The following is a 46,674-nucleotide window of genomic DNA, read 5'->3' as shown; positions in this document are numbered from 1 at the left end:
CCCGTTCCGTGAAAAACCGATTACTGGTTTTCGACGTAGGTGTACTTGCCGTCGTCACCCTTCTTCCAGGTGTACATGACGTAGTCCGGGCGGGTGATGTCGCCCTTTTCGTCGAAGCCGAGTTCGCCGATGGCGGTCTTGAACGGGCCCTTCGCCTTGATGGCTTCGGCAACGGCCTGCGGGTCTACGCCGCCGGCAGCCTTGGCGCCTTCAGCAATGACCTGAACGGCAGCGTAGGAGTACAACGTGTAGGCTTCCGGCTCGAAGCCCGATGCGCGGAACTTCTCGACGAGTTCCTTTGCAGCTTCGTTCTTGCGCGGATCCGGAGCAAACGTCATCAGCGTGCCGTCGACGGCGTCGCCGGCGATCGACGCCAGTTCGTTCGAAACGATGCCGTCACCCGACATGAAGGTTGCCTTCAGGCCCTGGTCGGCAGCCTGGCGTTCCATCAGACCGAACTCGGTGTGCAGACCACCCCAATAGACGACGGAAACGCCGGCTTCCTTCATCTTGGCGATGAGAGCGGAGAAGTCCTTGTCGCCGATGTTGACGCCTTCGTAGATCGCTTCGGTGATGCCCGCTTCGTTCATTGCCTTCTTGGTTTCGTCGGCAAGGCCCTGGCCATACGGGGTCTTGTCGTGAACGACGGCAACCTTGGCGTCCTTGAAGTTGGCAGCGATGAAGGAGCCGGCTACGGCGCCCTGCTGGTCGTCGCGGCCGCAGGTACGGAAGGTGTTCCACAGACCGCGTTCCGTGTAGGTCGGGTTCGTGGACGCCGGCGTGATCTGCAGGATGCCGTTTTCAGCGTAGATTTCCGATGCCGGGATGGAAACGCCCGAGTTGAAGTGACCGACAACAAACTTGACGCCGTCAGCGACGAACTTGTTGGCGACCGAAACGCCCTGCTTCGGGTCGGAGACGTCGTCGCCGAGCACGATCTTGATCTGCTCGCCGTTGATGCCGCCGGCTGCGTTGATGTCGGCAGCAGCCTGCTCGGCACCCTTCTGCAGCTGTGCGCCGAAGGCAGCGTTCGGGCCGGTGATCGGGCCACCGACGCCGATCAGAATGTCGGCCCAGGCGCTGCCGCTGAAAGCGACCATTGCAGCCAAAGCAACAGCCGACATGAGAGACTTCTTCATATTATTACTCCCAAATTTGATTGCGGGTTCGTTTTAACCGGTCGCAACACCCGCATTCATTGCGCCGGTATCTTTAGACCGCGGCCGAGAACCGGTCGCGGCGTTCCCTCTGGTTATTTGGACTTCCAGGAAAAGGGCGAAGCCTTTTCATAGAGCCAGTAGTAATTATTGGTCATTTGCCGCGTACGGTAATAGCGGAAGCCGAGCGTAGCAAACAACAAAAGCACGACCGTGTCCACGACATAGTACTGCGGTGAGAGCATGGTGCCGTGGAACAGTGCGTGGTGTATGAAGCGGATCCCGACACCCAGGAGAAGGATGTAAACGACCAGTGTTCCGTAGTTCTGCCAACCGTCGGCAACGCTCTTGCCCGTGCGCCAGGCGGTCCAGCCGCCCATGATGACGCTGACGAACAGAAACTGCCAGAAAGACGGTTCTTCGTAGAGAATTCCTTGCATTTTTTTCTCTCCCTACAGCGCCTTAGTGGCGTCCGCCTTCCAGATAGGCAGCGCGCACTTCCGGGTTGGCCAGAAGTTCCTTGCCCGAACCGCTCATCGTCACCTGGCCATTGACCATCACATAAGCCCGATGGGAGAGCTTGAGCGCGGCAAAGGCGTTCTGCTCGACGAGGAACACCGTCAGACCCTGTTCCTCGTTCAAAACCTTGATGGCGTCGAAGATCTGCTTGATGATCAGCGGCGCGAGGCCCAACGACGGCTCATCGAGAAGCAGGAGCTTGGGACGCGCCATCAGCGCGCGGCCGATCGACAGCATCTGCTGCTCGCCGCCCGAGAGCGTGCCACCGCGCTGCGACTGGCGTTCCTTGAGGCGCGGGAAGAGCGTGAAGATCTTTTCCACGTCCTCGTTGAAGTATTTCAGATTGTCGAGGCTCGCCCCCATCTGAAGGTTTTCATAGACCGTCATGCGCGGGAAGATACGGCGCCCTTCCGGCGACTGGGCGATGCGGCGGCGCGCGATGAGATGCGTCGGCAGGCGGGTGATGTCCTCGCCATCGAAAATGATCGAGCCGGTGCGGGCCTGCGGGCTGCCGCAGACCGTCATCATCAAGGTCGACTTGCCGGCCCCGTTGGCACCGATCAGCGAGACGATCTCGCCCTTCTTGACCTCGACATTGACGCCGGCGAGGGCGCGGATGTTTCCGTAATAGGTTTCCACGCCCTGCACGCTGAGAAGTGTATCGCTCATCAGTGCGAGCCCCCCTGCGTACCGTCATTTTCCGCGATCACCTCGATTTCCTCGATCACCTCTTCGACCTCATCATCTTCAACACCGAGATAGGCCGCGATAACCTTCGGATCGTTCTTCACATGGTCCGGCGTACCGTCGGAGATCTTCTGGCCGTATTCGAGCACGACCACGTGGTCGGAGATTTCCATGACGACCGACATGTCGTGTTCGATGAGCAGGATCGACGTGCTGCTATCGTTGCGGATCGAGCGGAGCAGGTCGTTGAGTGCCGCCGATTCACGCGGATTGAGGCCCGCCGCCGGTTCGTCGAGGCACAGGAACTCCGGTCCGGTGCACATGGCGCGGGCGATTTCGAGACGCCGCTGCGCACCATAGGGCAGATCGCCCGCCGGGTCGTCGGCACGCTCGATGAGGTTCGCCTTTTCCAGCCAGTACTTGGCGATATCGATCGAGTCGGCCGCCGCCTTCTTGTAGGCGGGCATGCCGAGCAGGCCGAGGATCGTGTAGCCGGAGGCCTTCATCAGCGCATTGTGCTGGGCGACGAGCAGGTTTTCCAGAACCGTCAGGCCCGAGAAAAGCCGGATGTTCTGGAAGGTGCGCGCCACCTTCGCATCGCGGTTGACCTCGAAGTCGGTCATGCGTTCCAGCAGGAACTCCTTGCCCGCCTTCTGGCGCATGGTGATCATGCCCATGGTCGGCTTGTAGAAGCCGGTCACGCAGTTGAACACCGTGGTCTTACCCGCACCGTTCGGGCCGATCAGCGCGGTGATATCGCCGCGATAGGCTTCGAAGGAGAGGTCGTTGATGGCCATGAGACCACCGAAGCGCATCGAGAGATGCTCGACTTTCAGGATGGGATCTTTCGTCATCGTATTCGTCGCTATCTTCGTCTCGGGCGCCATCAGCCGTGCCCTTCCTTGGTGAAGCTGCCGGAGACGGACTTGCGCTCCCGGAGGAAGGCGGTCGGTTCACGGCTTCCGACGAAGCCGCGCGGCTTCCAGACCATGACGACGACCATCGCCAGACCGAAGATCAGCATGCGGTAGAGTTCAGGCGTGAAGTCCGGTCCGAAGATCGCCTTCAGGAAGGTCATCTCGCGCAGCAGTTCCGTGCCGCCGACCATGACCGCCGCGGCGACAGCGATGCCGACGAGCGAGCCCATGCCGCCGAGAACCACGATGGCGAGAATGATCGCCGATTCCAGGAAGACGAAGCTTTCCGGCGAGACGAAGCCTTGGCGCACGGCGAAGAAGGAACCCGCAAAACCGCCGAACATCGCGCCGATGGAGAAAGCCGTCAGCTTGGTGGTCACCGTGTTGATGCCGAGCGAGCGGCAGGCGATCTCGTCTTCACGCAACGCTTCCCAGGCGCGGCCGATCGGCATGCGGCGCAGGCGGATCGTCACATAGGCGGTGAGCAGAGCCAGCGCCAGGATGAGATAGAAGAGGAAGATCTTGTAATAGGCCGACGACATCGGCAGGCCGAAAGCCTTGGCGAAGTTGTTCGGCGCACTGACGTCGAAGGACCAGATACCGAAGATCGAAGCCTTCGGAATGCCCGAGACGCCGAAGGTGCCGCGGGTGACTTCCGTCCAGTTGATCAGCACGAGGCGGATGATTTCCCCGAAGGCGAGCGTCACGATGGCGAGGTAGTCGCCCTTCAGGCGCAGCACCGGGAAGCCGAGGATCATGCCCCAGAAGGCCGCCAGGATGCCGGCGAGCGGCAGAAGCACCCAGAAGGAGAAGCCGAACTGCTGCGACAGCAGCGCGTAGGAATAGGCGCCGACCGCGTAGAAGGCGACGTAACCGAGGTCGAGCAGGCCGGCGAGGCCGACGACGATGTTCAGACCCCAGGCCAGCATCACGTAGATGAGGATCTGGATGCCGAAATTATCGACCCACTTCAGCGAGCCCTGTACGCCGAAGAGCATGACCATCAGCGGCGGATAGATCAGCAGCGCGGCGATCGCGATCTTGCTGAAATTGCGCTTGAAGAAGCTTTCTTCCGTATCCGCTGCCACCTTCGACGCCGCGGCCTTGCGGGCCGCCATCGAGGGCTGGAAATAGGCGACGGTCAGGAAGCGGCCGACGGCGGCGATGATCACGAAGATCGCCAGCAGGCCCCAGCGCTGGTTCAGCACGAGCTCGTTGCGAATGTTCTGCGTGGTCTCGAGACCGACGAAGAGGACGAAAAGGCCGAGCGCGATGATGCCGGCAAAAATGCCCTCGCGCAGAGCCCGCGCCGTCAGATTACCGCCGGCGCTCTCATTGGTGTTCGTAGTGATGGACATGGATCAAACCTTCTCGACTTCCGGTCGTCCGAGAATACCGGACGGCTTGAAGATCAGGACGATGGCGAGGATGGAGAACGTCGCGACGTCCTTGTAGTCGATGGTGAAGTAGGCAGACCACAGGCTCTCGATGAGGCCGATGAGCAGGCCACCGAGAACAGCACCTGGAAGCGAGCCGATGCCGCCCAGAACCGCGGCCGTGAAGGCCTTGACGCCCGGAATGAAGCCGTCGGTGAAGACGGTCACGCCGTAATACATCAGGTACATGGTGCCGGCGACCGCCGCGAGCGATGCGCCCATGATGAAGGTCACGGAGATCGTGCGGTCGACGTCGATACCGAGCAGCGCCGCCATCTTGCGGTCCTGTTCGGTGGCGCGCTGGGCGCGGCCGAGCGAGGTCTTGTTGACGATGTACCAGAACACGGTGAGCAGCACGACCGTCAGCACCATGATGATCAGCTGCTTGAGCGAGATCGCAATGCCGAAGACGTTATAGACCGAGGAGACCAGCGGCGGGATCGGCTTGTTGCGCGGGCCCTGGGTCACCTGAATGAAGTTCGACAGCGCAATCGACATGCCGATTGCGGTGATCAGCGGCGCAAGCCGGAAGGATCCGCGCAGCGGCCGGTAGGCCACCTTCTCGATCGTCCAATTCCACAGCGATGCCGTGAGCATCGCCGCGGCGATCATGACCAGAAGCAGAAGCACGACCGGAAGGCCGGCGAACACGCTGGTCAGAAGAAGGAAGGTGATCAAAGCGGCAAATCCGCCCAGCATGAAAATATCGCCGTGGGCGAAATTGATCATGCCGATGATGCCGTAAACCATGGTGTAGCCGATGGCTATCAAACCATAAATAGATCCAAGCGTCAGCCCGTTGACGAGCTGCTGGATGAAATACTCCATATATAATCCCCCGGATGCGGTTCCTGAGGGCCGCATCTCTTGTTCTTGACGCTCATTTTTGAGCTTGTTTAGACAAGGGGATTCCATACCGCTTTCGATACAAAAGGGAAGCCCAAAAAGCCCCGATCGACAATTTCTTTAGTAAGAAGCGTTAAATGACGTAATTAACGCCACGGAAACCAAAAAATCGGCAGGAAAATCGGCGTCTTTGCGCAAAATGATGCACAAGGCGCGCAAACGGAGATGTCCCGATCCGGGACATCTCCGCCTCACGTTACGGGACGATCAGGCGCGCATTTTCGCACCCGAGGGATCGAACAGCGGTTCGGCCTGAAGACGCGCCGGCAGGACCTCGCCGAGAAGTTCGATCGACCAGCCGGACACAACGTGCGCGATCTCCTTCGGCACATAGCCCACCGCGACCGAAAGACCTGACGCGTGGGCATAACCGCCCGACGTCACCCAGCCGCGCACCTCCCCGTCGAGATAGATCGGCTCGTCGCCGATCACGTCGGCATCCTTCGCCTCAAGGATGAAGGTGCGCAGCCGCAACGCGCCGCCCGTCTCGCGCTCTGCCGTGGCTGCGGACTTGCCGATGAACTCGGCCTCCTTGCGCAGCGCGACGAAGCGCTCCAGTCCCGCCTCGACGGGACCATAGAGCGGGCGATACTCGCGCGACCAGCTGCCATAGGACTTTTCGAGACGCAGCGCATTCAGGGCGCGCAGCCCGAAGAGGCGAATGCCGAATTCGGCACCGGCTTCGAGGATGAGGTCGTAGAGATAGCGCTGATATTGCGGCTTCATCCAGATTTCATAGCCGAGATCGCCAGTATAGCTGACGCGCCCGACAATGGCCGGCGCCATGCCGAGATCCATGCGGCGCACATCCATGAAGCCGAAGTCCGACGTCGAGAGATCCTGGTGCGTCAGCTTCCGCATCACGTCGCGCGCCTTCGGGCCGGCGATGGCAAGGCCGACGAGCGAGAGGTTCAGCGCTTCAAGCATTACCGAGCCGTCATCCGGCAGATGGCTCTCGAACCAGCGCATGTGATAATCTTCCGCGATGCCGGAGCCGATGAGCAGGAAATCGCCCTCGCCGAGCTTGGCCAGCGTGAAATCGCCGATCAGCTTGCCGTCGTCCTTCAGCATGGGCGCCAGCGTCATGCGGCCAATCGCCGGAATGCGGCAGGTCAGCAGCCGGTCGAGCCAGGCTTCCGCCCCCCTGCCCTTCACCGCATATTTGGCAAAGCCCGACGTCTCCATCAGGCCGACGCTTTCACGCACGGCCTTGGCCTCCGCGCCGACCGTGTCGAAATCGGTCGAGCGGCGCCAGGAGAACTGATCCTCGACACCCTCCGGCGCAAACCACAGTGGCGCTTCCAACCCGTAGGACGCGCCGAAGACGGCACCGGCGGCCTTGAGCTTGTCATAGATCGGCGTGGTCAGCAGAGGCCGGCCGGCCGGCAGCTCCTCGTTCGGATAGCGGATGGAGAAGCGGCGCGAATAATTTTCGCGCACCTTGGCATTGGTGTAGCCGAGCGTGGCGAAATCGCCGTAGCGCGCGACATCCATGGCGAAGACGTCGAAGCCGGGATCGCCGTGGATCATCCAGTTGGCGAGCGCCAGACCCACGCCGCCGCCCTGGCTGAAACCGGCCATGACCGCGCAGGCCGACCAGAAATTCGTCATGCCGCGCACCGGACCCACCAGCGGGTTGCCGTCCGGCGAGAAGGTGAAGGGGCCGTTGATGACCTTTTTGATGCCCGCCTTGTTGAAGGCCGGGAAGTGGCGGAAGCCGACTTCCAGCTCCGGCGTGATGCGCTCGATGTCTTCAGCGAGCAGTTCATGGCCGAAATCCCAGGGCGTGTTGAGCGGCGACCACGGGCGGCAAGCCTTTTCATAGGTGCCCATCAGCATGCCGTTGCGCTCCTGGCGGAGATAGATTTCCCCGTCGAAGTCGACGCAGTGCATCAGCTCCTTGCCGCGCGTCTGGTTGAAATCGATCACCTCCGGCATGTCCTCGGTGATGAGATACATGTGCTCCATGGCGAGAACCGGCAGTTCGAGACCGACCATACGGCCGACCTCGCGCGCCCAGAGGCCGCCGCAATTGACGACATGCTCGGCGATGATCTCGCCCTTGTTGGTGATGACGCGCCAGCTGCCGTCCTCGCGCTGCACAAGGTCTTCCACCTTGGTGTGCAGATAGATGTCGGCGCCGTTCTTCTTGGCCGATTTCGCATAGGCATGGGTCGTGCCGTAGGGATCGAGATGGCCTTCGACGGGATCGAACACCGCGCCGACGAACTGATCGGGATCGAGCAGCGGCATCAGGTCGTGCGCTTCCTTCGGCGTGAGAAGATGCGCATCGAGCCCCATATAGCGGCCCTTGGCGAGGATCGACTTCATCCAGTCGAAACGGTCCTTGGTCGAGGCCAGCATCATGCCGGAGGTCATGTGCAGGCCAATGTCCTGGCCGGAATAGTCCTGGATCTCCTTATAGAGCTCCACCGTGTATTTCTGGAGCTTGGCGACGTTGGGATCGCCGTTGATCGTGTGCATGCCGCCGGCGGCATGCCAGGTCGAGCCGGAGGTCAGCTCCGAGCGTTCGACGAGCACGACATCGGTCCAGCCGAACTTAGTGAGGTGATACAGGACGGAACAGCCGACGACGCCGCCCCCGATGACGACGACCCTTGCATGGCTCTTCATGAAAAACTCCGGCTTGGCGGGTTAAAGGGAACTTCGTGCTGCAGACGAAGCGCAGCCTATTTTGTCCCCCGGAGGCCTCACAAGCCCGTGGTGCGAAACCTCATGTCGCTTTGTCGATTTTGGATGTCGGGCAGCGGCACGCAGGCGCGTTTCAGCGCGTCGCGAAATCCACCGACAGGTCGTGGCTGCGCGCCATCACCTTAAGGTCATCGACCAGCGCCTCGGCGAAGCTGCGCATCACCACCAGATCGAAACGCTCTACGCCGGTACGGGCAAGGTTGACCGAGAGATGGCTGCACAGCACATTCGCCGCGCGCCCGACCGGGAAGGCATCGGCATGCAGATCGACCGCAATGCCGTTTGCCAGGATGCGGGCGGCATCCGGCCCCGATAGCGTCAGCACGACACGCCCATGGCTCTGATCGACGACGAAGGCAAAATCGCCGAGCCGGACGGAAAGCTCGGCGGCAAGCGTTTCCGGTGCATGCACCTCCGACAGAACGAGCCACTCGCCGGGCCCCGAAAACCGCGCTTCGAACTCGCCGTTCGATACGAGAATGCCGGCGGCCTCGGCCATTTGGCCGGGAGCAGCAAGCACGACGGCGACGGCGGTCGTGCGATGCACGGAAAGATGATTCGCCCGCCGCGCGGCAATCGCGCCGATCGTGCCGTCCAGCGCATGAACCGCCTGATATTCGTAAGCCATCGCCTCTACCTCACGCCATCAGCTTGGTGTTTTCGGGATCGACGAAGACGGGATCGCAGACCTCGGCAAAGGTCTCCACGCCGCGCAGCTGGTCCCAGACGACGATCTTCTCGCCGTAGCGCTCGCGGCCGGATTTCAGGAAGGCGAGCGCGATGTGACCGCCGAGCGTCGGCGAGAAACAGGTAGAGCTGACCCAGCCCTGGTCATTGATCGTCGAGGGCTTTGCGCCGTCCTTCAGCAGGTGCGCGCCGGCCCGCATGTCCTTCTCCGGTTCCACCGATTTCAGGCCGACCAGCTGCATCCGGTCCGCCGCCGTCAGGCCGAAGCGGGTCGAGAGGCGCTTGCCGATGAAATCGGGCTTGCTCGTGCCCATCATACGGCCGAGGCCGGCATCGTCGGGCGTCACGCGACCGTCGAGTTCGGCATGGGTGACATGGCCCTTTTCAAGGCGCAGCACATTCAGCGTCTCCACGCCATAGGCGCAGATGCCGTGCGGCGCGCCGGCCCGCATCAGCGCGTCCGCCACCGCCTCGCCATGCCCCGCCGGCACCGCCAGCTCATAGGCAAGCTCACCCGAAAACGAGATGCGGAACAGCCGTGCCTTGAGATTGCCCTTCGGCCGAACCTCGCGCGCCGCCAGGAACGGGAAGGCTGCGGCGGAAATATCGTCCTCGACGACGGCCTGCAGGATCGTGCGCGCCTTCGGCCCGGCAATCGACATCTGCGCCCACTGGTCGGAGACGGAGAGGAAGCGCACGCGCAAATCCGGCCAGAGCACCTGCGCGGCGAATTCCATGTGCGAGAGCACGCCGGAGGCCATCGCCGTCGTGGTGGTGACGAAGAAATGCTCGTCGCCGAGCCGGCTCACCGTGCCGTCGTCATAGACCATGCCGTCCTCGCGCAGCATCAGGCCGTAGCGGGCCTTGCCGACGGGCAGTTTCAGCACGGGATTGCAATAGAGACGGTTGAGGAATTCGGCCGCATCGGGCCCGAACACCTCAATCTTACCGAGCGTCGAGACATCGCAGAGCCCGGCGTTTTCGCGCACGTTGCGCACTTCGCGATCGACGCTCTCGCGCCAGGTCTTCTCACCGCCCTTCGGGAACCAGGAGGAGCGATACCACAGCCCCGCATCGATGAAGACCGCGCCGTTGCGCGCCGCCCAGCCATGCAGCGGTGAGCGGCGGGTGGGCATGGCGTGTTCGCCGATCGACGCGCCGGCCATCGCCCCGAAGGAAACCGGGGTGTAGAACGGCCGGAAGGTCGTGGTGCCCACCTCTGCGGGGCTGACCCCGCGCATGCCGGCAAGAATGCCGATAGCATTGATATTGCCGAGCTTGCCCTGGTCCGTCGCCATGCCGCCCGTCGTGTAGCGTTTTGCATGCTCGACATGGCCGAAGCCCTCACGCACGGCAAGGCCCAAATCCTTGGTGTGCACGTCGTTCTGGAAATCGACGAACGCCTTGGATTTCGCGCCCGGCACATGCCAGAGGGCCGTGAAGGATGGAACAGCCTCCTCACCGACTGCGGGCCGCTCGATACCGGCCACCGGCCGGCCGAGTGCCTCCACAATGGCCGCGCCCTTGCGCGCGCCATCGTCAAAACATTCCGAGAGGCGATAGTGCCCCGCCGCAGCCCCCGCCATGACGAGCCCCGCGCCGACATCCGGCGCCATGAAGGCTTGAAGCGCCTCCGACCAGACCGGCTTGCCGCCGCGCTGGCAGGCGAGATGGATGACCGGGCTCCAGCCGCCCGACATGGCGACCGCGTCACAGGCGATCAGCTCCTCGAAGCCGCCGCGATCGGCGACGACGGCGCGCACGCGGTGGCGGCCCTTCGTATCGACGATCGCGCCGCCGCGCAGCAGGCGAACGCCGGCAGGTGCAACGTCCTCGGATACCGCGCGGCTATCGATCAGCGCCGCGATCTCGACGCCTTGCGCTGCCAGATCGCGTGCCGTGCGGTAGCCGGACGCGCCATTGGTGAAGACGGTGACGGACTTCCCGGCCGCGACGCCGAACCGGTTGGCATAGATGCTGGCTGCGCTTGCCGTGAGAATGCCCGGCCGGTCATTGCCACCGAACACCAGCGGCCGCTCCTCGGCACCGGTCGCAAGGATCGCGTGTTTCGCCACGATGCGCCACATGCGCTCGACGGGCTTTGCCGCATCGACGACGGCGACATCCTTCTGCACGCGCTCGACCGCGCCGAAAACATTGTCGTCGTACCAGCCGAACACCGTGGTGCGCGGCAGCAGCGTGACATTGGGATTGTTTTGCAATTCCTCGACCACGCGGCGGGAGAAGACATAAGACGGCTCGCCGCCGATGGGCGTCGTCTCCGAAAGCAGCGCACCGCCGAGAACGAAATCCTGCTCGGCAAGAACGACGCGCAGGCCGGAACGGGCGGCGACGAGTGCTGCGGAAAGGCCCGCCGGACCAGAGCCGACGACGAGCAGGTCACAATGCGCCCAGCTCTTCTCGTAGCTGTCGGGATCGCGCGGCAGATCGGTGCGGCCAAGCCCGGCAGCGCGGCGGATCAGTGGCTCATAGACCTTTTCCCAGAAGGCGGCCGGCCACATGAAGGTCTTGTAGTAGAACCCCGCCGAAAGAAACCGCGACATCAGGTTGTTCACGGCGCCGATATCATAGGCAAGGCTCGGCCAGCGGTTCTGGCTGCGGGCCTCCAGTCCGTCATAGAGCTCGGCAACCGTCGCCCTGGTGTTCGGATCGCGCCGCGCGCCGCTGCCCACCGTCACCAGCGCGTTCGGCTCGGAAGGGCCGGCGGTCACGATGCCGCGAGGGCGATGATATTTGAAGCTGCGGCCGACAAGCAGCGTGTCATTGGCAAGCAGCGCGGATGCCAATGTATCACCGGCATGGCCCGTGAGGCTCGTGCCGTCAAAGGTAAAACGGACGGCGTGGCTGCGATCGACAAGACCGCCGGAGGCGAGGCGATAGGCAGTCATTGCGCGCCCTCCCCGGCCCTGGCCGCATCGGTGACGCCGAACACATCATGCGTAAAATTGTCCCGCTCGACCACCAGCCAGCGCCGGCAGCCGGCGACATGCTGCCAATGTTCGCGGATGCGACCGCGCGGATTGGTGCGCAGGTGCGCATAGTCGTGCCACACCTCCTCGGCCGCCATCGGCGCCGGGCGAACGGGTGTGGCATCGCCGCGGATCAAAAACTCTTCCTTGGGGCGCGTGCCGCAATGCGGGCAGGAAATCAGGCTTGCCATGGTTCAGCTCAATGCAGGTTGGGCTGGGTGCCGGCACCCGCCTCGTCAATGGGGAAGCCACGCTCGAAACGATCGAGCCGCAGCGCGCGCGCCACTTGGTGGCTCTCGCCCTTGGCCAGGAGATGCGCGAAGCAGAAGCCGGAGGCCGGCGTTGCCTTGAAGCCGCCGTAGCACCAGCCGCAATTGAGATAGAGGTTTTCGATGGACGTCCTGTCGATGATCGGCGAGCCATCCATCGACATGTCCATGACCCCGCCCCAGCTGCGCAGCACGCGCACACGCGAAAGACCGGGGATCATCGTCACTCCCTCCTCCATCACATGCTCGGCCGTCGCGAGGTTGCCACGCTGCGCATAGGAGGAATAACCGTCGATCTCCGCGCCGAAGACCAGCCCCCCCTTGTCCGACTGCGAGATATAGAAATGCCCCGCGCCATAGGTAATGACGTGATCGATGCAGGGCTTCAAACCCTCCGTCACGAAGGCCTGCAGCACATGGCTTTCCAGCGGCAGCTTCAGCCCCGCCATTTCGCCGACGCGTGAGGAGTTGCCCGCCGCCGCCAGTGCCAGCTTGTTGCAGCAGATAAAGCCCTTCGTCGTCTCGACGCCTGTGACGATACCGTTCTCGCGACGAATGCCGGTGACTTCGCAATTCTGGATGAGATCCACGCCGAGCCGGTCGGCCCCGCGCGCAAAACCCCAGGCGACGGCATCGTGCCGCGCCGTTCCCGCCCGGCGCTGCAGCAGGCCTCCGATGATAGGGAAACGCCCGTGGTCGAAATTGAGGAAGGGCAGCATGGTCTTCAGCGTCTCGCGGTCGAGAAGCTCTGCCGCAACCCCCTCCATCATCATGGCATTGCCGCGGCGGATATAATGATCGCGCTGGCCGTCATTATGAAAGAGGCTGATGATGCCGCGCTGCGACAGCATCACATTATAGTTGAGGTCCTGCTCCAGGCCCTCCCACAGTTTCAGCGAGAACTCGTAGAACGGCTCGTTGCCCGGCAGCATGTAATTCGACCGCACGATGGTCGTGTTGCGGCCGACATTGCCGGAGCCGAGATAACCCTTCTCGATGACCGCGACATTGCGGATACCGAATTCCTTGGCGAGATAATAGGCCGTCGCAAGGCCATGTCCGCCGCCTCCTACAATAATGACATCGTAATGCGCCTTCGGCTCGGGCTCCCGCCAGGCGGGCTTCCAGCCGAGGTTTCCGGCAAAGGCTTGTTTCAGGATCGAAAGGGCAGAGTAACGCATGAGAAATCCCGCATCAGTCGCGCCACATTCGCATATGCAGCACAAACAGCAAGACCGCGGCGAAAGTCCCGCGCGGTTTCCCCATGGAGTGTTTGCTTTCCGGCAACACCACGGCTAAGCCAGAAGCAGAAAGGCCGGGAACGATGCAGGCAAAGGCAACAGAGCTGAAACGCGTGATGGAAAGTGCCGCGCTCGCCGCCGGCCGCGCCATCATGGCGGTTCACCGTGCCGGCCCTAATGTGCATTTCAAGCCCGACAGCTCTCCCGTGACCCAGGCGGATGAGGAGGCCGAGAGCGTGATTCTCGATGCACTCACCCGGCATTTCCCTGCTATTCCGGTCATTGCCGAAGAGGCAGTCGCCGCCGGCAAGGTGCCGGACATTTCCGGCGGGCTGTTCTTCCTCGTCGACCCACTCGACGGCACCAAGGAGTTCGTCGCCGGCCGCAACGAGTTCACCGTCAACATCGCCCTGATCGAATCGGGCGCGCCGATCGCCGGCATCGTTTATGCCCCGGCCCTTGCCGCCGGCTTCGTCGCGGTCGATGGCCGCGCGGAACGCTTCACCGCGGCAGATGGTCACACCCTTGCCAACCGCCAGAGCATCGGCTGTCGCGGCCGCGGCAAGGCGCTGACCGCCGTCGCGAGCCGCTCGCACGACACGCCCGAAACCGCCCGCTTCCTCGACGACCACGGCATCAATGCCTGCACGGCGATCGGCTCCTCGCTGAAATTCTGCCTCGTCGCCGAAGGCCTCGCCGACGTCTATCCTCGCTTCAGCCGCACCATGGAATGGGATACCGCCGCAGGTGACGCCGTGCTGCGCGCCGCGGGAGGCGAAACCCGCGCCCTCGACGGCGCCCCGCTCGCCTACGGCAAACGCAACCAGCCCCACGACGCCGATTTCGCCAACCCGAATTTCATCGCGTCCGGTGCCGGTTGGCGCAGGGATGCCGGCGGGTCATAAAATAACCCGATTGCGTAACGAGAAAGCACCGTCTTCACGGGATAGAAGTGCGGAAAATCGTCGTTGAACGGCCGATCTGTGGGATAGCCCACGGCATTTTTGTTGTCTGTAAAGGTTATTTCGAATAATCTGCCGAAGACAAGCATTTAGGCGACTAACAAGTTTTCCTAGGAAAGAGTGGTCCGACGTGAAAGAAGAAAAGACGCCCGAGCAGGCGGAAGCCCAGCCCAACGTCGCCACCGGAGTCAGCAGCCTGCTTGATATCGCCAAGCAGCGCGCCCAACAGCGCGCCGACGACAAGAAAGTCGTGGCTCTGAAAAAGGCGCCTCCAGCGAAGCGCCCCGCGGTTGCTCTCGCGGATGACGAAGAAGAGCTTGGCACGCGCGCACGCAAACCGACCGATATCGTCAAGACAATTCTGACGCTGCCTGAAATGCCGAAACGAAAGCGTCAGCTCCCATGGACGCTAATATCCTTCGGCCTTGCCGTGGCTCTTCCTACTATCCTGACCGCGCTCTACTTCGCCTTCATCGCCAGCCCGCAATACGTCGTCGAAACGCAATTTGCCGTTCGAGGCTCCAATCAGCCGTCTCTGAGTGCTTTTGGACTACCTGCCCTCGTCGGCGGCGGTGGTCAATCCGGTGATTCCTACATTGTCGCGGATTACATCCATTCTGCTCAGATATTGCCCGATATAAAAGAGCAGACCGGTGTAGATATTCGGACAGTGTATTCCCGCCCGACGATCGATTTCCTCTATCGGGAGAATAGCACGCGTTCGCTGGACGAGTTCCGCGATTATTGGCGTGATATGATTAACGTCAGCTTCAACACCACTACAGGTAACGTGACGATACGTGTCTTCGCGTTTTCACCAAGCGACGCCAAAAAAATTGCTGAGTCCATCCTGTCGGTTTCCGAACATTTGGTTAACACGCTGTCAGACAAGTCGCGGCGGCAGGTTATCGAGACTGCCAATCAGCAAGTAGCGCGCTCCGAAGAGCGTCTGCGTAACCTTCGCAAGCAGATGACCGAACTGCAGATCACGGAACAGGCTGTCGATCCGGCTGCGGTTGCTACGATGGAAGCATCGATCATAAGCTCGCTCGAACAGGAGCTGGTAAATCTTCGCACACGCTACAAGGCCCTCGTCGATTCCGTCAGCAGCGATGCGCCGTCGGCACGGGTAATTGAACGCAATATCAGCGCGCTCGAGGCGCAGTTGATCGAGCAGAAGAAGCGCATCACCGGAGACGTAGAACAGCAGACCGACAGCAAGACGACACGCGCCGGCGTCGATACATCGAACGCTCTTCCGCAGATGATCAGCCGTTTCTCCGAACTCGGAGTCGAGCAAGAATTTGCGGTGAAAGCCTACACGGCATCGCTGGCCGCATTGGAAACGTCCATGCAGGAGGCGCAGAAGCAGGAACGGTATTTCGCGGTATATGTCCCACCGCGCGAACCGGAAGTTGCTCTTTATCCGTTCAGTGTCCTGAATACGGGTATCGTTCTCTTGGCTTCGTTCGGCTTTTGGCTCATCGGCTACTTCGTCTTCCGCTCCGTCAAGGATCATGCGATCTAACGGCGCCCCGAACACGAGCAGTATAATGAAGGTAGCGACCGAAAAGAGTTTTGCTTATGCCCTCAACGAAAATGCGCGGGTTGTAGCGGCGCTTGTCGTGAGAAGTGCAGTAACACGCTTCGGTGAAAGTCGCATGGGCGTCGTATGGATGCTACTCGAACCCATTGCCTATATCGCTATCTTCATTCTGTTACATACATCGACAGATGCAAGAATTCCGTTTGGGGACAGTGCGCTTCTCTTCGTTCTAACCGGCGTTTTCGGTTTTCGAATGACTCGCGGCATCGCGCGCAAAGCGGAACGGGCAATCATTAGCAACCAGCCGATGCTGACGTATCCCCTGGTGCGTCCATTAGACACTATCTTTGCTGCTTTTCTTACGGAAGCGACGCTGTGGCTGATTATCTGCTGGCTGTTCATGGGAGGACTTTCGTTTACCATGGATCGTGCGGTCATCGTCTATCCTGCGGACTTTTTGGAATGCCTGCTCGCCATTCTGTATTTTGCGCTTGCCTTTGCGGTTCTCAACGCAATGATCAGCGGCCTTTTCCCACGCTATAGTACCTTCCTGAACATGCTCAACATGCCTCTCATGTTGATGTCGGGGATTTTTTTTCTTCCGACCCAAATGCCTCCGGGATTTCAGGCAATTCTCTGGTGGAATCCGTTCGTACACTGCGTTGAATGGTTTCGTACTTCGACCTACCTTGACTACAATCCTTTGCTCAGCAAAGCGTACTTGCTTGGCCTTTCCACTGGCATGCTAGCAATTGCCTTAACTATGGAGCGTATATTCCGCCGAAAGATTATCAACTCATGATCATCTTCGATAAAGTCTGCAAAGCCTATCCCCGCCCTGACGGTGGCAAAAAAATCATCCTCAACGATTTTACTGCCACGTTTCCTCCCGGGATCAACATCGGAATCCTCGGTAGGAATGGCGCGGGAAAATCAACGCTGATGAACATGATTTCCGGTAGCGAAATGCCAGACTCCGGAAGAATTCTCCGCGAGGGTAGGATTTCTTGGCCGCTGGGTTTCAATGGCGGCGTTCACGGCAAACTCACGGGTACCCAGAATACTCGTTTCATCGCTGACATCTACGGCAAGCCGCGTACCAAGGTACTCGACTTCGTCACGGAGTTCTCGGAACTGGGGCCTTATCTGGATATGCCGGTCAAGACCTATTCCGCCGGTATGAAGGCGCGCCTTGCGTTCGGCATCTGCATGGCCATCGAGTTCGAGTATTACCTGATCGACGAGGTAATCGCCGTAGGCGATTCCACTTTCAAAAAGAAATGTAAAGACGTCTTCGAGCAGCGACGAGAAAATGCCTCCCTCTTGCTCGTTTCACACTCTGCCGGCTTGCTCCGCTCATTCTGCGACATAGGCGGCGTGATGCACAACGGCCAACTGACGTTCTTCAATGATATTGAAGAAGCTATTCAGGTCCATGAGGAAATTCTGCGCTCTACTGCGGCGCGATCAAAATCGGCCTAATGGCCTATTCTTTTATTTATCACAAAGGAATCAGTTTTTGCTCTTTGAGCAGCCCGAAAGCGCTCGGGTGTGTAGTCAACGACATCGGCCTGCAAACGCAGCTGACTCACAGACCCTGACACTTCATCAAGTTCGCGAAGCTTTGCCAAAAGCGAATTCGCAGCGACTTCCATTCCCTCATAAGCGTAAAAATCACCAGGCTGTAAACACTTCCGTGTGATCCAATTCAGATACTCGCGACGAAGGTTCGCTGGAGCCACATGACCAGATGACCAGAACTGATCGAGCTCAATGCCTTTCTTTACACAAAAGGCGAGAGTTGGATGCCGGTAAAAAGCTTGGCCCAGGATAGCAAGTGGAACACCGTGCAGCAAAGCGGACAGGCCGGATGTGCTGTTGATCGTAACCATACCGGCAGAATGTCGGGTCAAAAGACCCAGTGAGCCGCCATCGAGGATATGAACGCGGTCCGCAACATTGTTAAGAACGCTCACTTGGCGAATGAACTGACTGTCCTGACTGTGCCCCCGCTCCATAGGATGAATCTTGAACACGAGCTGCGATGCTGCCGGAGCATTGCGCGCGAAGGAGACGATTGATTTCAGAATAAGCTTCTGATTGCTCCAACCGCTCGCAGCAGCCCCAAGCTGGCCATCGTCATGAACCTGCAACGGCACCAGATAGTAACGCTTATCATGATGCTCAAGCAAGCGCTCCATGCTGCGATAATTGCGGCCAAGGTTGCTAAACTTGCGATAATAGTTCTTGATCCAGTAAAACATCTCCCTGACGAATGAGCGCTTAGGCTTATGGAAAAGCTTGCGCTCACTCAACTTGGAAAACACACCGCGAACGGCAAAATAGGTATATGCATAGGTTGCCATTGCACCGAATGAAGAAGGGTAGCTTATCCCCTTCGGCCGCTCCACGAGAGAGTCGGGATCACCCTCTTCCGGCAGCTTGCCCATGACTGGAGAGCGCCAGTTGTTACCGCCCAGTTCCATCGTCACGAAACCGGGGCGAATATAGCCCTCTTCAAGACAGAGAACCGGAACGCCCAGCACAGCACATTGCTCGCGCGCAATCTTGTGGATTTCGCGCTCGCAGCCGAAAAGAACGACATAATCGAAACCGTGTTCGCCAACGATCTCCGTGAACCATTCGCGCCAAGCGTCCGCGGTGCCCGAAAAATGTAGATTCTGGCTCCCACGCGCAAAAAGCCGGTCACCGGCGTTGAAGCAAACGCGCCAGGCTTCAAAGCCGTTTTGATTGAGAAGGTTTTGCACTTTCCGGAAGAACGGGCCGACCGGCCCCTGCAACAAAAGCACACGCGGCGCGCTTTTCGAAGGGAAACGCTTCGAAAGTTTGCGACGCAACGAAAGATTAATCAGGCGCGAACCAATTGAGGAGGCACTATCGGACTCAAATCGACCGGCGTTTAAATCTTTATCATGCTGCTCAGTCATGACAGGCTGGCTCAACTCGGAATGGTGCTGGAGGCACCCGTCATGGCATAAACCTGCCTGTTTAGCAATTGCATCAGCCGCCCTTCCCCGAAAATCCCCTATGCGATGTGGACGAGCAACTATGTCCATTACCCGATCGTCACCGCATTCCCATTTATGGCTGCTATACTACCGCAACCGTGAGTCGCGCAACAATACCCCTATTCGGTTTATTTGCTGCGCTGCACCTAAAAAAAGCATGGCCAAGGGACCCGACTTTTTCATGGCGCCACCGGAAACTTCCGCAATCAGATCCTCCGGTCGGCACGGTAGGCCACTCACCGGATGCACATAGAGCGGATAGAGGATGAGACTCGCAGCGACGAGCCTGTCGAGATCGACTCTGCGCTGTCGGCGCGGGAGGTCAAGGCGGTCTTCGGTAAGGCCCCATCCGGCATAGAACGGCATCCCATGCACGCCGACAGCCTTGCCGCGCAAAAGCGCCTCGAACCCGGTCAATGACGTCATGGTCTCGACACGATCAGCCCAGGCGATCCACTGAAGGATGTCGCCATGCGTGGCGATTCGGTCCGCATCGCGCGGCGCCTCTCCGCCGCCTCGCATGCCGGAGACCACATCCGGGTGCGCCTTGTAAACGATGAAGGCATTAGGGTAGAGCCGCCGCACTGCCGTGACGAGCCCGGCATTGGACCGCACTTCCGGCGAACCGTAGCGGATGGAGGCATCCTTCTCCACCTGACCGGGAACGAGAACCTTCATCCGCCCTTCAGCCACGACTGGCTCGTCGGCGACCGTGCCGAGATTATACTTCGAGACACCACGCTCGATGAGGAGACGGACGAGGCTGCGGGCGCGGGCCAGCAGGCGCTCGTCGAATACGCCCTCCGCGATCAGGGTTTCGAGGCGACTCGCACCGCGTGCGTCATAGTAGACGTGATCGTCATCAATGGCGATGGAAGAGGGAAGCGTCAGCGCCACGCCGAGCCCCTTCGAGCGGATAAAGCCATCCTCAAGACGGATCGCCGGAACCGAATCGGGCAGGGGCCTGTCACTGCCCCACACGGCCACGATGCCGCCCGCGGCCTGCGCAGCCGGTACGGCGGCCTCCATCGAACGCAGATGAACGGGCCCCCCTGCCATGCCCTTCAGGAACGGCGTCATGGCGCGGCGCTTCCACGGCGAGAACCCTACCGTAAACACCTTGCGGGTCAAACGGGAGCGTTGGTTGCGTATGGTCATTGCCTGCTCGATGGCGCATTCCGCAGTACAAAGCTGCCTTGCATGCAGGTCCAGATAGCGCGTGTAATCGAGAAAGGCCGCGTGAAAAACCTGTTCTAGGGAGGCTGGCCCCTTAGCCGCATTGAGCTCCCCATGATCCTCCGTCAGGCCTCGGCCGGAATAATAGGTGGAGCCAAAGCAATGAACCGGCCGGCCGGCCATCAGCGCTTCGAAGCCGAGTTGGCTCGACACCGTATAGACGGTGTCGGCCTCTTCCAGCAAAGGCCAGGGGTTCATGCGCCCGGGCACAACGATTGCCAGACCAAGCGCGGCCGCGGCTTGGCGCAGCAGGCTTTTTTCGCCGGCAGCTGGATGGGTGCGCACGACAAGCGTCTTGCCGGGATTGGACGCGGCGGCATGCTCCAGCATGAGCTGAAAACGTGCTGCATCGGCACCAGCGCCGGCAATGGAGGCGTCGCCTGCGACCTGATCGACAAGAAGCACGAAAGGGCGGCCCTGCGGCACACCGGCGGCGGCCGGGCTTATCAACGGGCTGTTGTTGTACTTGGAGAGTCGTTCTTGCCGCAACTGCGCCATCAGCCGGGTGGCCCGATCGAGCGCCGCCTGATCGGTCTGGGGCCGCATCAACAGGCTTTCGAGATCGTTTGGTTGCCGGGCGTCGAAATAGATGCCCTGCCGGTCAACGACATAGGAATGGCTTGGCTCCGCCTGCCCCGGCGCAAAGCCGCGCAGAAAGCCATCCTCGAGCGTAAGGATTTCCTTGCCGAACCGCTTGGCAAGCTGCACGGCGCGCATGCCCGACGGCCGCCGCCCCCAACCGACGAAACCATCGATCCTGCTGGGAAGAATGAAAGGCCAGGCGACGATATCGGCGTCGAGCAACCGCGCAATATCGTTCCGCTGCCGCCAGAGGCCGCGCGAAAGAAGCGCATAGGTTTTGCGTGCCCAACCGACCATCCAGCTCCCTATCGATCAGACGCCTACAGTCAGCCATCCGCAGCGTTTCCGACACTGCGGATCGGCAGGCGCAACGCCTTCAGAGCGCCCTGGCAGTGCGTTGAATATTGTAGGCCGCGCTGGACCCGCTGGAAAGAATACTCAGGAACTTCGCCAGATCCGTTGCGACATGCCGCGACAGATAGATCACGTCCTTGTTCCGGACGGGGAAATTCTGCGCAATGATGTAGCTCTGCGTCGCGCCGAGATCGAGGCGATAGACGATCGGATAACGTCCCTCGCCATCCGGCGCCATGCCGCGCGCGATCAGATCGCGGAAGCGATCGTCGCCGACAACGCTGCGATAGACATTTTCGTTTTCATAGCGGAAGACGAAATAGCCCTTGGGATCGGCCGTCGCGATATTGCCGCCGCCGGCAAGCGCTGCGGCCTCAACGAGGCTGAGTTTGGCAGCATTGAACGGAATCTTGCCGCTCTTCTCCGTCTGTCCCAGCGCCGAGAAGGTCTGCGGATCGTAGCTGACATAGATCTGGTCGTCCGGCTTGACGTAGATGTCTTCCTTCGGATTGTCGATGACCGTCTGCAGCAGAACCGAGCGCGAGCGACCGCCGCGCTTCAGGCTGACATAGGTGTCGTAAGGCTGCTTGGAGGCACCGCCCGCCATGGCGATCACCTCGCTGAGGTGAACGCCGTTCAGGCCGAGCGGCACGATCGTCGACTTGTTCACATCGCCCTGCACAGAAACGGTGCGCGAGGCATTGTCCGCCATCGCCACGATGACGTCGGGCTCGACAGCCTTCGCCTTCAGCGCATCGACGATCGTCGCGCGAGCCGAATCGATGGTCATACCGGCGAAGCGCACGGAGCCGACATAGGGAATCTGGCCATGGCCATCCGGCTGCACGACGACCGGGATCGTCGTCGACTTGCGCTCGACAGTCGAGAAGAGACCATCGGGGCCTGCTTCGAAAATCGTGACTTCCAGACGGTCGCCAACACCGATGACCGGCGTGCTGCCGCCACCGCCGAAGCCGAAGGTGCTGGACAGGCCCTGGCGAACGCCGGCATTCACACCATTGGCGACGCGCTGGTCGATATCGACGACGTCGAAGATGAGTTTGGTCTGGGGAATTTCGTAGGTCTTGCCGCCCGCGCCGGCGGAAAGCACTTCCTGGGTCAGCGGTCCGTCATTCGGGACCACGCAACCGGCCAGCGTCAACACCGTACCGGCCGCAAGAATGCGCGTAAATACGCTCAACGCCCTGCGCGGCCCATTCACGTCTTCAATTCCGATCATCACACTGCATTTCCTGTTGACCGCGCCTTCATAGACACGAGGCAAGAGCCGGCCGCTCGCCACGACGGATCGGCATAGACATGCAGTTCAGACGTTTCGTCAAGTCCCATGACCAAACCTTGTCCCAATCACGCACACCCACACGGCCCCCGCCGACACCATGGAGCAAATCCCTTGCACATTCGTTACGGCCTGAAAAGCGGCCTTGCCTGTTTGTGTTCAAAATCAACTTTTTCCACCGGCTTTTTAACGGGGGGTGCGACAAAAAGAACGCAACCGCTCCTCACCGACAGCAAAGACCAGCAAGCTGGCGGCAGGCTTATCAAGAGGAATCGGCAGTGCTCAAGGCACGGCCCCTTTTCGGAACCGTGCCTTGCCCGACCCTGTCGAGGGATGTGGGCGAAATTGAGAGAGCGTTATGAGGCTTCGGCCGGCACCGACTCAGCTACGGGCTCCTGCCGTTCTTCCGGCTTGATGCGGAACCAGGCAATATAGAGCGCCGGCAGGAAGAGCAGCGTCAACACCGTGCCGACGATGATGCCGCCCATCATGGCATAGGCCATCGGCCCCCAGAACACTTCGCGCGAAATGGGGATGAGCGCCAGGCTCGCCGCCGCCGCCGTCAGCATGATCGGCCGCATGCGGTGCTCCGTCGCCTCGCGCACGGCATTCCAGGCATGCATGCCCTCCCGACGCAGGTCCTCGATCTGAACCACAAGGATGACCGAGTTGCGGATGAGAATACCGATCAGCGCCAACACCCCAAGGATCGCCACGAAGCCGAGCGGCGCGCCGCTGCCGAGCAGTGCTATGACCACTCCGATCAATGCCAGCGGCGCCACTGCGAAGACGAGGAACAGCCGCGAGAAGCTCTGCAATTGCAGCATCAGGATGGTGGCCATGGCAAACAGCATCAGCGGCACGACCGCAACGATCGGCGCCTGGCTGTTGGCGCTTTCTTCCACCGAACCGCCGACCGTGATCTGGTAGCCGGAGGGCAGCGTGTCGCGGAAGCTCGCGACATCCTTGTCCATCTGCGAGACGATCGTCGCCGGCTGTACGCCGCCCGTGATGCTCGCCTTGACGGTAATGGTGGGCTGGCGCGAGCGGCGCCAGACGACGGGCTGCTCCATTTCGTAGCGGAAATTCGCCACGGCGGCGAGCGGTACCGAGGTGCCGTTTGCCGTCGGCAGCTGGAGCTGGCGTAGGGTCTCGATGGATTCGCGCTCCACCGCCCGCGCCCGGCCGATGACGTCGATCAGATAGACGTCATCGCGGATCTGGGTGACGGTGGTGCCGCCTGTGACGCCGTTCAGCGCCGAGGCGATATCCTGCGAGGTCACACCGAGCTGGCGGGCCTTGTCCTGGAGAACATCGACCTTCACGACGCGCGCCGGCTCGTTCCAGTCATAGACGATGTCGCCAAGGCGGTTGTTCCTGCCGAGGAGTTCGCCGAAGGCCAGCGCCTGGCTGCGCACCTCCTGGATATCCGGGCCGCTGATGCGATACTGGATCGGCCGTCCCACCGGCGGGCCGATATCGAGCAGCTTGACCAGGGCGTCGGTGCCGACGAAGGTCTTGCGCAGATAGTCCTGAAGGTCGGCCCGCAGGCGATCACGCGCCTCCAGGTCCTTGCTGACGATGACCGTCTGGCCGAAGGCCGGCGATGGCGGCTGCACGTCGAAGGAGAGCAGGAAGCGCACGGCCCCTTCCCCGACATAGGACGACCAGCGCTCGATATCCGGATTGCCCTTCAGCTTCTCCTCTTCGAACTTGGCGATCTGCGCATTGGTCTCGGCAATCGAGGCATTCTGCGGCAGCGCCCAGTCGATGACGAGCTCAGGACGGTCCGAGGACGGGAAGAACTGCTCCGGCACGAAGCGCATACCGAAGACCGAGACGACGAAGATGAGCACCGTCGCGACGATCGTCGTCCACTTCCAGCGCATGCAGGCATCGAGGATGCGCGCGAAGGTGCGGCCGAACCAGCCCTTCTGCTCATGATGGCTCTTCATGCTCTTCGGCAGGATCGTGACGCCGAGCAGCGGCGTGAAGATGACCGCCACCACCCAGGAGACGACGAGCGAGATCGCGATGACGACGAAAAGGCTGAAGGTGAACTCACCGGCCGCGCTGCTGTTGAGGCCGATCGGAATGAAGCCCGCCACCGTCACCAGCGTGCCGGTCAGCATCGGGAAGGCGGTGGAGGTATAGACATAGGTCGCCGCCTTGCGCAGCGTGTCGCCCGCCTCCAGCCGCGCCACCATCATCTCGACGGCGATCATGGCGTCGTCGACGAGCAGGCCGAGCGCGATGATCAGGGCCCCAAGCGAGACGCGCTGCAGCGATATGCCGTCGTAATACATGAAGACGAAGGTGATCGCGAGCGTCAGCGGGATCGACAGCGCCACGACGAGGCCGGCGCGGATGCCGAGGCTGACGAAGCTGACGATGAGAACGATGGCGACCGCCTCGAACAGCGCCTGCGTGAAGCCCGACACCGCCTCCTCGACGACCTTCGGCTGATCGGAAACGAGGTGCACATCGACGCCGACGGGCAGGTCATGCGAGAGGATTTCGATCTCCTTCTCCACCTTCGCGCCGAATTCGAGCAGGTTGGCGCCCTGCTTCATGCCGATGGCAAGACCGATCGCCGGCTCGCCGTTGAAGCGGAAGAGACTGGACGGCGGGTCCTCATAACCGCGGGTGATGGTGGCGATGTCGCTCAGGCGGAAGAAGCGGTTGTTGACCCGCAGATTGACGTCGCGCAGGCTCGCTTCGGAGGAGAACTGTCCGCCGACGCGCACGCTGACGCGCTCGCCGCCGGCCTGCACCACGCCGGAAGGCGCGATGGCATTCTGCGCCTGCAAGGTCGAGACGACCTGCTGGGTGGAGATGCCCAGCGCCGCAAGCTGACGGGTCGAGAATTCGAGATAGATCACCTCGTCCTGCGCACCGACCAGATCGACCTTGCCGACATTCGGCACTGTGAGGATGCGGGTGCGGGCATCCTCGACATAGTCGCGCAGCTGGCGCGGCGTCAGGCCGTCGGCGGTGAAGGCATAGATATTGCCGAAGACATCGCCGAAGCGGTCGTTGAAAGCCGGACCGACGACGCCTGAAGGGAACTGACCCCGGATGTCGTTGATCATGTTGCGCACCGTCAGCCAGGTGCCGGGCACGTCGCGGGCGCGCGTCGTCGGCTTCAGGTTGACGAAGACCAGTGTCTGACCCGCCGTCGTGACGCTGCGGCTGAAATCGAGCGATTCCAGCTCCTCCAGCTTGCGTTCGATGCGCTCGGTCACCTGCCGCGTCGTCTCTTCCACCGAGGCGCCGGGCCAGGCGGCGCTGATCGTCATCGTCTTGATGACGAAGGACGGATCCTCTTCGCGGCCGAGATTCTGGTAGGTGAAAAAGCCGAGCAGCGCGAAGACGATCATGAAGTACCAGACAAGCGATGCGTGTTCGAGCGCCCAGTCGGAAAGGTTGAACGTCTTCATAGGCTTGCCTCGTCTTCGATCTTCACTTTCTGGCCTTCTTCGAGGCTGTGCACCCCGGCGGTGACGACGCGGTCGCCATCCTTCAGCCCCTTGGCCACCGCCACATAGCGGCCGGCGACGGCGCCCGTCTCGATGGCGGCGAGATGCACCTCGCCCTTGGCCGCATCGACCAGCCAGACATGCGCCTTGCCGTCCTTTTCCAACACGGATGTCTCCGGCACCATGATCGCGGTCAGGTTCGGTCCTTCCAGTTCCGCCGTGATCGTCGTGCCGAGCCGCACCGTATCTGGCGGATTTTCCAGGGCGATCTTCACCCGGCGCGTGCGCGTGACGGCATCCGCCGACGGCGCGACCTCGCGCACCTTGCCCTTGACGGTGATATCGGGGTTGATCTGCAGCGACACCGTGAAGCGGCTTCCCATCGCGATCGTTTCCGCCGTTTCGGGAATATCGACGACGGCATCGCGCTCTTCCGGACGGGCGACCGTGACGATGGCCTCGCCCGGCGAAACGGTCTGGCCGACCTCGGCGCCCGTTGCGACGACCACGCCGTCGAATTCGGCCTCGATGCGCGTATAGGAGAGCTGCTCCTCCGCCTTCACCAGGGCGGTACGCGCCCGGATGAGCCCGGCATCGGCCGCCTCCCGCGATTGCTCAGCGCTTTCAACGGCTGCTTTGGCGGCGGCGTTGGATTGCAGCAGCGTCTTTTGCCGCTCCTCGCTGGCGACGGCGCTCGCAAGTGTGGCCTCCGCGCTGGAAAGCTCCGCGCGTGCCGAGCGGACGGCGAGTTCATAGGCGGTCGCATCGAGCACGGCGAGCACATCGCCCTTCGTCACGAGATCGCCGACATGCACGGAACGCGACACGAGCCGGCCGGCGACGCGCGAGCCGAGCGCCGCCTGAACCTTCGCCTGCACCGTGCCGGCAAAGCGCGTGCCGGGCAGTGCGGTCGGCGTCACGACAACGGAGAGCACGGGCCGCGGCGGCGCGGCGGCCTCTTCTTCCTTCTTGCAAGCGGAGAGCGCCAGAGCGGCGGCGAGCGCAAAGGCGAGCGGAACGGGCGTCCTCATTGGGCGGCTCCTTCGAGGGTAGTCACGGTCTGGCCGGGGCGCAAAAGCTTGGTGCCGTCGGCGACATAGGTCTCGCCCTCCTCGACACCGTCGAGAACCAGCGCCGAGCCGGTTTCGAAGGACAGCACCTGGACGGGGCGAAGGCTGACCGTGTTCTTCGCCTTGTCGACCACCCACAGCGCCGGTTTCCCATCGATGCCCGACAGCGCCTGCCACGGCACGACGGCCACGCGGCGCGGCGCAAGCGCCCCGACACCGACGACCGACGCGCCAAGCGTCATTTCCGGCGGCGTATGGTCCATGGCGATCTTCACACGCACCGTGCCGGTCTGCGTGTCGATGGTCGGCGAGACCTCGCGCACGTGGCCCGTCGTGCGCACCTTGTCATCGCTGAGCAGGGTGACGATCACGCCGTCCTTGGCCGGCTGGGCGAAGAACAGCGATTCATAGACGTCGAAGACGGCGTCGCGCGGGCCGGTATCGGCGATGGTGAACATGGTCTGCGCCGCCTGCGCCACTTGCCCGGTCTCGGCAAGACGTGCAGTGACGATGCCGTCCGTCGGCGCCCGCAGCTCCGTATAAGAGAGCACATCTTTGGCGGTGTCGCGCTGTGCGATCGCCGATTCTCGGGCGCTCTCGGCGGTGCGCAGGGCCGTTTCGGCGTCGTCGAAATCCCGCCGTGTGCTAATGCCGTCATTCAGGAGGGATTTCTGGCGGTCGAAATTGGCGCGGGCGAGCTTGAGCTGGGCGTCTGCCGCGCGCACTCCGGCTTCCGCCGCCTCGACATCCGCCTTCTGCTCCTCGGGGTCGAGCCGGGCAAGGACCTGGCCTTCCTTCACCGTGCTGCCGACATCGACGAACCAGCCGATGATGCGGCCGCCGACGCGGAAGGAGAGATCGGTTTCCACCCGTGCGACGACCTCACCCGTGATGGTGACCGATTGCTCGCGTTCCTCGAAATGCACCGGCGCGATGCGCACCGGCCGCGCCATGCCATCGGCCCAGGCCGGCAAGGCGGTGGCAGACAGCAAAAGGGCCGCCAGCATCATTCTGCCTGATCGGGTCATCGTCGTCTCCAGCTTTGCAGAAACCCCATTTAATATGGGTCCTCATTATATCGCGAAGATCAGACTGGCAAGCCCAGCACCATCAAGCGTTGCGCCAGCCGTGTCCGAGTGTGGCGAAGTTCATGAGAAAAGCCAACCGGCAAGGCGCGGCGACAGGAAAATATAATAAATCATATTTTTCAGCAGCCTAGCATACGGTAGTGGTTGGAAGACGACACCGTGGCGAAACAACAAAGCCGCCGGCTGCCTCGAAACCTTGCTGGTTTCTGCGGGCAGCCCGGCGGCTTTATCGGAGCATCATTCGTTGGACGCTTCTCTTCGGTCCCCTCTGGACCTGTCGAGAAGTAAGCAGGAAGCGTGCCAATCGAATAAAATTCCGATTCAAAAAATGATTTCATATTACTAAAGAAATTTCTAAATCAGTTAGCCCGAAAAGCAATCGTCACAACCTGTGCAATTCCTGGGCAAAGCACAAAATTTGCGCGGCTCTCCCGCAAAACAAAAAGGCGGCCCGTCACCGGACCGCCCTTCCCCTCAGCCCCAGGGGAAATCTCAGAATTCTTCCCAGTCCTGTGCCGCCGCCGCGCTGGCGGTCGCGGCCTGACCGCCGCCGAAGGCGCGGGTCAGCTTGTTGCCGAGCGCCCGCGCACCGGAGGCGGCCGGACGATGCTCGGCCGCCGAAGCCGCAACGGGACGCGACGCGGTGGCGCCGGTTCCGAGACGGAACTGCGCCAGCAGCGTGTTGAGCGCCGAGGCCTCGGTCGCGAGCGCATGGCTTGCCGCCGTCTGCTCCTCGACCATGGCGGCGTTCTTCTGCGTGCCCTGGTCGATCGCGTTCACCGCAGCGCTGATCTCGTGCAGGCCCGTCGACTGTTCGCGGGCCGAGCGCACGATGGCGGCGACGTTCTGGTCGATTTCCTGCACCTGATCGACGATTTCCGTCAGCGCCGAGCCGGTTTCGCCCACCAGCGTCACGCCGAGATTGACCTGCTCGCCCGACTTGGTGATGAGCGCCTTGATCTCCTTGGCGGCATTGGCCGAACGCTGGGCGAGTTCACGCACTTCCTGCGCCACGACTGCAAAGCCCTTGCCGGCTTCGCCCGCGCGCGCTGCTTCGACGCCGGCATTCAGCGCCAGCAGGTTTGTCTGGAAGGCGATCTCGTCGATCACGCCGATGATGTTGGAGATTTCACGCGAGGACGTCTCAATACCGCTCATCGCCGTGACGGCGCGGCGCACGACCTCGCCCGACTTTTCGGCGCCCATACGGGTGCGCTCGACCAGCCGGCCGGCGTCTTCCGCCCGCTTGGTGGCATCCTTGAGCGAGGTGGTGATTTCTTCCAGAGCCGCCGCCGTCTCTTCGACGGACGCCGCCTGCTGCTCGGTGCGTTTGGCGAGATCGTCCGAGGCCGAGCGGATTTCCGCCGAGCCCGCCTGAATGGCGTTGGCATTGCCGCCGACCGAACGGAGTGCGGCCTGCAGCTTCTCGACGGACGCATTGAAATCCTGACGCACCTCGTCGAGCGAACCGGCAAAGGCGCTGTCGATGCGGTGGGTCATGTCGCCATCGGCCAGCCGCTGCAGACCATCGGCCAGCGCCTCGACGGCGTGGCGCGTCTGGCGTTCGCGCTCAGCCGTCTCTTCGGCCCGCTGGCGGCGTTCGTCTTCCGAGAGCGCGCGGTTTTGCTCCGCCTCACCCTCAAGACGGATCTTGGCCAGCGTCGCATCGCGCAGCACGGCCAAAGACCGGGCCATTTCGCCGATTTCGTCCTGACGCTCGGATTCGGAGAGATCGACATCCGTGCGGCCACGAGCGATTTCACTGGTGGCGGAGATGACGGTGGCGAGGCGCTTGCGGAACCGCGTGGCGAGCAGCCAGCCGACGACGATCATCAGGCCGGTCGCGACTGCGATGACGATGATCGACGTGACGGCAAGCGTCGAAAGGCTGGCAAACAGAACGGATTTCGGCACAGAGACGACGGCGAACCAGACAGAGCCGGGATTGATATTGACCGGTACGGCAACCGCCATGGAGGCGACCCCGCCAGCGTCCGTCAGCTCGAACGCCTTGCCCGGATTGTCGATCAGCTGCTGCCAGGCCGCCGCATCGAGACCGGAATCCTTCAGCGGCTTGCCGAGTGCCGCCTTGTCCGGATGGCTGATGACGCTGCCGCCAGCGCTCAAGAGCGCGACATAGCCTTCGCCGAGCGGCTTCAGCTTGGCGATATCGGCTGCGAGCGCATCGAGCGCAATGTCGGTCCCGGTCATGCCCTTGAAGGTGCCGTCGAACAGCAGCGGCACCACGAAGGACGTCATCATCGTGTCCTTTCCGCCGACATTATACTGATAGGGCTCGGCGAGGTAATCCTTGCCGGTGCTCTTCGGCACCTGATAATAATCGCCCGGACCCGGCTTGTCGTAATCGACCAGCGCCTCGATCGTCGTGCCGCCATTCGCCCGGATCGTGTAGGGAATGTAGCGGCCGCTCGCATCATGGCCGGGCTTGCCGCTATAGTCGGCGTCCTTGCCGTCGAAGGCGTTCGGCTCCCAAGCGGTATAGACGCCGACAGCGATCGGGTTTTCCGTCAGCAGCCGATCCATCATCGCGTTGAACGTCTCGCGGCTCGGCACCTCATCCTTTTTCATTGCAAAGAGCACGGAGCGCATGTTCCAGCTCAGCGCCTTCACCCCGGCGAAGGTCGTCTCCACCTTGCCGGCGCTCGCCTGTGCCGCATTGACCATCTCGGAAACCGAGCGCTCCTGCACCGCATGGTAAGAGAGCCAGAGCAGAACGCCCGCCGTCGCCACGGTCGTGGCGACACCGGCCGCCACAATGGCGAACATGTTTCGGGCAGTCGCAGTCTTGGGCAGCATGAAACGTCTCCTGAAGGGCGCGGAACGCACCGGCAATGACTCAGAAATTGCGGGACATGCCGGCGGCGCGGCGAAACAGGGACGAAATCATTTCGCAGGCGGGCAGCGTAAGTGCATGCTGGTTTATGAATCGATAAAATTCGAATGAACGCCGGTGGGAACAGAACAGGCGTGTAAAACGCTGTTGCCGAGACGACTGAACAGCACGGTGCGCATACGATCCCTGGCGAGAAGTGCCGATCGTTCAAGAAAAGTGAACAATCCGTTCGCCACCCCCGGTCTTCCGGCAGCGCGGGCAAGGGGCGATATTCGCTTCAACAGACGGCCCCGACGGCGGGACCGCACGAACATCCCGGACGCTTCCGGGGAGGAGTTTGCCATGACCCTTCAGCTTACCGGCATCCACCATCTGACCGCGATCACCGCGAATGCGGCGGAGAATCTGCGCTTTTATACCCAGACCCTCGGCCTGCGCCTCGTCAAGAAGACCGTGAACCAGGACGATACCAGCGCCTACCATCTCTTTTATGCCGATGGACTTGCCTCGCCCGGCTCCGACCTCACTTTCTTCGACTGGCCGGTCGGCCATGAGCGGCGCGGCACGCACAGCGTTTCCCGCACGGGCCTGCGCGTCGCCACGCTTGCCACGCTCGAATGGTGGAAGGCCCGTTTTGCCGAGGAGAAGGTCAAGGTCGGCGACATAAGAGAGATCGGCGGCCGCGCCACGCTCGACTTCGAGGACGACGAAGGCCAGCGCTTCCGCCTGACGGTCGACAATGCCGGCGCACCCTCCAACCCCTGGGAAAAGAGCTCGGTCCCTGGCGAGCACCAGATCAAGGGCCTCGGCCCGATCACGCTCAGCGTACCCGACATCCGCAACACGGAAACGGTGCTCGTCCATGTGATGAACATGACGCAGACCTCGACCTATCCGAACCCGGATGGCGAAGGCGACGTGCATGTCTTCTCGATGGGTGATGGCGGCCCGGCAGCCGAGCTGCATGTCGCCGTCGAGCCAAACCTGCCGGCCGCCCACCAGGGTGCAGGCGCCGTGCACCATGTCGCCTTCCGCGCTCCCGATGTCGAGGCGTTGCATGAGTGGACGGAGCGCCTGCGCGGCTTCCGCCTGCCTTCCAGCGGCGAGGTCGAGCGCTTCTACTTCCGCTCGCTCTATTTCCGCGAGCCGAACGGCATCCTGTTCGAGATCGCCACCGACGGCCCCGGCTTTGCCGTGGACGAACCGATGGAGACGCTCGGCGAAAGCCTGTCGCTGCCGCCCTTCCTGGAGCCGCGCCGCGCGCAGATCGAGGCCAGGCTGAAGCCGCTCGTTTAACCCCCTAGCCAAAACCCCGGCGTGACAAACCTTCCGCCGGGGTTTTTGATGTCTGAAAACGGAGAAACGACATGACGAAACTGGTCCTCATCTCGGGCAGCCTGCGCAAGGGCTCCTTCAACACCGCGCTCCTGCATGCCGCACTGACCATGGCGCCCGAAGGCGTCGAATTCGTCGAGGGCTCGATCCACGGCATTCCGCTTTATGACGGCGACGTCGAAACTGCGGAAGGCATCCCGGATTCCGTGACGCGCCTGAAGGATCTCGTCGCCGATGCCGATGGTGTCATTCTCTTCACGCCGGAATACAACAACGGCATTCCCGGCGTCTTCAAGAACGCCATCGACTGGATGAGCCGCCCCTCCTCCGATATCGCCCGCGTCTTCGGCAACAAACCCTTCGCCATCACCGGCGCCTCGCCCGGCAATTTCGGCACGCTGCTCTCGCAGGAGGCCTGGCTGCCGATCATGCGCACGCTCGGCACGGTGCCGTGGTTCGGCGCCAAGCTGATGGTTTCGCGCGCCAGCTCGGTCATCGCGGATGGCAAGATCGTCGATGACGCGACGGACAAGAAGCTGCGCGATTTCGTTTCCGGCTTCGCGGCCTTCGTGGCGCACTACACGCGATAATCCAGCGACACAAAAGGGGGCGCACCTTGGGTGCGCCCCCTTTTTTTGCCGTCGCCCGCTTCAGCCGATGATGCGCTCCTTGTAGGCCCTGGCCAGTTCGAGGTCGGCCGTGCCGATATCATGGCCGGCAGCCAGCATTTTGCTTTCGACCGTCGCACCCGATGCCTTGAGCAGCGCCTCGAGTTCCCCGGCAAATCGGCCGTAGGGGTCCGACTGGCCCGAGACCATCAGCACGTTGGCGCCGGAAAGATCGGCGACCGGCGCGTTTTCAAGGACATTCATGCCGCGCAGCAGCACCGCATTGCGGATGATGCCGGGATGCAGCAGCATGACGGCGCCGATCATGTTCGCGCCGTTGGAATAGCCGACGAACAACGTTTTTGCCGGGTCGAGCCCGTAAGCGGCATTTGCCCCGTCCATGAAGGCCGCAAAAGCCTCCGCCTCGCCGACAATGTCCTTCTGATCGAAGGTCGTCGCGGTGATTCGGCGGAAGAAACGCGGGTAGCCTTCATCCGCGCTGCGGCCGCGCGGGCTGAGCAACACAGCATTCGGCGCCAATCGCGCGCCAAACGGCAGGAGGCTTGTCTCGTTGCCGCCCGTGCCATGCAACAGCACGATCGCGGTGCCATCAGGGGTTTCCGGGCGATGTACCCGGTGAATGAAAGGCAGGTCTCGTTCGGTCATTCTTTCTTCTCCTGGCAAGGAAAACTGCGGAAGGCGCGCCCGGACATCCGCCGGATCTGCGCCGAAATGTTTTGGGACGAAGAGCGTGGTGCCCAGCGTCTCCGGGGTTTCATCGATCGTCATGCCGGGGCCGTCGGTCGCATATTCGACAAGCGAGCCACCGGGTTCGCGAACATAGAGCGAGTAGAAGTAAGTGCGGTCGTGCATGTTCATGTCGCCCGCATCCTCCGCCGCCAGCCTTTCGGCAACGGCCTCGACGGCCTCCCGATCCGGCGCACGCAGCGCGATATGGTCGATCGTCCCCGTGCCGGGCGCCGACGTCCAGAAACCGCTGGCATTGCGGATATCGAGTATATCCCCGGCCTCACCGGCCAGCCGCGTGATGCTGTTCGCCGCGGCGACCGCACGGAAACCGAAATAGCTGCCGATGAATGCTGCCGTCTCCGCCGGCTTCTCCGAGAAGATCGTCGCACCGCGGATGCGTTGGATGGCATCCGCGGCCGTGATCTCCTTCGTGACATGCGGCGCCGGGCCTTTCACGCCCGCCTCACCGACCAGCTTGACGATGATGCCATCGGGGTCTTTCAGCCGGAGCACGGGCTCGCCGAACTCCTGCGCGGGACCGCTCATGGCGATGTTCTTCGTCAAGGCACGCGTCAGCCAGAAGCCGATCGCTTCCGGCCGGATGGCGAAGGCGATCTCGGCGGGCTGGCCAAGACCCACCCGGCCGGGAGAACCATCCTCCCAGGCCAGAAAGGTGACCAGTGAACCGGGGCTGGCGGCCGCGTCGCCATAGAAAAGGTGGAGCTGATCGGCGTCTTCGAAGCCGGCCGTGCGCTTGACGAGTTTCAGGCCCAGGAAGCCCGCGTAGAAATCGACGTTCGCCTGGATTTTCCGGGTAATCCCCGTGATGTGATGGATGCCGCTCTGCATGGGGCACCTCCTTTCGAGAGATACCCAACCAAAAATCCGCATCCCGCGCCAGCCGGCGTCCGGTGAATGGATTGTTCACAAAAAGAAACGGGCCCTGCGCAAAGCAAGGCCCGTCGTCAACCAGCACGAAACGGTGCCGGTTCATCAGAATTCGGGCTTAGGCCGCTACATTGGCCGGGTTCATCGCCCGCTGGGCGGCGGACGGATCGTTGAGAAGACGCCGGATCGCCGCGCGCACCTCGTCTGCCGAGGAAAAACGCTGGGAATCCAGATCCCATACGGAATATTTGACAGCCATGAACTTCAGCCGATCCTGATCGGGAACGACAACGCCCAGAGCTTCTCCGCCGATTTCGATAACCTGCTTTTGCATAACAACTCCTGCCGCACCCCGAGGCACAGCCAATTTTCATTTGCGCTAAAATCGAAGAGGGAATTTCAGATTACATTCGACGGAGCGTCGACGTTTTCCCGGTAATCGTTTCACGACAGGAGCACGCCACACACGCGGAGGCGATGTAGTTGATATGGAACATGTCACACTCCCTCTGGCTGGCGCTGACGCTGGAAAATGACGCGTCAGGGATGGACCGAAACAAAACGCATGCGGCCCTCATGCGATGCTGCAACACATAATAGGATCTCCTCCCGATGTCAATGGAATCCGTAGAATTTTGGAATAAATTGCTGCCGGATTTGTGTGACAATTCGAATCGCAAAATAATGTTCGCTCTCGCAGCATTTTTCAGGAAAATATGTCGCGAAGAGGGGCATCCCTGGGAAATACCGTGACGCAACCTTGCAGCGCAGCATGAAACAGCCGCTTTCGTGCAGCGAGCAGACTTCACTACTCCAGGCAAATGCTCCAGTTGCGCGACGGACACACCCGTTCACGGAAGCGGGGAAAAAACGCTGTGGGACCATTCTTTTTTTGTCAGGGACTCGATCTGCGGTCCAAACATGAATAAAGAGTGAATCGCAAATATGTTCCGTTAAGTGTGGCGTAAGGCCGGCAGGATATGATCATGAATTTCACCAGGACGCTTTTCCCCCTGAGCATGCTCCTCCTTTCAGGCTGCGTTGTCGGACCCGACTACCAGAAGCCTGAAACGGCACTCCCGGCCAAATTCTCGGAGAGCAAATCCGCGAGCGCCGACAATGTAACGCTCAATCCGTGGTGGGAATCCTTCCGCGACAAGCGCCTCAACGCGCTCGTCCATCAGGGCATGAACGAAAACCTGACGGTTCTGCAGGCGCTGCAGCGCATCGACGCGGCCGAGGCGAACGTCATCGTCGCCGGTGCCGGCGCCCTGCCGAGCCTCGGCGCATCGGCCGATGGTACCGTAAGTGGTCGGGACGGCAGCTATCTGCGCCGCACCACCGACAGCGATCATTCCGAATCAAAATCCATCAATGCTGGCCTCAGCGCTTCCTGGCTGCTCGATTTCTTCGGCCAGTACCGCCGCCAGAAGGAAGCCGCCAACGCTTCGCTCGACGCTGCCTATGACGACGTCAATGTGGCGCGCCTCGCCTATCTCTCGGACCTCGTGTCGAGCTACGTCAATGCGCGCTACTATCAGGAAGCCTTGGCGCTCTCGCGCAAGAACCTTCAGTCGCGTCGCGAAAGCCTGAAGCTGACCAACGAGATCAAGGAAGCAGGCGCCGCCTCCAGTCTCGACGTGCTGCAGACCGAAGGCCTCGTCAACCAGACGCTCGCCGACCTCCCGGCGCTGGAAACCGGCTTCCACCAGTCGGCCAACCACATCGCGACCCTGCTCGGCGTTCCCGCCGCCACGATCACGTCCAGCCTGATCAAGGGCTCGTCGCAGCCGATGCCGCGTTACGCCACCCGCACCGGCGTTCCGGCTGACCTGATCCGCAACCGTCCAGACATCCGCGCAGCCGAACGCCGCCTGCAGGCCGCGACGGCATCGATCGGCGTTGCGGAAGCCGATCTCTATCCGAGCATCGAGCTCGGCGGCTCGATCGGCGCATCGCGCAACTTCAATCCGGTGGCCGGCAGCCTTTCCAGCTGGTCCTTCGGCCCGTCGCTCTCGCTGCCGATCTTCAACGGCGGCGCGCTCAAGGCGCAGGTCAAGATCGCCCGCTCGGAAGCCGAGCAGCAGTACCTGACCTGGAAGTCGACGGTGCTGAATGCTGTCGAGGAAGTGGAAAACGCCCAGACCGCGCTGATCCGCGACGGCCAGACGGTCGCCGCCCTGCGCAAGGTCGTGAATTCCTACGAGCAGACGCTGAACCTCGCCCGCGAAAGCTATCGCGGCGGCGCCAGCACCATTCTCGACGTGCTCGATGCCGAGCGCAACGTCGCAACGGCCCGCCTGTCGCTCGCTTCGGCGATCCGCCAGCTCGCCCGCGACTATGTCTCTCTGAACGTCGCCATCGGCGGCGGCTCGGCCATCGGCACCCCGGCCGTCGTGGCCACAAAGTAAGCTGGAGCAATTCCAGCAAAAGTGCGAAGCGGTTTTGCGTCCGGAGTTGCGTAAAACAGGAAACTAGACTGAAAAGAACCCTTCGAGCGCTGCGGCCGTCTGGCCGTAGTGCTCGCGAAGGGCCCGTGCCGCCCCTTCCGCATCGCGCCCCAGCGCAAGCTCCATCAGCCGGCGGTGTTCGCCGGCGACATCCCGCGCCCCGCCATCAAGGCTGACGGACAGGCGCCGGTAGCGGTCCGCCCGCGAAAACAGCTTCTCACAGATCTCCAGCAGGCTCGGCGAGCCGCAGGCCGAGACCAGCGCCGCATGGAAGGTCCCATGCCGCGCCTCCCAATCCTCGCGCATGGCCGAGGGAAGATCGTCCCGTACCTGCGGGATGCGCGCCATCAGGTGGTGCGCGGCAATCAACCTTGCCTCCCAGTCTGCATCGCCCTTCAGCACCGACAGCCTGAGCGCCTCGCCCTCGCAGAGCTGGCGCGTCGCCGTGACATCGCGCAGTTCGTTCAGCGACAGGGGCGCGACGCTGTAGCCGCGATGGTCGTCCAGCACCGTGAACCCTTCCGCCGTCAATCGCGCCAATGCTTCACGCACTGGGGTCACGCTCATATTGCAGAGAGCTTGGAGGTCGGCAAAGCGTAACCGGTCGCCCGGCTTGAAGGCCCCCTCGCCGATCGCCTGACGGATCGCATCATAGGCATCGCCTGCCAGCGTGCGGCCACTCGTGCGCTTCTGCTCCATGTTGCCTCACTTATAAAATTGAGTGGATTTTCGAAAATCGTTGACTCCATGTAAAACCGGATAGATGGTGCCCGCAACCGAAATCGGTCACACCGGCCAAGAAGGCCGGCATTTGAATGGAGGACAGCATGAAACTGGTGCGCTTTGGCGCGGCGGGCGCGGAAAAGCCCGGATTGATCGACGCGGATGGCAAAATCCGCGACCTCTCGGGCGTCGTGGCTGATATTTCCGGCGATGTGCTAAGCCGCACCGGCCGGGAGCGCCTGCGCGCACTTGATCCGACAAGCCTGCCGCTTGCGCCGGAAGGCAGCCGCTACGGTGCCTGTGTCGGCCGCGTCGGCAATTTCATCGCCGTCGGCCTGAACTATGCCGACCACGCCGCCGAAAGCGGCATGGCGGTGCCGGCCGAGCCCGTGCTGTTCAACAAGGCCCCCTCCTGCATCGGCGGCCCGGACGACACGATCCTCATCCCGCGCGGCTCGGAAAAGACCGACTGGGAAGTCGAGCTTGCGGTCGTCATCGGCGAGCGCGCTTCCTATGTCTCGGAAGACGATGCGCTGAACTACGTGGCCGGCTACTGCGTCTGCAACGATATTTCCGAGCGCGCCTACCAGATCGAGCGTGGCGGCCAGTGGACCAAGGGCAAGGGCTGCCCGACCTTCGGCCCGATCGGCCCCTGGCTGGTGACGGAAGACGAAGTGGATACATCCGATCTTGCGATGACGCTGAGCGTCAACGGTGAGCTGGTGCAGAACGGTTCGTCGAGCACCATGGTGTTCAAGGTGCCGTTCCTCGTGCACTACATTTCGCAGTTCATGATCCTGGAGCCCGGCGACGTCATCACGACGGGCACGCCGCCCGGCGTCGGCATGGGTATGAAGCCGCCGCGTTACCTGAAGCCCGGCGACCGCATGGAAGTCTCCATTGCGGGTCTCGGCACGCAGCGCCAGGTCGTGGCCGCCGGCTGAGCGGCAACCTTAAAAAGCGAGAGGGGCCTCAAGGGCCCTCTTTCGTCTTGGCGATCGGTGGCCGACAATCAGTGGAAAGTGGCGGGCGACGCCTGGTCATCGAGAATGCGGAAGGCTTCATCCAGTGCAGCCACCAGAATATCCGTCAGTTCGTCCGCATCGTTTTCGAGGAGGAAAAGCGCGACCGTCGCATTGTCGGGATCGCTGTAGCGCTCGAGGTCGTTCGACATATCATTGTCCTTTTTCAGCCGGCACCATCCCGGTAACGGAAACCATAGCGACGCAGGCTTGCGCATGGCTTGTGCCGGAAAGACACAGCGTTCGCAAGAAAGAATGTCAGCCGCACCAGGATTGATGCCGTCCCGTCCACGACCGGGCAAAGCCCTCCTGAACGAGCCGCTGGCCGATCGACCGGCCGCCGCGCATCACGAAATGCCGTCCCTCGCCCTTGGCCGCGACGAGCGAGACATCGCCCTCGCTCAGGATTTCCCGCAAGCGCAGCTTCGCATCGCCGCCGCGTGAGCGCTCCGCATCGCATTTCGCCTCCGCAATGGAAGGCGCGTCGATATCGGCAAGCCGCACCCTACGGCCGGCATAGAGGATCGTGCTGCCGTCGAGCACGCAATAATCGGTCTGCGTCGTGCAGATGAACCATTTTCCGGAGAAGGCCGGCAGCTTTTCCGCAGCCGGCACCGCCAGCTCCTCGAGCTGTGAGGGCCGCTGCTTCGGCTTGGCCTGCACCATCTCGCGCTCAACCTTCTTTTCCGCGCGCTCGATGGAGGCCGTGCGAATGCCGGTCGCCGCAGGCTCCGGTCCCGGTCCGCGATAATCCATATAGACGATGCCGCCGATCACCGCCGCACCCAGCACATACCAATGCGCCATGCCGCCATGCCGCGCCGCGGGCGACGCCCGCTTCGCACCCGTCGTCTTCTTCCGTCTCGTCGTCTTCTTCGCCATACCCGATCTCCTGGGCAGGACAGTGCGACGATCTCTTGAAGATATGGTTACCGAAACGCATCCGACACGCCGAACGCGCCGCCGTCCACAGGAGGCCATGGCAATCCACCCCGAATGCTGTAAGAAGCCATTCATTGGCCGATCGCGCACGCGACGGTGCCTTTTCGCAGACGATGGCAGCACTCACGCCCTACATATCGCTGGCAAAGCGCTTTCTCACCTTCGGGGGCGGCTCGCTCATCGGGGCGGCGATCGATTATGTCGCGACGCTGCTCCTGATTTCCTTTCTGGGTATCTCGCCCAGCGTGGCGCTCGCGCTCTCCATGGCCGTCAGCGCCTCGGTCGTCTTCGCCTATCATGAGAAGATCACCTTTCCCGGCAGCAAGTCGGGCTGGCGGCGGCGCTACATCCGTTTCCTGCTGCTGGCCATCGTGGTCTATGCTCTGCGCGCCCTTCTGCTGCACGCTTTCGTTCTTGCCGGCGTTTCGGTTCCCATCGCCCTTGCCGTCGTCATCGTCATCGTCTCGGTGTTCAATTTCGCCGTCTCGTCCATGTTGATCTTCCTGAAGGGAAGCGAATGAGCACCATCGCGATCGTCGTCCCGATCTATAACGAGGCGGAAAACCTGACGGCCCTCGTGGAGAGGCTGAACCTCATCGCCGGCCGCCTTTCGGACGAGCACGGTGTGACGACCTCCTATGTCTTCATCGACGACGGCAGCCGCGATGGCAGCTTCGACCTGCTCGCCCGAACCGACTTCCAGGGCAGGTCCGTGCGCCTGCTGCAGTTCTCCCGCAATTTCGGCAAGGAAGCCGCTCTCTCCGCCGGCATCGAAGCGGCAGCGGATGTCGATGCGATCGTGATGATGGACGCCGACCTTCAGCATCCGCCGGAACTGGTCCTCGATCTCGTGCGCATCTGGCGGGCGGAAGGCACCGACAGCGTTTATGCCTACAAGGAGGACCGCCGCGCTTCCGAGGGCTGGCTCAAATCCGCGCTGACCGGCGGCTTCTACTGGATCATCAACCGCGGTACCCGCTTCGACATCACGCAGAATGCCGGCGACTTCCGGCTGATCAGCCGGCGCTTCGCCAATGCTTTGCGCCAGCTGCCGGAAAGCGAACGCTTCATGAAAGGGCTTTACGGCTGGGTCGGTTTCCAGCAGCGCGGCGTGCCCATGACGCCGCCACCGCGCCAGCACGGCGTTTCCAGCTTCAACGCCTGGCGCCTCGTGGCTCTCTCGTTCGATGCGATGACCAGCTTCACCACCGCCCCGCTGCGGCTGATGGGCGTGGCTGGCCTCGTCATTGCCGGTCTCAGTGCGCTTTACGGCCTCTACATCGTCATCGAGCGCCTGTTCTTCATGTCGAGCGGCATCGGCATTTCCTCGGTGCTTGCGCTCGTTGCCTTCTTCGGCGGCATCCAGATGATCTTCCTCGGACTGCTTGGGGAATATATCGGAAAAACCGTCCTCGAAGCGAAACGCCGTCCCGCCTACCTCTTGGCACAAGACATCACACTTACTGCAAATCCAGAGATCGCCGGTGACAAGGCGACGGGCAATCGGGCTTCTCCATGACGACAGGCAAAGACGCATTCTTCACCAGGACGACGCCCTTCATTCTGATCCATACCCTGGTGTGGTGGCTGATGACCATCGCCGCAAAAACCGTGCTCGACGGCTACGGCGATATGGCCGAGGTCTATGCCTGGTCGCAGCACTGGCTTCTCGGATCCAGCAAGCACCCGCAGTTCCTGCCCTGGATGGCGAAGCTGTGGTTCATGGTTGCGCCGCAGAGCGTGGCATCCTTCTATCTGCTCTCTGCGGTCAATCTTGCGGTGGCGCTGTTCGGCATCCGGGCTCTCGCGCGCGCATTGAAATTCGAAGAGCGGCACATCGCGATAGCGCTTGCCCTGTGCGTCCTGGCGCTGCCCTATCTGACACTGAGCAACAAGCTCAACATGAACTCCATCTGCCTCGCCACCTGGCCATGGACGGCGTGGGCGTTCGTGCGCGTGACGACGTCGGAAGGTGGCCGCAGAAACCTCTTTGCCCTGCTCTTTGGCGCCCTCGCCGCCATATCGATCCTCAGCAAATATTATTCCGTCGTGCTGCTCATACCGCTTTTCGCGAGCACCTTCACATCCGCACGACGGCATCTCTGGTTCACCGCCGTTCCCTGGATTGCTCTCACCGCCTTCGTGCTGACCCTCTTGCCGCATCTCCATTGGCTGCTCCAACACCGGGAAGCCGTGGCTTATGCAAGCGAACAAGGCAATGGCGACGGGTTGAAGGAGGCGATCTACTACATTGCAAAATTCGCGGTCTCTCCCTTCTTCTATTGGCCGGTGCCGCTGATCGTTGCCGTGCTCTTCCTTGTCGGCGGCTCGCCGCTGCGGCGTTTCGGTAAATTGTTGAAGCGCCCGGCAGGCAACAGCATGCTGTCGTTCGTTGCCATCGGACCGTGGCTTACCACGCTCGGCTTCGCAGTCATCGGCCTCGCGGTTCTTTCCACGCCCTGGGCAATCCCGATCGGCTTTGCCTTCACGCTCTATCTCGTACGCAATGCCGAGGCGCCGCTGCTGGAAACGAACGGCACCAAGATCGTCGCCGCCTTCCGCTTCATCTGGCCGCTCATGATCATCGGCGGCATCGTTTTCGGCGTCGTGGCGAGCGTGAAGGGCAACACTGAGCAATATACGCCCTGGGAAGAAAGCGCACAGGCGATCATCGAGACCTGGAAGGGCGAACACACCCAGCCGCTGGCATGGATCGCCTCGGGTAACGATGCCGCCAATATTGCCCTGCTGTCACCGGAAGAGATCGAGGCACTGCCGGCACTGCCCGACCGGCTGCCCGGCTATTATCCGCCGCGCGCAAGCTGGAAAAGCGAAGCCGGCGTCGTACTCTGCTCCCTGGCCTTGCCGGGCAAAGTCAAGACGGCCTGCATGAACGAAACAATCGCCTGGGCCGCAGAAAACGGCCTCAAGGCGGAATCGAAGATTCTGACGGTACATCGTTCAGGGTTCCGTTATCCCAAGCGGATCGATTTCGAACTGGCGGTCGTCTACATATCGGCGGAGTGAGGACACAATGCGGATCGCCGACGATTTCGGCCTGGGGCGGGAGCACGATCGGGTCATTCTGGACCTGATCGAGCGCCGCCGGCTGGACGGCACGTCGGTGATGATCGACGGAGGAATTACGCCCGCAGACATCGAGCGGCTCCGCCTCTTGCGCAATCACGGCGCGCAGGTGGGGCTTCACCTCAATGTCACGCACGATTTCTCGGAGAAAGGTGCCCATCGCGGCATCGGCCGCCTGCTCCGCGCCTGCCTTTCCGGTGGTGTGCCTGAAGACATCAGGCATGAATTCCAACGGCAGACGGAAGCATTCCAGACCGTCTTCGGCTTTCTGCCCGATTACTATGACGGACACCAGCACTGCCACTGCCTGCCCGGTCTCGATGCCAGCGCCGCAGCACTACCGCATAGCACGGAAACCTGGATTCGCGTCCCGCTGCCTGCAACGCTCTCCCGCCTCACGCTGAATGTTCGCGCGGGCGGTCCGAAGGTTCTGCTGATCGCCGCGCTCGCGGCCCGGGCGGCGCGAACCTTTCGCAAGGCCGGCTGGGCGACGAACCACGATTTCTCCGGCTTCCTGCGCCTCGACGATGCCGGTCAAGTGGCCCGCTGGCTACCGCGCCTGCTCGAGGCCACCCCGGCGGATAGCCTCATGATGGTGCATCCCGGCTCGGCCACCGACCCCGTGCAATGCCCCGGCCATACCGCCGAAAGCCGTCGGGTCGAAGCCGTCATCCTCTCGGCGTGAAAAGGCCCGGCACGTGGCCGGGCCCTTCCGTTATCGTCGGGCCAGAAAGGCTTACTGCGCGATCGGCGCGTAGTTGCCGTTGCTCCAGCGGTTGATGTCGTAGCTCGCGTCCTTCAGGTCGCCCTTCTCGTCGAAAGTGACCGTTCCGACGACGGTGTCGATCGACTTGCCGTCTTTCAGCGCCTTGGCGACTTCGGTCGGATCATCCGAGCCGGCACGCTCGATGCCCTGGGCGAAGGCCTGGATGACGGCGTAGGAGAACAGCGTGAAGCCTTCCGGCTTGAAACCGCCGGCCTGGATCTTCGCGACGGCTTCCTTCGCCTCAGGCTTGGCCTGCGGGTCGGACGGGAAGACGAACAGCGTGCCTTCGCCGGCCGGGCCGGCCACCTGCCAGAATTCCGGCGAGGCGATGGAATCCGGCATGATCAGCTGGAACTTGTAAGCCTGCTCGGCCGCCTGGCGCAGGATAAGGCCGGCCTCCGGATGGTAACCGCCGAAATAGACGACGTCGACCTTGGCATCCTTCAGCTTGGTGACGAGGGCGTTGTAATCCTTCTCGCCGGCATTGATGCCTTCCGCCAGCACTTCCTTGAGGCCATTGGCGTTCATCGTCGCGCGCACCGCATCCGCGACGCCCTGGCCATAGGCCGTCTTGTCATGCAGCACGGCGACGTTCTTGCCGGCATATTGCTTGGCGATCCAAGGGCCGATGAAGGCGCCCTGCGCGTCGTCGCGCGTGTAGAGGCGCATGATGTTCGTCCAGCCCTTGGCCGCGGCATCGTCCGTCATGACTGGGTTCGACGACGCCGGGCTCATCATCAGCGTGCCGTTTTCGGCATAGACGGCCGAAGCCGGGATGCTCGAACCCGAGCAGGCGTGGCCATCGACGAACTTGATGCCGGCAGCCGCAATGCGGTTCGCCACCGAAACGGCCTGCTTGGGATCGCACTGGTCGTCTTCGAACTGCAGCTTGATCTGCTTGCCCATCACGCCGCCCTTGGCATTGATGGCGTCGGCGGCGGCCTGCGCGCCCTGCTTGAACTGGTCGCCGATCGTCGCGAGCGGGCCGGTCAGCGGACCGGCAACGGCAAAGGTAATGTCGTCCGCCCGCGCGGCGGTGCCCATGAGCAGGCCGAGCGCCGTGCCGAGGATCAGAATCTTTCGCATCGTCTCAACTCCCTTTTCGCCCGCCTTGGTGCGGGCTTCTCCCAAAATGAAATCCCGACCCTTTGCAAAAAGAGCGGCCAGTATTCGAACCACTCCCGCAGGCCGGTAGCAAGCCCCCGTGCGACAGGAATCCGCAATGACCAGAAGCTTGGAAGGCGACCAACCACATCGTCACCGCGACAATCCCTTCGATCACGTGCCAGCCAGAAACACTTGCAGCGATTTTCAGCCCATAAAAAAGCCCCGCACAAGCGGGGCTTTTTCATCGTTTCGTGATGCCAATTAGTTATTGCCGGCCCATTCGCAGACGCGGGTGTCGCCTTCGCTGCGTGCCGTGGCACCGTTCGTCGAGCAGTCCGACTTCATCTTGGCGCGCTGCTCGTCGCTCAGACCGGCCCAGTTCTTCGACCATTCGGTTTCAGGACGCAGCGTGCGGGCCTTCATGTCGCTGTAGAAGACGTTGGCGGTGGCATCGTCCATCTGCATCTGCGCCTGGTCGCCGGCGTTGGTCGTACCTGCGGTGTCGCCGCTGCTGGTCTGGGCGAAAGCAGAAAAACCGATCAGGGTGGCAGCGGCGGCAATTGTGGTGAATTTGGTAAACATGGATATCTCCTCTTTGACGCGGTCAAGTCCGCATGGTTCGAAGAACACCCCATGTGGAGGCAATGTTCCATCCTCACGGAAAGCAAGTTACGCCTAAGGCAATACCAGCACCATAGGAGACGGATGGGGAACAAACGGGCGATTTATTGATTATCGCGTCACGATTATGTCCATGACATCTGACCGTTATGGAACGCTCCTTTCACAAGAGACTAATTCATGCGAACGAACCTCATCGGCCTGTGCCTGCTCGCGACCTTCATCGTCATTTTCGGCTCGATCCTGAGCATGGCGCTCTTCACCTCACAGGAAGGACCTTCTGCCGTGAGCGTGGAGGCTGTCGCCAAAACGCCGGCCGAATAAGGGATTTCGGTAGTAAGACCACGCCGTCCCGGTTATAGGCGGCCCGGCATTTCCCTATCTCTCCAAAGCGTCGGCCATTCCCGACCCCGCAATGATTTCGATGACGGTTGGCACCGTGCGGGTGACCGATGCCGCCAGTTCGGCCTCGAGTTCGGCAATCGACCCCGGCCGGGACGCTTCGCAGCCGAGTGCCTTGGCAAGCCCCACGAAGTCGGGCGTGAAGATATCGACGCCGATCTGCGGGATGTCGCGCTCCGCCATGAACGCCTTGATCTCGCCGTAGCTCGTGTTGTTCCAGATCACCACGGCGGTGGCGATACCCGCCTCGACAGCGCTGGCAAGCTCCTGCACCGAGAATTGCAACCCGCCATCGCCGATCAGGCAGACGGACGGACGATGGGGCGCGCCGAGCTTGGCGCCGAAGGCCGCCGGCAGGCCGTAGCCCAGCGTGCCGTAGCCGGTCGACGAGTTGAAGAAGGAGCGAACCTGCGGCGCCTGATAGAACTGGTTGACGGCATAGACCGGTTCCGTCTGGTCGCCTGCCACCGTGGCATCCGGCAAGGTCTTGCTGATGATCTCCATGAGCCGCCGATGCGTGCGGCAGGCTGGCCAGAGGCCGGCATCGACCTTCTCGCGAACCGCCTTGGAGCGGAAAGCGCCGTCACCGGCCTTTCGTGCTTCGCCGAGCGCGGCATTGAGCGCCGTGGCGGCCAGTTTCGCATCGGCGGCGATCGGCATGTCGGCGCGCAGGCCCGTGACGATCTGCGCCGGGTCGATGTCGATGCGGATGAGCGGACCGCCGAAGGTGAGCGGCTTCGGCTCGGGATACATTTCCGTCTCCCCGAACTCCGTGCCGATGGCGAGGATGGCATCGCTGGCCGCAAGTTCCGCCAGCAGCGGCTCCATGCTGAGATTGCCCGTCAGCGTCAGCGCATGGCCGGGTTTCAGGATGCCGCGACCGTTGATCGTCATGAAGACGGGCGCATCGAGCTTTTCGGCAATCGCCGTGATCTCGGCGGCCGCATTGGCC

General features: G+C 62.0%; 40 protein-coding genes. 14 read left to right on the top strand and 26 right to left on the bottom strand.

Annotation, left to right across the window (positions count from 1 at the left end; translation table 11 throughout):
• Positions 1 to 20: 20 nt before the first annotated feature.
• From ACOZKU_RS04190 to ACOZKU_RS04140, 11 genes are all read right to left on the bottom strand, one after another.
• Entirely contained in the window at positions 21 to 1,139 is a 1,119-nt protein-coding gene (locus tag ACOZKU_RS04190; protein ID WP_314085892.1) for a branched-chain amino acid ABC transporter substrate-binding protein, read from the bottom strand.
• Positions 1,140 to 1,252: 113 nt separating this feature from the next.
• Positions 1,253 to 1,597: a DUF6867 family protein gene (locus ACOZKU_RS04185; protein WP_314085895.1), complete on the bottom strand. Its 345-nt coding sequence runs from the start codon at positions 1,595 to 1,597 to the stop codon at positions 1,253 to 1,255.
• A 22-nt stretch (positions 1,598 to 1,619) separates the two neighbouring features.
• Positions 1,620 to 2,345, bottom strand: a complete 726-nt coding sequence (locus ACOZKU_RS04180) for an ABC transporter ATP-binding protein (protein WP_199564235.1) — start codon at positions 2,343 to 2,345, stop codon at positions 1,620 to 1,622.
• The gene (locus ACOZKU_RS04175; RefSeq protein ID WP_421577794.1) at positions 2,345 to 3,250 is read right to left on the bottom strand and encodes an ABC transporter ATP-binding protein; all 906 of its coding nucleotides are present in this window, start codon (positions 3,248 to 3,250) and stop codon (positions 2,345 to 2,347) included. Before ACOZKU_RS04175 ends, ACOZKU_RS04180 begins: the two co-directional genes overlap by 1 nt.
• Positions 3,250 to 4,638, bottom strand: a complete 1,389-nt coding sequence (gene livM / locus ACOZKU_RS04170) for a high-affinity branched-chain amino acid ABC transporter permease LivM (RefSeq protein WP_314085902.1) — start codon at positions 4,636 to 4,638, stop codon at positions 3,250 to 3,252. Before livM ends, ACOZKU_RS04175 begins: the two co-directional genes overlap by 1 nt.
• A 3-nt stretch (positions 4,639 to 4,641) precedes the next feature.
• A complete protein-coding gene (locus ACOZKU_RS04165; protein ID WP_117371590.1) occupies positions 4,642 to 5,544 on the bottom strand; it encodes a branched-chain amino acid ABC transporter permease in 903 nt (300 codons plus the stop codon).
• A gap of 285 nt (positions 5,545 to 5,829) precedes the next feature.
• Positions 5,830 to 8,256 (bottom strand): GcvT family protein, encoded by a 2,427-nt coding sequence (locus ACOZKU_RS04160; protein ID WP_421577793.1) that lies wholly within the window; start codon positions 8,254 to 8,256, stop codon positions 5,830 to 5,832.
• Positions 8,257 to 8,407: 151 nt separating this feature from the next.
• Positions 8,408 to 8,962 (bottom strand): sarcosine oxidase subunit gamma, encoded by a 555-nt coding sequence (locus ACOZKU_RS04155; protein ID WP_421577792.1) that lies wholly within the window; start codon positions 8,960 to 8,962, stop codon positions 8,408 to 8,410.
• Between the two features lie 10 nt (positions 8,963 to 8,972).
• The gene (locus ACOZKU_RS04150) at positions 8,973 to 11,930 is read right to left on the bottom strand and encodes a sarcosine oxidase subunit alpha family protein (protein WP_421577791.1); all 2,958 of its coding nucleotides are present in this window, start codon (positions 11,928 to 11,930) and stop codon (positions 8,973 to 8,975) included.
• Positions 11,927 to 12,202 carry a sarcosine oxidase subunit delta gene (locus ACOZKU_RS04145; protein WP_421577790.1) on the bottom strand — a complete coding sequence of 92 codons (276 nt, stop codon included), beginning with the start codon at positions 12,200 to 12,202 and terminating at the stop codon, positions 11,927 to 11,929. Before ACOZKU_RS04145 ends, ACOZKU_RS04150 begins: the two co-directional genes overlap by 4 nt.
• A gap of 8 nt (positions 12,203 to 12,210) precedes the next feature.
• Complete coding sequence (locus tag ACOZKU_RS04140; protein WP_421577789.1) at positions 12,211 to 13,461, bottom strand: sarcosine oxidase subunit beta family protein; 1,251 nt, start codon at positions 13,459 to 13,461, stop codon at positions 12,211 to 12,213.
• 143 nt (positions 13,462 to 13,604) lie between these two features.
• On the opposite strand from ACOZKU_RS04140, the gene cysQ reads away from it, so the two are divergent.
• The 4 genes from cysQ to ACOZKU_RS04120 all read left to right on the top strand — a co-directional run bounded on the left by cysQ (position 13,605) and on the right by ACOZKU_RS04120 (position 17,511).
• On the top strand, positions 13,605 to 14,426 hold the full coding sequence (gene cysQ / locus ACOZKU_RS04135; protein ID WP_421577788.1) for a 3'(2'),5'-bisphosphate nucleotidase CysQ: 822 nt from the start codon (positions 13,605 to 13,607) through the stop codon (positions 14,424 to 14,426).
• Between the two features lie 187 nt (positions 14,427 to 14,613).
• The gene (locus ACOZKU_RS04130; protein ID WP_421577787.1) at positions 14,614 to 16,011 is read left to right on the top strand and encodes a hypothetical protein; all 1,398 of its coding nucleotides are present in this window, start codon (positions 14,614 to 14,616) and stop codon (positions 16,009 to 16,011) included.
• Between the two features lie 25 nt (positions 16,012 to 16,036).
• Complete coding sequence (locus ACOZKU_RS04125) at positions 16,037 to 16,831, top strand: ABC transporter permease (protein WP_421577786.1); 795 nt, start codon at positions 16,037 to 16,039, stop codon at positions 16,829 to 16,831.
• Positions 16,828 to 17,511, top strand: a complete 684-nt coding sequence (locus tag ACOZKU_RS04120) for an ABC transporter ATP-binding protein (protein WP_421577785.1) — start codon at positions 16,828 to 16,830, stop codon at positions 17,509 to 17,511. Before ACOZKU_RS04125 ends, ACOZKU_RS04120 begins: the two co-directional genes overlap by 4 nt.
• On the opposite strand, the gene ACOZKU_RS04115 is transcribed toward ACOZKU_RS04120, so the two are convergent.
• From ACOZKU_RS04115 to ACOZKU_RS04085, 7 genes are all read right to left on the bottom strand, one after another.
• On the bottom strand, positions 17,508 to 18,977 hold the full coding sequence (locus tag ACOZKU_RS04115) for a capsular biosynthesis protein (protein WP_421577784.1): 1,470 nt from the start codon (positions 18,975 to 18,977) through the stop codon (positions 17,508 to 17,510). The two genes, ACOZKU_RS04120 and ACOZKU_RS04115, sit on opposite strands and share 4 nt — an antisense overlap.
• A gap of 168 nt (positions 18,978 to 19,145) precedes the next feature.
• A complete protein-coding gene (locus ACOZKU_RS04110; protein ID WP_421577783.1) occupies positions 19,146 to 21,173 on the bottom strand; it encodes a capsular polysaccharide biosynthesis protein in 2,028 nt (675 codons plus the stop codon).
• A gap of 79 nt (positions 21,174 to 21,252) precedes the next feature.
• Complete coding sequence (locus ACOZKU_RS04105) at positions 21,253 to 22,470, bottom strand: polysaccharide biosynthesis/export family protein (RefSeq protein ID WP_421577782.1); 1,218 nt, start codon at positions 22,468 to 22,470, stop codon at positions 21,253 to 21,255.
• Between the two features lie 416 nt (positions 22,471 to 22,886).
• Positions 22,887 to 25,970 (bottom strand): efflux RND transporter permease subunit, encoded by a 3,084-nt coding sequence (locus tag ACOZKU_RS04100; protein WP_421577781.1) that lies wholly within the window; start codon positions 25,968 to 25,970, stop codon positions 22,887 to 22,889.
• The gene (locus tag ACOZKU_RS04095) at positions 25,967 to 27,040 is read right to left on the bottom strand and encodes an efflux RND transporter periplasmic adaptor subunit (protein ID WP_421577780.1); all 1,074 of its coding nucleotides are present in this window, start codon (positions 27,038 to 27,040) and stop codon (positions 25,967 to 25,969) included. Before ACOZKU_RS04095 ends, ACOZKU_RS04100 begins: the two co-directional genes overlap by 4 nt.
• Positions 27,037 to 28,107 carry an efflux RND transporter periplasmic adaptor subunit gene (locus tag ACOZKU_RS04090; protein WP_421577779.1) on the bottom strand — a complete coding sequence of 357 codons (1,071 nt, stop codon included), beginning with the start codon at positions 28,105 to 28,107 and terminating at the stop codon, positions 27,037 to 27,039. Before ACOZKU_RS04090 ends, ACOZKU_RS04095 begins: the two co-directional genes overlap by 4 nt.
• Positions 28,108 to 28,659: 552 nt before the next feature.
• Complete coding sequence (locus tag ACOZKU_RS04085; protein WP_421577778.1) at positions 28,660 to 30,984, bottom strand: methyl-accepting chemotaxis protein; 2,325 nt, start codon at positions 30,982 to 30,984, stop codon at positions 28,660 to 28,662.
• Between ACOZKU_RS04085 and ACOZKU_RS04080 the strand changes: the two genes are divergently transcribed.
• The 3 genes from ACOZKU_RS04080 (at position 30,983) to ACOZKU_RS04070 (ending at position 32,946) form a co-directional block, all read left to right on the top strand.
• Complete coding sequence (locus ACOZKU_RS04080) at positions 30,983 to 31,132, top strand: hypothetical protein (RefSeq protein ID WP_421577777.1); 150 nt, start codon at positions 30,983 to 30,985, stop codon at positions 31,130 to 31,132. The genes ACOZKU_RS04085 and ACOZKU_RS04080 overlap by 2 nt on opposite strands.
• A 231-nt stretch (positions 31,133 to 31,363) precedes the next feature.
• Positions 31,364 to 32,317: a ring-cleaving dioxygenase gene (locus ACOZKU_RS04075; RefSeq protein WP_421577776.1), complete on the top strand. Its 954-nt coding sequence runs from the start codon at positions 31,364 to 31,366 to the stop codon at positions 32,315 to 32,317.
• 71 nt (positions 32,318 to 32,388) lie between these two features.
• Positions 32,389 to 32,946 (top strand): NADPH-dependent FMN reductase, encoded by a 558-nt coding sequence (locus ACOZKU_RS04070; protein WP_421577775.1) that lies wholly within the window; start codon positions 32,389 to 32,391, stop codon positions 32,944 to 32,946.
• A 60-nt stretch (positions 32,947 to 33,006) separates the two neighbouring features.
• Here ACOZKU_RS04070 and ACOZKU_RS04065 read toward each other — a convergent pair whose 3' ends face one another.
• On the bottom strand, positions 33,007 to 34,563 hold the full coding sequence (locus ACOZKU_RS04065; protein ID WP_421577774.1) for a VOC family protein: 1,557 nt from the start codon (positions 34,561 to 34,563) through the stop codon (positions 33,007 to 33,009).
• Between the two features lie 157 nt (positions 34,564 to 34,720).
• Positions 34,721 to 34,936: a hypothetical protein gene (locus ACOZKU_RS04060; protein ID WP_298101026.1), complete on the bottom strand. Its 216-nt coding sequence runs from the start codon at positions 34,934 to 34,936 to the stop codon at positions 34,721 to 34,723.
• 652 nt (positions 34,937 to 35,588) lie between these two features.
• Here ACOZKU_RS04060 and ACOZKU_RS04055 point away from each other — a divergent pair.
• Complete coding sequence (locus ACOZKU_RS04055) at positions 35,589 to 37,013, top strand: efflux transporter outer membrane subunit (RefSeq protein ID WP_421577773.1); 1,425 nt, start codon at positions 35,589 to 35,591, stop codon at positions 37,011 to 37,013.
• A gap of 63 nt (positions 37,014 to 37,076) precedes the next feature.
• Here ACOZKU_RS04055 and ACOZKU_RS04050 read toward each other — a convergent pair whose 3' ends face one another.
• A complete protein-coding gene (locus ACOZKU_RS04050) occupies positions 37,077 to 37,751 on the bottom strand; it encodes a GntR family transcriptional regulator (protein ID WP_421577772.1) in 675 nt (224 codons plus the stop codon).
• A 128-nt stretch (positions 37,752 to 37,879) separates the two neighbouring features.
• Here ACOZKU_RS04050 and ACOZKU_RS04045 point away from each other — a divergent pair, with 128 nt between their 5' ends.
• Positions 37,880 to 38,719 (top strand): fumarylacetoacetate hydrolase family protein, encoded by an 840-nt coding sequence (locus ACOZKU_RS04045; protein WP_421577771.1) that lies wholly within the window; start codon positions 37,880 to 37,882, stop codon positions 38,717 to 38,719.
• 68 nt (positions 38,720 to 38,787) lie between these two features.
• On the opposite strand, the gene ACOZKU_RS04040 is transcribed toward ACOZKU_RS04045, so the two are convergent.
• Both ACOZKU_RS04040 and ACOZKU_RS04035 read right to left on the bottom strand, forming a co-directional pair.
• Entirely contained in the window at positions 38,788 to 38,949 is a 162-nt protein-coding gene (locus ACOZKU_RS04040) for a hypothetical protein (protein ID WP_313527591.1), read from the bottom strand.
• A 106-nt stretch (positions 38,950 to 39,055) separates the two neighbouring features.
• Complete coding sequence (locus tag ACOZKU_RS04035) at positions 39,056 to 39,679, bottom strand: thermonuclease family protein (RefSeq protein ID WP_421577770.1); 624 nt, start codon at positions 39,677 to 39,679, stop codon at positions 39,056 to 39,058.
• A gap of 134 nt (positions 39,680 to 39,813) precedes the next feature.
• Here ACOZKU_RS04035 and ACOZKU_RS04030 point away from each other — a divergent pair, with 134 nt between their 5' ends.
• Genes ACOZKU_RS04030 through ACOZKU_RS04015 form a run of 4 tightly spaced genes read left to right on the top strand, consistent with a single transcriptional unit; the run spans position 39,814 to position 43,511 of the window.
• Entirely contained in the window at positions 39,814 to 40,260 is a 447-nt protein-coding gene (locus ACOZKU_RS04030) for a GtrA family protein (protein ID WP_421577769.1), read from the top strand.
• Entirely contained in the window at positions 40,257 to 41,258 is a 1,002-nt protein-coding gene (locus ACOZKU_RS04025; protein WP_421577768.1) for a glycosyltransferase family 2 protein, read from the top strand. Before ACOZKU_RS04030 ends, ACOZKU_RS04025 begins: the two co-directional genes overlap by 4 nt.
• A complete protein-coding gene (locus ACOZKU_RS04020; RefSeq protein ID WP_421577767.1) occupies positions 41,255 to 42,766 on the top strand; it encodes a glycosyltransferase family 39 protein in 1,512 nt (503 codons plus the stop codon). The genes ACOZKU_RS04025 and ACOZKU_RS04020 overlap by 4 nt, the downstream gene beginning before the upstream one ends.
• A gap of 7 nt (positions 42,767 to 42,773) precedes the next feature.
• Positions 42,774 to 43,511, top strand: a complete 738-nt coding sequence (locus ACOZKU_RS04015; RefSeq protein WP_421577766.1) for a ChbG/HpnK family deacetylase — start codon at positions 42,774 to 42,776, stop codon at positions 43,509 to 43,511.
• Between the two features lie 51 nt (positions 43,512 to 43,562).
• Here ACOZKU_RS04015 and ACOZKU_RS04010 read toward each other — a convergent pair whose 3' ends face one another.
• Positions 43,563 to 44,678, bottom strand: coding sequence for an ABC transporter substrate-binding protein (locus tag ACOZKU_RS04010; RefSeq protein ID WP_117371564.1), 1,116 nt, complete (start codon positions 44,676 to 44,678; stop codon positions 43,563 to 43,565).
• Positions 44,679 to 44,960: 282 nt separating this feature from the next.
• Positions 44,961 to 45,281 (bottom strand): hypothetical protein, encoded by a 321-nt coding sequence (locus ACOZKU_RS04005; RefSeq protein ID WP_421577765.1) that lies wholly within the window; start codon positions 45,279 to 45,281, stop codon positions 44,961 to 44,963.
• A 219-nt stretch (positions 45,282 to 45,500) separates the two neighbouring features.
• Between ACOZKU_RS04005 and ACOZKU_RS04000 the strand changes: the two genes are divergently transcribed.
• Complete coding sequence (locus ACOZKU_RS04000; RefSeq protein ID WP_314085974.1) at positions 45,501 to 45,644, top strand: hypothetical protein; 144 nt, start codon at positions 45,501 to 45,503, stop codon at positions 45,642 to 45,644.
• A gap of 54 nt (positions 45,645 to 45,698) precedes the next feature.
• Here the strand turns inward: ACOZKU_RS04000 and ACOZKU_RS03995 are convergent.
• Positions 45,699 to 46,674: thiamine pyrophosphate-dependent enzyme (locus ACOZKU_RS03995; RefSeq protein ID WP_421577764.1), on the bottom strand; the 976-nt coding region annotated here is incomplete at its 5' end.

Origin of the sequence: Shinella sp. M31 (assembly GCF_049199205.1) — a bacterium.
Taxonomy (GTDB): Bacteria; Pseudomonadota; Alphaproteobacteria; order Rhizobiales; family Rhizobiaceae; genus Shinella.
The sequence above is the reverse complement of the archived record's forward strand: the minus strand, read 5'-3'. Positions and strand labels throughout refer to the sequence as shown.

Coding starts and splice junctions, on each gene's coding strand:
- ACOZKU_RS04190 (WP_314085892.1), bottom strand. CDS start 1,139: ATGAAGAAGTCTCTCATGTCGGCTGTTGCTTTGGCTGCAATGGTCGCT.
- ACOZKU_RS04185 (WP_314085895.1), bottom strand. CDS start 1,597: ATGCAAGGAATTCTCTACGAAGAACCGTCTTTCTGGCAGTTTCTGTTC.
- ACOZKU_RS04180 (WP_199564235.1), bottom strand. CDS start 2,345: ATGAGCGATACACTTCTCAGCGTGCAGGGCGTGGAAACCTATTACGGA.
- ACOZKU_RS04175 (WP_421577794.1), bottom strand. CDS start 3,250: ATGGCGCCCGAGACGAAGATAGCGACGAATACGATGACGAAAGATCCC.
- livM (WP_314085902.1), bottom strand. CDS start 4,638: ATGTCCATCACTACGAACACCAATGAGAGCGCCGGCGGTAATCTGACG.
- ACOZKU_RS04165 (WP_117371590.1), bottom strand. CDS start 5,544: ATGGAGTATTTCATCCAGCAGCTCGTCAACGGGCTGACGCTTGGATCT.
- ACOZKU_RS04160 (WP_421577793.1), bottom strand. CDS start 8,256: ATGAAGAGCCATGCAAGGGTCGTCGTCATCGGGGGCGGCGTCGTCGGC.
- ACOZKU_RS04155 (WP_421577792.1), bottom strand. CDS start 8,962: ATGGCTTACGAATATCAGGCGGTTCATGCGCTGGACGGCACGATCGGC.
- ACOZKU_RS04150 (WP_421577791.1), bottom strand. CDS start 11,930: ATGACTGCCTATCGCCTCGCCTCCGGCGGTCTTGTCGATCGCAGCCAC.
- ACOZKU_RS04145 (WP_421577790.1), bottom strand. CDS start 12,202: ATGGCAAGCCTGATTTCCTGCCCGCATTGCGGCACGCGCCCCAAGGAA.
- ACOZKU_RS04140 (WP_421577789.1), bottom strand. CDS start 13,461: ATGCGTTACTCTGCCCTTTCGATCCTGAAACAAGCCTTTGCCGGAAAC.
- cysQ (WP_421577788.1), top strand. CDS start 13,605: ATGCAGGCAAAGGCAACAGAGCTGAAACGCGTGATGGAAAGTGCCGCG.
- ACOZKU_RS04125 (WP_421577786.1), top strand. CDS start 16,037: ATGAAGGTAGCGACCGAAAAGAGTTTTGCTTATGCCCTCAACGAAAAT.
- ACOZKU_RS04120 (WP_421577785.1), top strand. CDS start 16,828: ATGATCATCTTCGATAAAGTCTGCAAAGCCTATCCCCGCCCTGACGGT.
- ACOZKU_RS04115 (WP_421577784.1), bottom strand. CDS start 18,977: ATGACTGAGCAGCATGATAAAGATTTAAACGCCGGTCGATTTGAGTCC.
- ACOZKU_RS04110 (WP_421577783.1), bottom strand. CDS start 21,173: ATGGTCGGTTGGGCACGCAAAACCTATGCGCTTCTTTCGCGCGGCCTC.
- ACOZKU_RS04105 (WP_421577782.1), bottom strand. CDS start 22,470: ATGATCGGAATTGAAGACGTGAATGGGCCGCGCAGGGCGTTGAGCGTA.
- ACOZKU_RS04100 (WP_421577781.1), bottom strand. CDS start 25,970: ATGAAGACGTTCAACCTTTCCGACTGGGCGCTCGAACACGCATCGCTT.
- ACOZKU_RS04095 (WP_421577780.1), bottom strand. CDS start 27,040: ATGAGGACGCCCGTTCCGCTCGCCTTTGCGCTCGCCGCCGCTCTGGCG.
- ACOZKU_RS04090 (WP_421577779.1), bottom strand. CDS start 28,107: ATGACCCGATCAGGCAGAATGATGCTGGCGGCCCTTTTGCTGTCTGCC.
- ACOZKU_RS04080 (WP_421577777.1), top strand. CDS start 30,983: ATGAAACGTCTCCTGAAGGGCGCGGAACGCACCGGCAATGACTCAGAA.
- ACOZKU_RS04085 (WP_421577778.1), bottom strand. CDS start 30,984: ATGCTGCCCAAGACTGCGACTGCCCGAAACATGTTCGCCATTGTGGCG.
- ACOZKU_RS04075 (WP_421577776.1), top strand. CDS start 31,364: ATGACCCTTCAGCTTACCGGCATCCACCATCTGACCGCGATCACCGCG.
- ACOZKU_RS04070 (WP_421577775.1), top strand. CDS start 32,389: ATGACGAAACTGGTCCTCATCTCGGGCAGCCTGCGCAAGGGCTCCTTC.
- ACOZKU_RS04065 (WP_421577774.1), bottom strand. CDS start 34,563: ATGCAGAGCGGCATCCATCACATCACGGGGATTACCCGGAAAATCCAG.
- ACOZKU_RS04060 (WP_298101026.1), bottom strand. CDS start 34,936: ATGCAAAAGCAGGTTATCGAAATCGGCGGAGAAGCTCTGGGCGTTGTC.
- ACOZKU_RS04055 (WP_421577773.1), top strand. CDS start 35,589: ATGAATTTCACCAGGACGCTTTTCCCCCTGAGCATGCTCCTCCTTTCA.
- ACOZKU_RS04050 (WP_421577772.1), bottom strand. CDS start 37,751: ATGGAGCAGAAGCGCACGAGTGGCCGCACGCTGGCAGGCGATGCCTAT.
- ACOZKU_RS04045 (WP_421577771.1), top strand. CDS start 37,880: ATGAAACTGGTGCGCTTTGGCGCGGCGGGCGCGGAAAAGCCCGGATTG.
- ACOZKU_RS04040 (WP_313527591.1), bottom strand. CDS start 38,949: ATGTCGAACGACCTCGAGCGCTACAGCGATCCCGACAATGCGACGGTC.
- ACOZKU_RS04035 (WP_421577770.1), bottom strand. CDS start 39,679: ATGGCGAAGAAGACGACGAGACGGAAGAAGACGACGGGTGCGAAGCGG.
- ACOZKU_RS04025 (WP_421577768.1), top strand. CDS start 40,257: ATGAGCACCATCGCGATCGTCGTCCCGATCTATAACGAGGCGGAAAAC.
- ACOZKU_RS04020 (WP_421577767.1), top strand. CDS start 41,255: ATGACGACAGGCAAAGACGCATTCTTCACCAGGACGACGCCCTTCATT.
- ACOZKU_RS04015 (WP_421577766.1), top strand. CDS start 42,774: ATGCGGATCGCCGACGATTTCGGCCTGGGGCGGGAGCACGATCGGGTC.
- ACOZKU_RS04010 (WP_117371564.1), bottom strand. CDS start 44,678: ATGCGAAAGATTCTGATCCTCGGCACGGCGCTCGGCCTGCTCATGGGC.
- ACOZKU_RS04005 (WP_421577765.1), bottom strand. CDS start 45,281: ATGTTTACCAAATTCACCACAATTGCCGCCGCTGCCACCCTGATCGGT.
- ACOZKU_RS04000 (WP_314085974.1), top strand. CDS start 45,501: ATGCGAACGAACCTCATCGGCCTGTGCCTGCTCGCGACCTTCATCGTC.